Source organism: Mesorhizobium sp. M0239, from assembly GCF_040321815.1.
In the GTDB taxonomy this organism is placed as follows: Bacteria; Pseudomonadota; Alphaproteobacteria; order Rhizobiales; family Rhizobiaceae; genus Mesorhizobium.
On the sequence record NZ_JAMYSG010000005.1, the window covers coordinates 111,748 to 168,301 of the forward strand.

General features: G+C 63.5%; 56 protein-coding genes, 1 tRNA gene and 2 pseudogenes (2 of these 59 running past the window's edge). 41 read left to right on the top strand and 18 right to left on the bottom strand.

Annotated elements, in window-relative coordinates; all coding sequences use genetic code 11:
• From msrA to NKI99_RS06440, 3 genes are all read right to left on the bottom strand, one after another.
• Nucleotides 1-660, bottom strand: partial view of a peptide-methionine (S)-S-oxide reductase MsrA gene (msrA, locus tag NKI99_RS06430; protein ID WP_128303184.1) — the 5' portion only. The gene continues 6 nt to the left of window position 1, outside the view; only the first 660 of its 666 coding nucleotides appear in the window; it begins with the start codon at nt 658-660; the stop codon falls past the left edge of the window.
• Nucleotides 661-761: 101 nt separating this feature from the next.
• On the bottom strand, nt 762-1,085 hold the full coding sequence (locus NKI99_RS06435; RefSeq protein WP_128303183.1) for a hypothetical protein: 324 nt from the start codon (nt 1,083-1,085) through the stop codon (nt 762-764).
• A 307-nt stretch (nt 1,086-1,392) separates the two neighbouring features.
• On the bottom strand, nt 1,393-2,097 hold the full coding sequence (locus NKI99_RS06440; RefSeq protein WP_245486098.1) for a DUF2569 domain-containing protein: 705 nt from the start codon (nt 2,095-2,097) through the stop codon (nt 1,393-1,395).
• Between the two features lie 358 nt (nt 2,098-2,455).
• Between NKI99_RS06440 and NKI99_RS06445 the strand changes: the two genes are divergently transcribed.
• A tRNA-Ser gene (locus NKI99_RS06445) sits at nt 2,456-2,545 on the top strand.
• 128 nt (nt 2,546-2,673) lie between these two features.
• Nucleotides 2,674-2,943 carry an alcohol dehydrogenase catalytic domain-containing protein gene (locus tag NKI99_RS06450; protein ID WP_352610243.1) on the top strand — a complete coding sequence of 90 codons (270 nt, stop codon included), beginning with the start codon at nt 2,674-2,676 and terminating at the stop codon, nt 2,941-2,943.
• 213 nt (nt 2,944-3,156) lie between these two features.
• Here NKI99_RS06450 and NKI99_RS06455 read toward each other — a convergent pair whose 3' ends face one another.
• Nucleotides 3,157-4,047: a LysR family transcriptional regulator gene (locus NKI99_RS06455; RefSeq protein WP_128303181.1), complete on the bottom strand. Its 891-nt coding sequence runs from the start codon at nt 4,045-4,047 to the stop codon at nt 3,157-3,159.
• 148 nt (nt 4,048-4,195) lie between these two features.
• Here NKI99_RS06455 and NKI99_RS06460 point away from each other — a divergent pair, with 148 nt between their 5' ends.
• The 3 genes and pseudogenes from NKI99_RS06460 (at nt 4,196) to NKI99_RS06470 (ending at nt 6,488) form a co-directional block, all read left to right on the top strand.
• Nucleotides 4,196-4,579: a DUF1330 domain-containing protein gene (locus NKI99_RS06460; protein WP_127290690.1), complete on the top strand. Its 384-nt coding sequence runs from the start codon at nt 4,196-4,198 to the stop codon at nt 4,577-4,579.
• Between the two features lie 105 nt (nt 4,580-4,684).
• On the top strand, nt 4,685-5,527 hold the full coding sequence (locus tag NKI99_RS06465) for an SDR family oxidoreductase (protein WP_128303180.1): 843 nt from the start codon (nt 4,685-4,687) through the stop codon (nt 5,525-5,527).
• Nucleotides 5,528-5,721: 194 nt separating this feature from the next.
• Nucleotides 5,722-6,488 (top strand): annotated as a pseudogene (locus NKI99_RS06470) (IS5 family transposase).
• Here the strand turns inward: NKI99_RS06470 and NKI99_RS06475 are convergent.
• Together NKI99_RS06475 and NKI99_RS06480 are read right to left on the bottom strand one after the other, a co-directional pair.
• Nucleotides 6,485-7,702 (bottom strand): NAD(P)/FAD-dependent oxidoreductase, encoded by a 1,218-nt coding sequence (locus tag NKI99_RS06475; RefSeq protein WP_352440886.1) that lies wholly within the window; start codon nt 7,700-7,702, stop codon nt 6,485-6,487. The pseudogene NKI99_RS06470 and the gene NKI99_RS06475 overlap by 4 nt on opposite strands.
• A gap of 15 nt (nt 7,703-7,717) precedes the next feature.
• Nucleotides 7,718-8,482 carry an HpcH/HpaI aldolase family protein gene (locus NKI99_RS06480; RefSeq protein ID WP_128303178.1) on the bottom strand — a complete coding sequence of 255 codons (765 nt, stop codon included), beginning with the start codon at nt 8,480-8,482 and terminating at the stop codon, nt 7,718-7,720.
• A 110-nt stretch (nt 8,483-8,592) separates the two neighbouring features.
• Here NKI99_RS06480 and NKI99_RS06485 point away from each other — a divergent pair, with 110 nt between their 5' ends.
• The 27 genes from NKI99_RS06485 to NKI99_RS06615 all read left to right on the top strand — a co-directional run bounded on the left by NKI99_RS06485 (nt 8,593) and on the right by NKI99_RS06615 (nt 37,946).
• Complete coding sequence (locus tag NKI99_RS06485) at nt 8,593-9,483, top strand: 2-hydroxy-3-oxopropionate reductase (protein ID WP_023810161.1); 891 nt, start codon at nt 8,593-8,595, stop codon at nt 9,481-9,483.
• Nucleotides 9,484-9,486: 3 nt separating this feature from the next.
• Entirely contained in the window at nt 9,487-10,299 is an 813-nt protein-coding gene (locus tag NKI99_RS06490; protein WP_352610246.1) for a shikimate dehydrogenase family protein, read from the top strand.
• Complete coding sequence (locus tag NKI99_RS06495; RefSeq protein ID WP_023810159.1) at nt 10,292-11,098, top strand: SDR family NAD(P)-dependent oxidoreductase; 807 nt, start codon at nt 10,292-10,294, stop codon at nt 11,096-11,098. The genes NKI99_RS06490 and NKI99_RS06495 overlap by 8 nt, the downstream gene beginning before the upstream one ends.
• 31 nt (nt 11,099-11,129) lie before the next feature.
• On the top strand, nt 11,130-11,477 hold the full coding sequence (locus tag NKI99_RS06500) for a RidA family protein (RefSeq protein WP_023810158.1): 348 nt from the start codon (nt 11,130-11,132) through the stop codon (nt 11,475-11,477).
• Between the two features lie 50 nt (nt 11,478-11,527).
• Nucleotides 11,528-12,316: a FadR/GntR family transcriptional regulator gene (locus NKI99_RS06505; RefSeq protein WP_352610248.1), complete on the top strand. Its 789-nt coding sequence runs from the start codon at nt 11,528-11,530 to the stop codon at nt 12,314-12,316.
• 289 nt (nt 12,317-12,605) lie between these two features.
• Nucleotides 12,606-13,316 carry an SDR family oxidoreductase gene (locus NKI99_RS06510; protein ID WP_352610251.1) on the top strand — a complete coding sequence of 237 codons (711 nt, stop codon included), beginning with the start codon at nt 12,606-12,608 and terminating at the stop codon, nt 13,314-13,316.
• An 11-nt stretch (nt 13,317-13,327) separates the two neighbouring features.
• Complete coding sequence (locus tag NKI99_RS06515) at nt 13,328-14,077, top strand: SDR family NAD(P)-dependent oxidoreductase (protein ID WP_127271850.1); 750 nt, start codon at nt 13,328-13,330, stop codon at nt 14,075-14,077.
• Between the two features lie 95 nt (nt 14,078-14,172).
• Complete coding sequence (locus tag NKI99_RS06520; protein WP_023810154.1) at nt 14,173-15,123, top strand: LysR substrate-binding domain-containing protein; 951 nt, start codon at nt 14,173-14,175, stop codon at nt 15,121-15,123.
• Nucleotides 15,124-15,209: 86 nt separating this feature from the next.
• Nucleotides 15,210-16,244: an amino acid ABC transporter substrate-binding protein gene (locus tag NKI99_RS06525; protein ID WP_352610254.1), complete on the top strand. Its 1,035-nt coding sequence runs from the start codon at nt 15,210-15,212 to the stop codon at nt 16,242-16,244.
• An 82-nt stretch (nt 16,245-16,326) separates the two neighbouring features.
• Nucleotides 16,327-17,490: an ABC transporter permease subunit gene (locus NKI99_RS06530; RefSeq protein WP_352610257.1), complete on the top strand. Its 1,164-nt coding sequence runs from the start codon at nt 16,327-16,329 to the stop codon at nt 17,488-17,490.
• A gap of 3 nt (nt 17,491-17,493) precedes the next feature.
• The gene (locus NKI99_RS06535) at nt 17,494-18,573 is read left to right on the top strand and encodes an amino acid ABC transporter permease (protein WP_128303175.1); all 1,080 of its coding nucleotides are present in this window, start codon (nt 17,494-17,496) and stop codon (nt 18,571-18,573) included.
• Between the two features lie 11 nt (nt 18,574-18,584).
• Entirely contained in the window at nt 18,585-19,349 is a 765-nt protein-coding gene (locus NKI99_RS06540; RefSeq protein ID WP_352610260.1) for an amino acid ABC transporter ATP-binding protein, read from the top strand.
• Nucleotides 19,350-19,388: 39 nt separating this feature from the next.
• On the top strand, nt 19,389-20,813 hold the full coding sequence (locus NKI99_RS06545) for an FAD-binding oxidoreductase (protein ID WP_352610263.1): 1,425 nt from the start codon (nt 19,389-19,391) through the stop codon (nt 20,811-20,813).
• 95 nt (nt 20,814-20,908) lie between these two features.
• The gene (locus tag NKI99_RS06550; protein WP_352610266.1) at nt 20,909-22,579 is read left to right on the top strand and encodes a thiamine pyrophosphate-binding protein; all 1,671 of its coding nucleotides are present in this window, start codon (nt 20,909-20,911) and stop codon (nt 22,577-22,579) included.
• Nucleotides 22,576-24,669: a hydantoinase/oxoprolinase family protein gene (locus NKI99_RS06555; RefSeq protein ID WP_352610269.1), complete on the top strand. Its 2,094-nt coding sequence runs from the start codon at nt 22,576-22,578 to the stop codon at nt 24,667-24,669. The genes NKI99_RS06550 and NKI99_RS06555 overlap by 4 nt, the downstream gene beginning before the upstream one ends.
• A complete protein-coding gene (locus NKI99_RS06560) occupies nt 24,666-26,285 on the top strand; it encodes a hydantoinase B/oxoprolinase family protein (RefSeq protein ID WP_352440890.1) in 1,620 nt (539 codons plus the stop codon). Before NKI99_RS06555 ends, NKI99_RS06560 begins: the two co-directional genes overlap by 4 nt.
• A complete protein-coding gene (locus NKI99_RS06565; protein WP_352440891.1) occupies nt 26,282-27,484 on the top strand; it encodes a pyridoxal phosphate-dependent aminotransferase in 1,203 nt (400 codons plus the stop codon). Before NKI99_RS06560 ends, NKI99_RS06565 begins: the two co-directional genes overlap by 4 nt.
• A gap of 3 nt (nt 27,485-27,487) precedes the next feature.
• Nucleotides 27,488-28,300, top strand: a complete 813-nt coding sequence (locus NKI99_RS06570) for an NAD-dependent epimerase/dehydratase family protein (RefSeq protein ID WP_352440892.1) — start codon at nt 27,488-27,490, stop codon at nt 28,298-28,300.
• Between the two features lie 162 nt (nt 28,301-28,462).
• The gene (locus NKI99_RS06575; protein ID WP_013529641.1) at nt 28,463-28,687 is read left to right on the top strand and encodes an alkylphosphonate utilization protein; all 225 of its coding nucleotides are present in this window, start codon (nt 28,463-28,465) and stop codon (nt 28,685-28,687) included.
• Between the two features lie 257 nt (nt 28,688-28,944).
• Nucleotides 28,945-29,247: a DUF982 domain-containing protein gene (locus NKI99_RS06580; RefSeq protein WP_023810142.1), complete on the top strand. Its 303-nt coding sequence runs from the start codon at nt 28,945-28,947 to the stop codon at nt 29,245-29,247.
• Between the two features lie 451 nt (nt 29,248-29,698).
• The gene (locus NKI99_RS06585) at nt 29,699-29,788 is read left to right on the top strand and encodes a K(+)-transporting ATPase subunit F (RefSeq protein ID WP_023810140.1); all 90 of its coding nucleotides are present in this window, start codon (nt 29,699-29,701) and stop codon (nt 29,786-29,788) included.
• Nucleotides 29,789-29,809: 21 nt separating this feature from the next.
• On the top strand, nt 29,810-31,513 hold the full coding sequence (kdpA, locus tag NKI99_RS06590; protein WP_352610274.1) for a potassium-transporting ATPase subunit KdpA: 1,704 nt from the start codon (nt 29,810-29,812) through the stop codon (nt 31,511-31,513).
• Nucleotides 31,514-31,520: 7 nt separating this feature from the next.
• Entirely contained in the window at nt 31,521-31,736 is a 216-nt protein-coding gene (locus tag NKI99_RS06595; protein ID WP_023810138.1) for a hypothetical protein, read from the top strand.
• Nucleotides 31,733-33,826: a potassium-transporting ATPase subunit KdpB gene (gene kdpB, locus NKI99_RS06600; RefSeq protein ID WP_352610277.1), complete on the top strand. Its 2,094-nt coding sequence runs from the start codon at nt 31,733-31,735 to the stop codon at nt 33,824-33,826. Before NKI99_RS06595 ends, kdpB begins: the two co-directional genes overlap by 4 nt.
• Before the next feature lie 74 nt (nt 33,827-33,900).
• Nucleotides 33,901-34,467: a potassium-transporting ATPase subunit KdpC gene (gene kdpC, locus NKI99_RS06605; protein WP_023810136.1), complete on the top strand. Its 567-nt coding sequence runs from the start codon at nt 33,901-33,903 to the stop codon at nt 34,465-34,467.
• Nucleotides 34,468-34,521: 54 nt separating this feature from the next.
• Nucleotides 34,522-37,257, top strand: a complete 2,736-nt coding sequence (locus tag NKI99_RS06610; RefSeq protein WP_352610280.1) for a DUF4118 domain-containing protein — start codon at nt 34,522-34,524, stop codon at nt 37,255-37,257.
• Nucleotides 37,254-37,946: a response regulator transcription factor gene (locus NKI99_RS06615; protein WP_023810134.1), complete on the top strand. Its 693-nt coding sequence runs from the start codon at nt 37,254-37,256 to the stop codon at nt 37,944-37,946. Before NKI99_RS06610 ends, NKI99_RS06615 begins: the two co-directional genes overlap by 4 nt.
• A gap of 12 nt (nt 37,947-37,958) precedes the next feature.
• On the opposite strand, the gene NKI99_RS06620 is transcribed toward NKI99_RS06615, so the two are convergent.
• The 7 genes from NKI99_RS06620 to NKI99_RS06650 form a co-directional block, all read right to left on the bottom strand.
• Nucleotides 37,959-39,395, bottom strand: coding sequence for an MFS transporter (locus NKI99_RS06620; RefSeq protein ID WP_352554216.1), 1,437 nt, complete (start codon nt 39,393-39,395; stop codon nt 37,959-37,961).
• 210 nt (nt 39,396-39,605) lie between these two features.
• Entirely contained in the window at nt 39,606-40,085 is a 480-nt protein-coding gene (locus tag NKI99_RS06625) for a DUF992 domain-containing protein (RefSeq protein ID WP_023810132.1), read from the bottom strand.
• Nucleotides 40,086-40,177: 92 nt separating this feature from the next.
• Nucleotides 40,178-40,654, bottom strand: a complete 477-nt coding sequence (locus NKI99_RS06630) for a DUF992 domain-containing protein (protein WP_027037654.1) — start codon at nt 40,652-40,654, stop codon at nt 40,178-40,180.
• A gap of 202 nt (nt 40,655-40,856) precedes the next feature.
• Nucleotides 40,857-41,699 carry a tetratricopeptide repeat protein gene (locus NKI99_RS06635; protein ID WP_027037653.1) on the bottom strand — a complete coding sequence of 281 codons (843 nt, stop codon included), beginning with the start codon at nt 41,697-41,699 and terminating at the stop codon, nt 40,857-40,859.
• A 137-nt stretch (nt 41,700-41,836) separates the two neighbouring features.
• Complete coding sequence (gene rpsU / locus NKI99_RS06640) at nt 41,837-42,115, bottom strand: 30S ribosomal protein S21 (RefSeq protein WP_023810129.1); 279 nt, start codon at nt 42,113-42,115, stop codon at nt 41,837-41,839.
• Between the two features lie 177 nt (nt 42,116-42,292).
• A complete protein-coding gene (locus NKI99_RS06645) occupies nt 42,293-42,679 on the bottom strand; it encodes an SET domain-containing protein (RefSeq protein WP_352440901.1) in 387 nt (128 codons plus the stop codon).
• A 108-nt stretch (nt 42,680-42,787) separates the two neighbouring features.
• The gene (locus tag NKI99_RS06650; RefSeq protein WP_352440902.1) at nt 42,788-43,546 is read right to left on the bottom strand and encodes an SDR family oxidoreductase; all 759 of its coding nucleotides are present in this window, start codon (nt 43,544-43,546) and stop codon (nt 42,788-42,790) included.
• 269 nt (nt 43,547-43,815) lie between these two features.
• On the opposite strand from NKI99_RS06650, the gene NKI99_RS06655 reads away from it, so the two are divergent.
• The 8 genes and pseudogenes from NKI99_RS06655 (at nt 43,816) to NKI99_RS06690 (ending at nt 51,667) form a co-directional block, all read left to right on the top strand.
• On the top strand, nt 43,816-45,069 hold the full coding sequence (locus tag NKI99_RS06655) for a sarcosine oxidase subunit beta (protein WP_023810126.1): 1,254 nt from the start codon (nt 43,816-43,818) through the stop codon (nt 45,067-45,069).
• Nucleotides 45,069-45,509: a hypothetical protein gene (locus tag NKI99_RS06660; RefSeq protein WP_352610284.1), complete on the top strand. Its 441-nt coding sequence runs from the start codon at nt 45,069-45,071 to the stop codon at nt 45,507-45,509. The genes NKI99_RS06655 and NKI99_RS06660 overlap by 1 nt, the downstream gene beginning before the upstream one ends.
• A gap of 11 nt (nt 45,510-45,520) precedes the next feature.
• A complete protein-coding gene (locus NKI99_RS06665; RefSeq protein ID WP_023810124.1) occupies nt 45,521-45,832 on the top strand; it encodes a sarcosine oxidase subunit delta in 312 nt (103 codons plus the stop codon).
• Nucleotides 45,829-48,822: a sarcosine oxidase subunit alpha gene (locus NKI99_RS06670; protein WP_352610287.1), complete on the top strand. Its 2,994-nt coding sequence runs from the start codon at nt 45,829-45,831 to the stop codon at nt 48,820-48,822. Before NKI99_RS06665 ends, NKI99_RS06670 begins: the two co-directional genes overlap by 4 nt.
• Nucleotides 48,815-49,399 (top strand): sarcosine oxidase subunit gamma, encoded by a 585-nt coding sequence (locus tag NKI99_RS06675; RefSeq protein ID WP_352440905.1) that lies wholly within the window; start codon nt 48,815-48,817, stop codon nt 49,397-49,399. The genes NKI99_RS06670 and NKI99_RS06675 overlap by 8 nt, the downstream gene beginning before the upstream one ends.
• Before the next feature lie 59 nt (nt 49,400-49,458).
• Nucleotides 49,459-49,689: a hypothetical protein gene (locus tag NKI99_RS06680; protein WP_023810121.1), complete on the top strand. Its 231-nt coding sequence runs from the start codon at nt 49,459-49,461 to the stop codon at nt 49,687-49,689.
• A 76-nt stretch (nt 49,690-49,765) separates the two neighbouring features.
• On the top strand, nt 49,766-50,551 hold the full coding sequence (locus NKI99_RS06685; RefSeq protein WP_023810120.1) for a ThuA domain-containing protein: 786 nt from the start codon (nt 49,766-49,768) through the stop codon (nt 50,549-50,551).
• A 64-nt stretch (nt 50,552-50,615) separates the two neighbouring features.
• Nucleotides 50,616-51,667, top strand: a pseudogene (locus tag NKI99_RS06690) (Gfo/Idh/MocA family protein).
• A gap of 50 nt (nt 51,668-51,717) precedes the next feature.
• Here NKI99_RS06690 and NKI99_RS06695 read toward each other — a convergent pair.
• From NKI99_RS06695 to NKI99_RS06715, 5 genes are all read right to left on the bottom strand, one after another.
• Nucleotides 51,718-51,966 carry a DUF680 domain-containing protein gene (locus NKI99_RS06695; RefSeq protein ID WP_023810118.1) on the bottom strand — a complete coding sequence of 83 codons (249 nt, stop codon included), beginning with the start codon at nt 51,964-51,966 and terminating at the stop codon, nt 51,718-51,720.
• Between the two features lie 173 nt (nt 51,967-52,139).
• Nucleotides 52,140-52,778 carry a TetR/AcrR family transcriptional regulator gene (locus NKI99_RS06700; protein ID WP_023810117.1) on the bottom strand — a complete coding sequence of 213 codons (639 nt, stop codon included), beginning with the start codon at nt 52,776-52,778 and terminating at the stop codon, nt 52,140-52,142.
• A gap of 164 nt (nt 52,779-52,942) precedes the next feature.
• Nucleotides 52,943-53,974, bottom strand: a complete 1,032-nt coding sequence (locus tag NKI99_RS06705) for a phosphotransferase family protein (protein WP_352440908.1) — start codon at nt 53,972-53,974, stop codon at nt 52,943-52,945.
• Complete coding sequence (locus NKI99_RS06710; protein WP_023810115.1) at nt 53,971-54,456, bottom strand: MaoC family dehydratase; 486 nt, start codon at nt 54,454-54,456, stop codon at nt 53,971-53,973. Before NKI99_RS06710 ends, NKI99_RS06705 begins: the two co-directional genes overlap by 4 nt.
• Nucleotides 54,457-54,495: 39 nt before the next feature.
• Nucleotides 54,496-55,311 (bottom strand): SDR family oxidoreductase, encoded by an 816-nt coding sequence (locus NKI99_RS06715; protein ID WP_352440909.1) that lies wholly within the window; start codon nt 55,309-55,311, stop codon nt 54,496-54,498.
• A 115-nt stretch (nt 55,312-55,426) separates the two neighbouring features.
• Here NKI99_RS06715 and NKI99_RS06720 point away from each other — a divergent pair, with 115 nt between their 5' ends.
• Nucleotides 55,427-56,554: the 5' portion of an acyl-CoA dehydrogenase family protein gene (locus tag NKI99_RS06720; RefSeq protein WP_023810113.1), read on the top strand. It continues 114 nt past the right edge of the window; 1,128 of the gene's 1,242 nt are visible here — the first part of the coding sequence; it begins with the start codon at nt 55,427-55,429; its stop codon lies off the right edge, out of view.

Here is a 56,554-nt window from a genome sequence, read left to right on the forward strand (position 1 = left end):
GGAGGCGGCGGCAGGGATGGCGCAAGCGACGCCAGTGCCTTTGAGGTTGCACGTGCCGTAAGGATTCTTCGCCAGATATTGCTGGTGATCGGATTCTGCGAAGTAGAATTCGGCCGCCGGCGCGATCTCGGTGGTGATCCTGCCGTGGCCGGCACCGCGCAGCGAGGTCTCATACGCATCGCGCGAGGCGCTCGCCGCCGACAATTGCGCCTCGTCGCTCGTGTAGATCGCGGAGCGATAGGCGGTGCCGACATCATTGCCCTGGCGCATGCCCTGCGTGGGGTCGTGGCTTTCCCAGAACAGCTTCAGAAGCCCAGCATAGGAGACGATCTCGGGGTCATGGACCACCAGCACCACTTCGGCATGACCGGTAAGCCCGGTGCAGGTCTCCTGATAGGTCGGATTGGGGGTGAAGCCGCCGGCATAGCCAGCCGCGGTGACCCAGACGCCTTCGATCTGCCAGAACAGCCGCTCCGCACCCCAGAAGCAGCCCAGTCCGAACATCGCCGTCTCCAGCCTCTCGGGATAAGGACCCTTGAGCGATCTTTTCAAGACCTTGTGCCTGGATGCGGTCGGGATCGCCCTGGCGCGGCCCGGCAGGGCCTCGGAGGGCTTCGGCAGATTGAGCTTCTTATTCAGCATGTCGCTGAGAAAGAACATGCGCGGCTCCTCTCCGGGTGAAACATAAGATGCCGCATGACGGCGGCTTTGTTTGAGCATCGGATTTTCCAAAACCGGCAACCGCTTTTGGGTCCGATGCTCTAGGTGGCGGCGAACTGCCCAGCACGCGGTGGCCGCCTGTAGCCTATCACATAGAGCAGGAAAGCCAGCACCGCGAACACGGCGAAGCCCGGCTGGTTCAGCACCCAGGCGATGGCGCCGTCCCACAGCAGCGGGCTGGCCTTGGTTCGGATGAAGGTTTCGAAGGCGGCCCGCGTGTCGGGGGAGACCGCCAGCCAACTGGTGTTGAGCGGGGTCAGCACCAGAACGGAGGCCGCCACGGTGCGTGTCGCGTCGAGCACCGCCATGATGACGGAAATCGACAGCGCGATCATTGCGGCAAGACGAAAGACGAAGCGAAACATCAGAACCCTCCTCCGGGCTGGTCCCTATCGAGGGGCCTTTCAGAGATAGAATGCGCATGGCTGGATCGCAATCGCCATACGCGAATTTGCAGACTCCAAACTCAGGTCAACAGAAGGCCGGACGACAGTCGGCCGGGTGGCTTTTCATTGACATATGAGGGCAGCTATGCTAACAATTTCGGCATGGTGCTGACTTGCGCCGACGACCCGCCGCACAGGCGGGTTTTTGCGTTTGGTGCCTTGCAAACCGACGTGCCGGCGAAGTCTCTAAAGCCCGGGTGAACCCGGATTCGTTGCCCTGCGCGAACTATGCGGCCGGCTTCCTTTTGCGCCGATGGACACGCCAGACGGCAAAAACGCCGCCGCCTATGGCGCCGATCGCCAGGCCGGCCAGGCCGGTGAACACGGCGAAATAGCCGCAGGCGCCCTCGAAACAGCTCATCTCGGTGGCATCAGCGATCACCGAGCCGATGGCGAATCCGCCCACGGCGCCGATGACCGCGCCCAGGACGATGCCGAGCAGCGCGGCGACGACCGAGACGAAGACAGGCGGGCTTTCGGTTTCCGGATTGACATAAACGGCATCGGCTTCGGATCCACGGCGCAGCAGATAGATGCAGAGAACGCCGATGGCGATTTGAGCAGCCATGATGGCAAGCGCCTGGCCCGAAAAGACGAAATCCGAAATCGTCAGTGCACAGGCCTGCCAGGTCACCAGCCAGACGATTGTGGCGACCTGCCAGATGATGAACCGTCGCGGGAAGCGGGCCGAGCGGCCGAAGGCGAGGCCGAGCAGGTAAAGCCCCCACAGGATGGTGACGATATCGATGACGAGCCCGCCATAGATAAGGTAAAACACGCTGTCTGGCAGGCCGGTGGCGCCGACCGCGGGCCAGACGGAGATCAGGCCGTAGACCGACCACGCCATGACGAAGACAAGCCAGCCCACCGGCACGAAGGACAGCCCGCTGTCCGGCCGCCTGACTGGCGTCTGTCCATTGCTTGATGTCATGTCCGCACAATGCCCCCGCAAAGCCTCGGCACCCGACAGGCAACTCCGGGGGAAGTCAAGGGCGGCCGGCCCCGCGGTCCTGCCTGTGCACACCATTGCAGCGGCGGCGCCTGTAAAAACGGGCATGCCGGCCGCCTTGTGAAACACTGTGTGGCCGGCAAAGCGAATAGACTGCCGTTATGGCTTGGCATTCGGCGCCGGATCGACTAGATGAGCCCCGCGCCTGTTGCTTCGGCTCAGGTGCGGGGAAGGGCGTTCGCTGGTTGGCGGCGCCGGCGCGGATTTCCACGCCTCAGCCCAAGGGAGGTGCATCTCCCCAACCCGCACGGCGAAACCGGCCGACGCGACATGCATGGACGGAGAGGTGGCCGAGTGGTTGAAGGCGCACGCCTGGAAAGTGTGTTTACGGGAGACCGTAACGCGGGTTCGAATCCCGCTCTCTCCGCCAATTTGCACCCCAGCCGGAGTTGCCTGGAGCCGGCGCCCAGGGCACACGGACCAAGGCAATCCTCGTCGAGCGCCACGGAGGACCCGAGGTTCTGCAGCTTGCGGAGATCGGCTTGGCGCCGCCATCGCGTGGCGAGGTCCAGATCCGTCACGCATTCATTGGGGTCAACTTCATCGACGTCTATTGCAGGGACCGGCTATTTCGACCTCCTGCAGCCGCCGGGCGTTCCGGGCATTGAAGCCGCCGGTCTCATCGTAGCGGTCGGCCCGGAGGTTTCAGGCTTTTCAGTCGGCGACCGCATTGCCTATGCATGCCCGCCGGTCGGCGCCTACTGGCGCAGGCTGCCGACGCTCATCGCGATCTCGAGGCCAGGAGGACAACCAAGGCGCTTGTGCTGAAGGTGTGATAGTGTTGCCCCGGTGCTGTCATATTCTGAACAGGGCCGAATACCGGAGAATGGCAGCAAAACGGTCGATCATCTCGCCCTAGGCCGTGAACTCATAAATTGGGGAGACCGGGATCGGTGGGAAACGGACGCCGACTTCCTGTACCGAGCTGCTTGGATAGGCGCCATGGTCGCCAAGGTCTGACGATCCTTATTTCAACCGTACTCAGTCGCGGTAGCGCAGCGTTTCCAGCACGAGTGCGAAAGCCGGCGAGGGTTGGCGCCGGCTTGGATAGTACAGGTGATATCCCGGCCGGAGTGGGCACCAGTCCTCAAGAACACGCACCAGGCGACCCTCTTCAAGGGGGGAGGTCACTAGGTCCTCGGGCAGGTAGGCGAGCCCGAATCCCTCAAGGCTGGCCTGACGGATCATCGCGAGGGTGTTGAACGCTGCGTGTCCTTGAACGCGCACCTTTAACTCCCGCCCCTCCTGGCGAAACTCCCACGGTGCGAGCCCGCCTGTGGGCAGTCGCAGGGGTATGCACGCGTGATCGGCAAGGTCTTCAGGCGTGACCGGACGGGAGCGGCTTACGAAGTATGAAGGCGCTGCCACAACCGCCATGCGGAAGTCTGGTCCGATGCGCGCCGAGATCATGTCCTTGTCCACCTGTTCGCCAAGCCGCACACCCGCGTCGAAGCGATCGGCCGCAATGTCTGCCAAGCCGTAGTCATGGATGATCTCGACCCTGATGTCGGGATAGTCGCGCATGAGCCCGACCATGGCAGGCCAGATGATAGTCTCGCCGGCATGCTCCACGGTGGTGATCCGGACTGTGCCGGCCGGCTTGTCGCGCAGGGCGCTGAGGGCGGCAATTTCGCTTGCGATCTCATCGAACTTGGGAGCGATGCTTCGGAACAGACGATCCCCCGCTTCGGTGAGCGAGACGCTGCGGGTCGTGCGGGTCAGCAGCCTAACGCCGAGGCGCTCTTCCAGCGTCCGGATCGAATAGCTCAGAGCCGACTGCGACACCCCGAGCTTGGCGGCCGCCTTGGTGAAGCTGCGCTCGCGGGCGACGGCGATGAAGGTCAGGAAGTCATCCAGACTGTCGCGACGCATTCATCAACCCCACTTCTAAGCCCATGCAGATTATACCATCTAATTGCATGCCGCTAAAGGAGCTAACTTCCTGACCTCAAGGCCAGACGGTCCGGAGCAACTCTCCGCGCAATGCCTACCGTCCAACTGGCCACCGAAGGAGAACAAAATGAAGAAGGTAATCGTGGGCGCGCTCGCCGCCCTCACCATGATCGTGAGCCCTGCCGCCTTTGCTCAGGAAGCGACGGGCGCCGTCCCCCGCGCCTACATGATCGGCAGCTATGACATCAAGGATAAGGCGGTGTTTCAGCAGTACATCGAAGCCGCCTCGCCGCTCGTCACCAAGTATGGCGGCCGGGTGATCGTCTACAACCCCAATGTCACTGCCATCGAAGGAAGCTCGAGATCGGTGATAGCCATCGCCGAGTTCCCGAGCCTTGCTGACGCCCAGCGCTACTACAACTCGCCGGAATACACGGCGGCCCGGCAGTTTTTCACCAAATCGACCGAAGGATTTCGCATCATCACCGAAGGCGCCGGCCTTCCGCAGTGACGCAGTCCGCTGGCGGATGGATACCGGCATGGGCGGCGTCAGCCCCTGCTGGCCATCGCGTCCGAATTCGAGGCCGAGCTGCGGCCTAGAGAACAGGAGCGCAATATGAGTGTTTGGTTCATTACCGGCGCAGGCCGGGGCCTCGGTCTGGATATCGCCAAGGCCGCATTGGCGGCGGGCCACAAGGTGGTGGCAACCGGCCGCAACACGGAAAAGGTCGCAAGGGCCGTCGGAAAGTCCGAGAACGTCCTTATCGTCAAGCTGGACGTGACGAGCGCGGCCGACGCCGAAGCCGCTGCCCAGGCAACGCTTGACCGGTTTGGCCGCATCGACGTGCTGGTCAACAATGCGGCGAGTTTCTTTGCCGGGTATTTCGAAGAGCTGACCGCCGAACAGATGCAACTGCAGCTCAGCACCAGCCTCGTCGGTCCCATGAACGTGACGCGGGCCTTTCTGCCAGCGATGCGCAAGCAGCGGTCCGGCAGGGTCATTTCGATCTCTTCGACGGCCGGGCTAATGGGCTTCGAGTTCTGCACGGCCTATTCAGCCTCGAAGTTCGGCCTCGACGGCTGGATGGAGGCGCTGCAGACCGAAGTCGTGCCGTTCGGCATCGAGACGATGATCGTGAACCCGGGCTTTTTCCGCACCGAGCTTCTCACGGAAGAGTCGACCAACTATGCCGCGCCTTCCGTCGAGGACTACAACGAACGGCGGACGGCGCAGATCGCTTTCTGGCGTTCTCAAAACGGCAAGCAAGGGGGTGACCCCGCAAAGCTTGCGCACGCACTGATCACGCTCGCGGCTGGGGACGTGCTGCCCCATCGTTTCCTTGCCGGTGCCGATGCCATTGCGACGGCAGAGCAGAAGATTGCCATTCTGCAGCAGCAGATCGATGCCTATCGCGAGCTCTCGAGTTCCCTCGCCATCGACGAGAATGGCCATAACTAAGCGACCCCTGCGGAACATCCGTACTTGCGGTGCTGGTGGCTGAACACCACTGGCACTGCAATTCCGAGGTGAAGACTTCGTGGCTGCGGCAGCCCCAAAACGGCCACCTGTGGATTGATCAAATACGTCCGCTAAGAGGTCGATTGTCGACTGGCGGCTCTCCTATTGCAGCGGAATCTGATTCCAGACTCTGCATGAGCCGATATGACCTGACCGACTCCGAATGGCACGTGATCGAGCCACTTTTGCCCAAAAGGCCACGAGGGGTGCCGCGTGTCGATGATCGGTGCGTGCTAAACGGCATCTTCTGGGTGCTGCGATCCGGTGCGCCTTGGCGGGATCTACCAGAGCGGTATGGTCCACGCACCACCTGTTACAATCGCTTCGTCCGATAGCGGAAAGCAGGCGTGTGGGACCGCCTCATGGACGCTATCACCAAAGTCCATGACGGCAAGGTGCAGATGATCGACACCTCTATTGTTCGCGTCCACCAGCAGGGCGCGACGGCAAAAAAGGGGGATCGAGATCATTGTCTCGGTCGTTCCCGAGGCGGGCTGACAACCAAAATCCATGCTCTTGTCGACGCCAAAGGCATGCCGATCAAATTGATGCTCACGGCAGGTCAGATGAGTGATATTGCCTCGGCAGCGGACCTGATCACGGATCTGCCGGAGGGTGCCATGCTACTCGCCGACAAGGGCTATGATGCCAACGCCTTGCGTAATGCGGTCAGCAAGCGAAAAGCATGGGCCAACATCCCGCCCAAGGCCAACCGCAAGGACCCAATCTGCTTCAGCCCCTTCTTGTATAAGGCCGCAACTTGGTTGAGCGCTTCTTCAACAAAGCCAAGCAGTTCCGCCGCATCGCAACCCGCTACGACAAGTTGGCTGAGAACTATCTTACCGCGCTCAAACTCGTCGCAATCCGCATCTGGCTACGCGGTAATGAGTCTACGTCCTAGATCACCGCTTCCTCGAGGAACGGCTCGTTGCGCTCTATGCGCTCGTAACAGAACGGCGACAGATCGAGCGTCTGGAAAGCCCCGTGAACGATGAGTTCTGAAACTCCCCGGCCCACGGCTGGCGACTGTTGCAGCCCGTGCCCCGAGAAGCCGTTGGCAAACATGAAATTGGTCACCTGCGGGTGGAAGCCGACGATGCCGTTGTGGTCGAGCATGTTGTACTCGTAGTGGCCGGTCCAACTGGTCTGGACCTTGAGGGCATCGAAGGCCGGGACGCGATGCCAGAGCGCCGGCCAGATATATTCGTCGAACTCTTCATACTGCATTTCGAAGTCGTCGTAGCCGGCCGGCCCGTCGCCCTGCGGGGTGTTGCCGGTGAGAAAAAGCTCGCCTTCCGGGCGCACGAATGTACCGGAAAGGTCGATGACGTTAGGCATCCGGCCAGGGATCGGATTGGCGCTGGCGAAGACGAAGCTGTAGCGCTTGTACGGCGCGACCGGGATCGACAGGCCGGCCATGGCTGCCACCTGTTGCGCGCGCGGACCCGCGGCGTTGACCAATGTTCCGCAGGCGATCGTCTGGCCGGTCGCGAGGCGCACTGAGATGACCCGCCCGTTGGCGATGCCAAGCTCCGTCACGGCATTATCGATATACTCGACACCGCTGGCGCGGGCGGCTCGGCGGAAACCGTTCATCAGCCCCATGGAATCGAACCAGCCCTCTTCCCGGGCCCCCCAGGAACCGCCGCCGAGATCATCCACGTTGAGCCAGGGAAAGCGATCCTTCAGCGGGCCCGGCTTGAGGAAGACAGTGTGAGCCCCGAGACTTCGCTGCAGGTCGACGCGCTCGCGGGCCGCTTCGACGCCGTCCGGGGAGCAGCAGTAGAGATAGCCGTGCTCACGAAAGCCGAGATCGGGCGCCGGCTCGTCCTTGTAGAAGGGTGCCATGCGCTCCTGGAAGGTGCGGATGATCTCGATGCCGAACTGGCTGATCTTCACATTGATCGGATTGGAATATTGCTGCCGGATCGCGCTGGTGGACAGCGCTGTCGATGAAAACTCGTAACTGCTATCGCGCTCGACCACGAGGATCGATGCACCGCTGCCCAGCGCCTGGCTCAGCCAGTAGGCCGTGGACGAGCCGACAACCGCTCCGCCGACGATGACGATGTCGTAGGCGTTGCGCGATGGCGCTTTGTAAGGCGGGATCGCCATGGCTCCGACTCCAAGCTACTGGTTGAACAAAGCGATCAGGGCATCCGAGCCCCGCGCAAGAAGGCCAAGGTCCGAACCGACGGCAACCATGGTGAAGCCTTCGGCAAGGTAGCGGTCGGCATCGGCCCTCGCCGGCGCCAGGATGCCGCTTGCCTTGCCTGCCGCCGTTGCGGCCTGACGCACGGACGAGATTGCCTCCTGGACATGTGCCGCGCCGGGATTGCCCATCGCGCCCATATTGGTGGAAAGATCGCCGGGACCGACGAAGAGAACGTCGACGCCGTCGACCGCCGCGATCTCGGCGGCATTCGCCACGCCCAATTCATCCTCAATCTGCACGGCGAGAAGCTGCTGCTCACGCGCCTTGGCGTGGTAGCCGGCGATGCGGCCGAAGGCGTTGGCGCGGTGACCGACCGAGAAGCCGCGAAATCCGCCGGGCGCATAGGTCATTGCCGCGACGATGGCGCGGGCCTGATCGGCGGTCCGTACATTGGGGATCATCAGGCTGCGTGCGCCGATATCCAGCGCCTGCTTGATCAGATTGGGATCGTCGGAGGGCAGCCTGACGACAGCCTCGCTGTCGAAGCCGCCCATCACCTGAAGCTGCGCCATGATGCTGCGCAGATGGTTGGGGCTGTGCTCGCCGTCGATCAGCACCCAATCGGCTCCGGAGCCGGCGACGATCTCCGTGGTGAGCGCCGAAGCCAGCGAGCACCAGATGCCGATGTGAGCCTGGCCAGCCGCTGTGGCAGCTTTCAGCGTGTTGAGGCGTTCTTGCATCTTGCGATCATCTCCAATCATCTGGACTGAAATTTGTATGATGTCCTATATCATATGGCTACAAAACGGTGCAAGATGGGATGTGCGGACTTTCGAATGGGAGCTGGAGAATGAGGATCGGGTTCATCGGGCTTGGCGTCATGGGAGCACCGATGGCGCGCCACCTGGCCGATGCCGGGCATGAGATCGTCACCGTTCTCAATCGCTCCCCTCTACCGCAGGGCCTGACCGCATCGGTCGTCGCGTCCGCCGCCGAAGTGGCACGGCGGTCCGAGATCATCATCACCATGCTGCCCGACACGCCTGACGTCGAACGCGTCCTGTTGGGCGAGGACGGCGTCCTGGAAGGACTGTCAGCCGGCAAGCTGGTCGTCGACATGAGCTCGATCAGCCCCATCGCCACGGCGGCGTTCGCGGCGAAACTGCGAGAGAAGGGAGCCGGCTACCTCGACGCCCCGGTCTCGGGCGGCGAGGTCGGCGCCAAGGCGGCAAGCCTCACCATCATGGTCGGCGGCCCGGCCGCCGAGTTCGAGCGGGCGCTGCCGATCTTTGAGACACTCGGCAAGAACGTCACTTCGATCGGCGAGCAGAATGGCGCCGGGCAGACCTGCAAGATCGCCAACCAGATCATCGTCGCGCTCAACATCGAGGCCGTGGCCGAAGCGCTTGTCTTCGCCAGCAAGGCCGGGTGCGACCCGACGAAGGTGCGCGGCGCCCTGATGGGTGGCTTCGCCGCTTCACGCGTCCTGGAAGTGCATGGCCAGCGCATGATCGACCGGACCTTCGCCCCAGGCTTCCGCATCAAGCTCCACCAGAAGGATCTCAACCTGGCGCTTGACAGTGCCCGCGTCCTTGGCGTGGCGCTGCCGAACACCGCCATGGCGCAGCAACTGATGAATGCCTGTTCAGGCCATCCAGGTGGCGCCGAGGCCGATCACTCGTCTCTCGTCCGGGCGCTGGAGATCCTGAGCGGCCACGAACTGTCAAAAGAAAAGGAGTAACCGATGCGCGGAACCGGCAAGGCCGAGATCTTCGTGATGCTGGCCCATCCCGTGGCCCATGCCAAGAGCCCCGGCATATTCAACGAGATCTTCGAGCAGAAGGGCCTCGACAGCCTCATGGTGCCCTTGAGCTGCCGCCCGGAGGATTTCGAGACCTTCTGGGCCGGCATCACGGCAGCCGAGAATATCAGGGGCGTGATCATTTCGGTGCCGTACAAGGTTGCCGTCTACCACAAATGCTCCGCCGCGCATGACCGCGCCGCGCGGGTGGAAAGCGCCAACTCGGTGCGACGGCTGCCGGATGGCAGCTGGTATGCCGACAATTTCGACGGCGTCGGCTTCATCGATGCGCTAAAGGCAAACGGACATCAGATCGCCGGCCGCCGCATTCTTCAAGTCGGTGCCGGCGGCGCCGGTGCCTCGCTCGCCTATTGTCTCGCGGAAGCCGGCGCCGACGAAATCCGCCTTACCGACATCGATACGGCGCGTGCCGGGAAACTGGCGGCGCTGGTTGGCCGCGCGTTCCCGAAATGCCGCATCCAGGTCGGAGGGGCCGAGCCTTCCGGCATGCATATGGCGATCAACGCCACACCTGTCGGCATGCATGCCAGCGATCCGCTGCCGCTTGACGTCAGCCGGCTGACCCCGGATATGACGGTCGTGGACATCATCATGGAGCCTGCGGAAACCGCTCTGCTGCGGGCGGCCAAGGGGGTCGGCTGCCGCGTTCAACCGGGACGCCCGATGATGGATTTCCAGGTCCGGGCGATGTCCGAATTCTTCGACATCGAAGGCAAGGACCGTGGCCATGGCTGAGACACCGACTGCCGTCGTCATCGGCGGCACGTCCGGCATCGGACGCGCTATCACGCAGCGCTTCGCCGAAGACGGTTATCATGTGGTCGTCTCCGGCCGGGATGCGACGAGGGGCAATGAGGCGGCCGGCTCCTGCCAGGCGGCAGGCGCGCCGCGTGCGCTGTTTGTCCAGACAGATGTCGCAGATAGCGGCTCAGTCGAGGCTCTGGCACGGATTGTCAGCGACGGGTTCGGCACGCCTCACGTCGTCGTCAACTGCGCCGGCATCTTGCAGAGCGGCAAGTACGTCCTTGATCAGGATCTGGACGAGGACGAGAAGATGTGGCGGGTGAATTATCGCGGCACGCTGTTGGGGTGCCAGGTGTTTGGCCGGCTGATGTCGGCCGCCCGGCGAGGCGCGATCCTGAATGTCGGCTCGCTCGCCTCTTTCGCGCCGCTGTCGCTGCCGGCCTACACGCCGGGAAAGCATGCGGTCCTGGCCCTGACCCAGATCCTCGCCGCCGAACTCGGCCCGCATGGCGTTCGCGTCAATGCGGTCGCGCCCGGCTATACACTTTCCGATGGTTTGAAGACCAAGATCGCCAAGGGTGAACGCAACCCCGAAGCCATACAGGCCACCACGGCACTGCGACGCTTCGTCGAGCCGCGCGATGTCGCCGAGGCGGCATTGTTCCTCTGCTCGGAGCGCGCCGCTTCGATTACCGGCGTCACCTTGCCGGTCGACGCCGGCTGGCTGGTTCAGGCGCCTTACGCACAATATCTGCAGGGAAATCCCATCCGGCAAACGCCGGCTATCTGACAAGGATAATCCAGTGAGCAATATCCGGCCAGTGAGCGACATCCAGCGCTTCGACTTCGATACCCGCATCCACCACGGCGTCATCCATAACGGCACGCTCTACCTCACCGGCCAGGTCGCGAGGCCCGGCCAGTCCGCGGCCGACCAGATGCGCGAGGTGCTCGGCAAGATCGATGCGCTGCTTGGCAAGGCGGGCACGGACAAGACCCGCATCCTTCATGTGCAGATGTGGCTGGACGACATCAGGGATTTCGACGAAGTCAACGCGGTGTGGGACGCCTGGATGCCCGGGGAGCACGCACCGGCGCGCTCATCGGGCGAAGGACGGATGGCGAAGCCCGGAATGCTGGTCGAACTGATCGTCACCGCGGCGGTTTGAATGGTCCTGCCGGTTCGGGCATCATCCCGAATCTGGCGAGAGGGAGACTGATGACGAAGCGCAAGCCGCTTTCCACCGTCGTGGCGGAGAGCCTGTCCGAGAAGATCCGTTCCGGACAGCTGCTGCCCGGCGCGCAATTGCCGACAGAGGCGGAGCTTTGCGCCGAGTACGATGTCAGCCGCACCGTGGTGCGGGAAGCTGTGGCGCGACTACGTTCCGAAGGCCTGGTGGTGCCGCAGCAGGGGCGCGGTATGTTCGTCAGCGAGACGCCGGCGCCGCGCAACTTCTCGATACCGGACGAAGCGCTCAGGACCTTGCCGGAAACCATTGCGCTGCTCGAGCTGAGGTTGAGCGTCGAGGTGGAGTCGGCGGGATTGTGCGCGGAACGGCGCACCGATGCGGAAGCCAGCGCGATCCGCACCTTGATGGAACAGGTCGACGCCCAGCAGGCCGATCCCGCCGTCGTCCAGATCCACTACGACTATGATTTCCACCTGGCGATCGCCAAGGCGGCACGAAATGAATTCATCCACGGTTTCCTAAGCTATCTCGGGCCGATGATCGTGCCGCGCTTCCAGCTCGGCTATCTGGTCACGCCCGAACTCAAGGACAGCTACTACGCGCGCATACACAGCGAACATAAGACGATCGTCGACGCCATCGAAAGGCAGGATGGCCGCGCCGCCCGCCGGGCCATGCGCAAGCACCTGCACAACAGCCTCGGGCGGGTGCGCGCCCTGGCCCGAGCCTCTGGCGTGGAGGCAATCGAAGCCGAGCAGAAGGCGGCGGCGGCCTCACTTTTCACCGACATGAAAAGGCCTGTCTCGACAGGCGGGTGAGGCCTCGCGAATTCGATCGCATCGGCGCGCCTGGGCCGAAAATTAGACATCCGTTGCGAAAGCCGTGTTTTTTGTTCCGTCACCGGCTGCGCGGGTTTCCCAAGGGCTGAAGGCGCCAGCTTGCCAGCGTTTCCCTAGGTTTTCGGCTGCTGCGGTTATACGAGCACCCCAAGGAGGTTTGGAGGCGTTCGAAATTTTCGAAAGTTTATCTTTCCTTTTTGCTGGTTTTCTTGGTTTCGCGGCATCGGCCCGGGCCGCAAACTGAAAACAGACAATCAGGAAAGTCCACGTGACGACAGCCTTCATCACCGGTGCGACGAGCGGCATAGGGCGGGCCATAGCGATCGCGCTGAGCGACGCCGGCTACGACGTCTATGCGGTCGGACGCAGCCAGGCCGCGCTCAAGGAGCTGCAGGCACAGCGGTCCGGCATCGTGCCGATTGCCGTCGACGTCACCGACCGCGAGGCCCTGGAAGCGGCCCTGGCGGATCTCACCATCGACGTGCTGATCAACAATGCCGGGGTCATGCCGCCGCTCGGCAACTTCGCCGATATGAAGATCGCTGACATCGACACCACGCTCGAGGTGAACCTCAGCGCGGCAATCCTGCTCACGCGCCTCGTCGTCCCGCAAATGCGCGAGCGGCAGTCCGGGCATGTATTGTTCACCGGCTCCACAGCGGGCCACGCGGTATACTCCAACATTGCCGTCTATTCAGCGACCAAGGCGGCGATATCAGGCTTTGCAGCAGCGCTGCGCGCCGACCTCTCCCCATCAGGCGTACGCGTCACCGAGATCGTTGCCGGCCGTGTCGAGACGCAGCTCTACCAGGACATCCTCGACGCCAACGCGCGCGCAGCCATGTACGCCAGCAAAGTGGTGCAACCGGATGACGTGGCCAGGATGGTCGTCGCTGTGCTTGGGCTCCCCGCATGGGCCGACGTTACCCGTTTCGACATCATGCCGACTTGGCCAACCTCGCCAAGCGGTACCAAGTAAGGAAAACTGGGATGAAAGATCTTTCCGTTCTGATCGTTGGCGGTGGTGCCGGCCTCGGTGCCCTCTTAGCCGAGATGGCTGTCGAGGCCGGAGCGGCAAAGATCGGCATCATCGACATCAACCAGGAAGCCGCCGAGTCTGCGCTGGCGACCGCGAAGGCCAGCGGACTGCCTACCGCGACCGCCCTTTGCGACATCCAGGTAGGCCCACAGTGCCACGCCGCATTCGAGGCGATCGTTTCGAAACTCGGGCGCGTCGACACGCTGATCAATTGTGCCGCGATCTACCCTCGCCGCCCGCTCCTCGAAATCACCGACGCCGACTGGGATGCCTCCAACGGCATCAACATCAAGGGCACCTACCACATGATGGTGGCGGCGGTTCGCCACATGCAATCGCAGGAGCCGAAGAGCCACGTCCGCGGGCGGATCGTGAACCTGACCTCGGTCGACGCCTTCAAGGCGCATCCGCAGAACGCTCATTATGCGGCGACCAAGGCCGCCGTCGTCAGCCTTACCCGATCCTTTGCCCATCACGTGGCGAAGGACGGCATTCTGGTGAATTCGGTGGCGCCGGCCGGCATGGCGACGGAGAAGGCAAAAGCGCTCGGCTTCCTGGAGGAACTGGCCAAGGCGAGCCCGCTCGGCCGCGGTGCCGAGCCAAAGGAAATTGCCGAATGGGTGCTGATGACGGGCAGCCCCAAGAACACTTACATGACCGGTGAAAACGTAATTGTTTCAGGTGGTTACATATACGCCTGAGCCTCTTTCGCCGCAGGCGACTGAACTCTGGCAGTGCATGACCGAGGCAGTGCATGACCGACCGGCCACAAGCAGGGAAAGGAACGGAATTTTCGATGACCGGCAAGCTGCGCCTTCCCTCGCTGAATGCTCTGCGCGTGTTCCACGCGGTCGCGCAGCACAAGAGCTTTCGGCAGGCGGCGGATGAATTGCTGGTCACGCCGCAGGCCGTCGGACAGCAGATCAAGCTTCTGGAGGATACGCTCCAGGTAACGCTGTTCGAGCGTAAGGGCCGGTCGATCGAACTGACCGAGTCGGCCATTCTTCTGTCGCACTATGTCAAGGCCGGCTTCAACGAGTTTGCCGAAGGCGTTCGCCGCGTCACCAAGTCGAACTATCGGGACCGCATCAACCTGAATGCAAGCCCATACTTCGCCACGCACTATCTCCTGCCGCGGCTTTCGTTGTTCCGGGAAATCTTGCCGGGCGCGGATCTGCGCCTGACGACGATGGTCGACCTGCCCGATTTCGGGCGCGACGATATCGATATGACGGTCCAGTGGGGCTACGGCAACTGGTCCGACTATGAAACCACGTTGCTGGTGCCGGACCCGAAGATCATCTGCTGCACGCCGGCGATCGGCGAAAGGATCAAGTCGGCGCATGATCTGACACAGTTCACGTTGCTCGACACCGTCAAGTCGAAGCGTCTGTGGCCGGACATATTGCGCCACCTTGGCGTGGAACTGACGGATGGCGACCGCAGCATCAGCTTCGACGACGCCGCGACCATGCGCCGGGCGACCTTGCAAGGCATAGGTGTGGGCTTGGTTTCCGTCATCGACGCCGAGGAAGATTTCCGAGCGGGCACGCTGGTCGCGCCGATCGGCCGCGACGCCATTGCCGATATGAAGCCAGAGGAAGTCCCGGGCTTCTATCTTGTCGTCCCGCGCGGACATCTGCGTGTGAAGGCGGTCGCCGCACTTCACCGATGGCTGGCTCAGCAGGACTGGCGCGGCGACCTCACGATTTCCTCGTTACCGAAACCGGCCCCGCTTTCCGACTAGAAGCGGCTTCGAGACCGAGGCCTGAAAGACGCTTTTCGGGCCTCCAACAACAAGAAACCAAACAACCTCAACAGTGGAGACGGAACATGAAAATGATGAAATGGGGGGCTTCGGCCCTGGCCCTTGGCCTCGTGCATTTTGCGGCGCCGGCGGAAGCCGCCGGCGGCAAGACGCTCGAAACCGTCAAGGCACGCGGCATGCTGAACTGCACCGGCCATGACGGCTCCTATCTCGGCTTCGCCGAGGTGGACGACAAGGGCAACTGGAAGGGCATGGACATCGACCTCTGCAAGGCGGTAGCCGCGGCCGTGTTCGGCGACCCGGCGAAGCTGAAGGTCGTTCCGATCAGCTGGGCCCAGCGCTGGCCGGCCTTGCAGTCCGGCGATGTCGACATCATCATCAAGGCCTCGGGCGGCACGCTCAGCCGCGACACCGAACTTGGGCTGCAGTTCTCCATGTCCTACTATCTCGGGACCACCAAGGTGATGGCGCACAAGGAGCTGAACCTCAAGTCGCTCAAGGATGCCGCAGGCGGCACGATCTGCATTCCCGCCGGCACCTCGCAGGAACAGCAGGTCGCTGCCTATACGGCCAAGCTCGGCATCAAGCTCGAACCGGTGCTCATCGAGAAGACCGAGGAGCTCGAGCAGGCCTATTTCTCGGGACGCTGCGATCTTTATGCGCAGTGGGGTCCGACACTGGCCATTGCGCGCATCGCCAAGAGCAAGGTCGACGACCACGTCATTCTGCCCGACGTGCTCGCCGTCGAGCCTGAAGTCATGATCATGCGGCAAGGCGACGACAACTGGGTCGACATCGCCAACTGGACGCTGAGCACGCTGATCTTTGCCGAGCAGGAAGGTATTACCTCGAAGAACGTCGACGAGATAAAGGCCAAGCCGACCTCACCGCAGGTCGCCAAATTCCTCGGCGTCACGCCAGGCATGGGCAAAGGTCTCGGGCTCTCCGACGACTGGGCCTACAAGGTGATCAAGAACGTCGGCAACTACGGCGAAATCTTCGATCGCGATCTCGGCAAGGACTCGCCCTACAAGATGGATCGCGAACTGACCAATTTGTGGAACAATGGCGGTGTCCTGTTCCCGCTGGCTGTCGATTGATCCGTTCTGAACGCATCTCGCTCCAGGTCCCGCCCGGCTCCCACCGGGCGGGACCGCGCGGCAATTCGGGAAGGATTTCTGAATGGTCAGCCTGCTGAGAAATCAAAAAGTCCGCAACGCACTGTTGCAGGTCCTGTATGTCGGCTCGATCGCCGCGATGGTGCTTGCCGGCATTGCGATCGCCAGACAGAACCTGGCGGCGCAGGGGATCACCTCCGGATTCGACTTCCTGTTCAAGTCCACGGGCTGGGACCTGAACTTCTCGCTGCTGCCCGCCACGGCGAACGATCCTTATTGGTGGTACTTCCTCATCGGGATCATCAATACGCTGTTTCTGGGAACCGTCGGCCTGACGCTGGCGACGATCGTGGGAACGATCGTCGGCCTGGCGCGAACATCCTCGAACGAATTGGCCCGGCTGCTCGGCCGCACCTATGTGGACATCTTCCGAAACATCCCGCTGATCCTCCAGGTTTTTTTCTGGTATGCCGTCATCACCCATCTGCCGACGCCGCGCGCCGCGCATGAGGGATGGGGCTTTCTCCTCACCAGCCGGGGGCTTTACATTCCGTTCCCCAATGTCAGCAGCGCCGCGCTCGCTGCGGCGACATTGGCTGTGATTGCCGCCATCGCGCTGCCGATCTGGCTGGGCAGGACATCGCGCCTCAGCCTGCCGGTCGGCCAGCGTGGCGGCATCCAGCTTGCCTGCTCGGCGGCGGCACTTGCCTGCGCGGCCGTCGTTCTGGTGGCCGGCCGCCTGGCCGACTTGCCGCTGCTCGATTTCCCGGCGCTGCAAGGTCTCAATCTGAGAGGCGGCCTGCGCATTCCGCCGGAATTTGCGACACTGGCCATCGCGATCGCCATCTATGGCGGCTCCTACATCGCCGAGATCGTGCGCGGCGGGTTCAAGGCTGTCGGCAAGGGCCAGGTCGAGGCGGCTCTTTCCCTGGGCCTCGGCCCGTGGCGGGTCTTCATGCTGGTGCGGCTGCCGCTGGCACTACGCGCCATGCTGCCAATCCTCGCCAACCAGTATGTCTGGCTGATGAAGGCGACCACAATGGGCATCGCGGTGGGCTTCACGGATTTCTTCATGATCGTGGCGCTGACGATCAACCATTCCGGCCAGACAATCGAAGCGATCGGCATCCTGATGGCTGGCTTCCTCGCCATCAACCTCAGCCTCGCCGCCATCTTCAACCGCATCAACAAAGCAATCGCCCTCAAGGGCAACCAGTTGAGGGGGTGAGGGATGGAAATGGTCGTTGTCGCCCCTCCTGCCCTTGGAAAGATCGAGGATCTGAGGCGGCGCTTCTTTGCGACACCCCTGCAGGCATTGCTGTCGCTGGCTTCCCTGGCGATCATGGTCTTCCTGGTCTGGAAGCTCCTGAATTGGGCGGTTTTCTCGGCCGTCTTCACGACGAGCGGCGGACCCGAAGCCTGTCAGGCGGCGGCGGGAGCCTGCTGGTCGGTCATTGCCGCGCGATGGCGCATCATCCTGTTCGGCCTCTATCCCTATGACGAGCAGTGGCGGTCGGCCCTGGCTTGCCTGACCGTCGTGGTCATGACGGTGCTAAGTTGCATTCCGGCCTTCTGGACGGGTCGCCGCATTGCACTCGTATGGGGAGCCGGAACGGCGCTTTTCTACGTGCTGATGAAGGGCGGCGTGCTTGGTCTGCCCTATGTCGGCGAGGAGGCCTGGGGCGGACTGGCGCTGACCCTGTTCATCTTCGTGACCACCTGCCTGATCGGCTTCCCGCTGGCGATCTGCCTGGCGCTGCTGCGCCGCTCCGGCCTGCCATGGATTTCCCGCACCACCGGCCTCATCATCGACGGGGTGCGTTCATTGCCTCTGATCTCGATCCTGTTCACCTTCGCCATCGTGCTGCCGTTCGCACTGCCGCAATGGCTGGTGGGCGACAAGCTGTACCGGGTGATCCTGGGCTCGGCCCTGTTTTTTTCCGCCTACCAGGCGGAGATCGTCAGAGGTGGGATGCAGGGCGTTCCCAGTGGGCAAGAAGAGGCAGCCATGGCGCTTGGCATGCGCTACTGGCAGCGCGTCGGCCGCATTCTTCTACCGCAGGCCATGCGCAATGCGCTGCCGGCGACGATCAACCAGTTCGTGATCTCGTTCAAGGAAACCTCGCTGGTGATCATCGTCGGCTTCTTCGAGATCCTGGCCTCCGGCAATGCCGCCTACGGCACCGGCGAGTGGCGCTTCGCCTATGTCGAGGTCTATGCCTTCATCGCCTTCATCTACTTCATCTTCGTGTTCAGCCTGTCCCGCTATGGCGCTTTTCTCGAGCGCCGTATGTCGGTCGGCGAACGATAGGGGGCGTTTACGTGATTTCAGGAAACTCGCCCCGATCCAGCGGCCCCGCGGTGCTGATCGAAAATCTCGACAAATATTACGGGACATTCCAGGCGCTGCGAAAGGTGAGCTTGTCCGTGGATCGCGGCGAGAGGATCGTCGTCTGCGGCCCGTCCGGCTCCGGCAAGTCCACCATGATCCGCTGCATCAACCGTCTGGAGCAGCACAATGGCGGCCGGATCACCGTGCTCGGCACCGAGCTCAACGACGATGTCGGCAACATCGACGGGATCAGGCGGGAAGTCGGCATGGTGTTCCAGCACTTCAACCTGTTTCCACACATGACGGTGCTGGAGAACTGCATGCTCGCGCCCATGATCGTGCGCAAGGTGCCGCGCGCGGATGCCGAGGCGACCGCCCGGCGCTATCTGGAGAAGGTACGCATTCCTGAACAGGCGATGAAGTATCCCGGTCAGTTGTCCGGCGGCCAGCAACAGCGGGTCGCGATAGCGCGTGCCCTTTGCATGCAGCCCGAGATCATGCTGTTCGATGAGCCGACCTCTGCGCTCGACCCGGAAATGATCGCGGAAGTGCTCGACGTCATAGTCACGCTCGCCTCCGAAGGCATGACAATGATCTGCGTCACGCATGAGATGGGTTTTGCGCGCCGGGTTGCCGACCGGGTAATTTTCATGGATGGAGGCGAGATCGTCGAACAGGCGCCTCCCGATGAATTCTTCACCTTTTCCCGCAACGAGCGCACGCGGCAGTTCCTGTCGCAAGTGCTTGGTCACTGATCGATGCAACGATCCCGCGTCAGGCCGCAGCCATGTTCCGTGACTGATCCCGTCACCCTCTTGCGCGAGATGCTCGGACCGAAAGGCTGGCTTTCGGGCAGCGATGCCAGGCCCTATCAGCGCGATTGGCTCGATCGCTACGGCGTCGCGGCTCTGGGCGTGGCCAGGCCTGCGGACACCTCCGAAGTGGCCAGTGTCGTAAAGGCATGCCACGCGGCCGGACTGGCGGTCGTGCCGCAAGGCGGCAACACCGGGCTTTGCGGCGGCGCCGTCGCCGACCGGCCGGATGCGGTGATCGTTTCGCTTTCGCGCATGACGGCGATCGGCAAACCGGACTTGGACAGCGGCTCGATCCTCATCGAGGCGGGGGCCGTGCTTGCCGCGCTGCACGAGGCGCTGGAACCGCACGGCCTGATGTTTCCGATGCATCTCGGCGCGGAAGGCAGCGCCAGGATCGGCGGCCTGGTCGGCACCAATGCCGGCGGCAGCCAGGCATTCCGGTATGGCATGATGCAAGACCTCGTGCTTGGCCTGGAGGTCGTGACCCCTGACGGGGCGATATGGAACGGGCTGCGCGCGGTGCAGAAGGACAATGCCGGCTACCAGTTGCGCAAGCTCTATTGCGGCGCGGAAGGAACGCTTGGCATCGTGACGCGCGCGATCCTGCGGCTCTACCCGATGCCGCGGCGGCAGGCGAGCGCGCTTGTCGTCATGCCCGATTTCGCTGCCGCGGTTTCGTTCGGCACCTTTCTGCGGGGCGAGGCGGGGGAATTCCTGACCGGCCTCGAGTTCTTCTCCGACATCGGGCTGGGACTGGCCCTCAAACACCTGCCCGACCTAGGCTACCAGTTGGAGGCGCGCGGCGAGGTCTATGTGCTGGTCGAACTGGCATCGGCCGCCCCCCGCGTTCCACTCGACGAGATACTGGCTTCGGCGCTGGAGTGGGGGATGGAGCAAGGCCTGGTGCTGGACGGAGCATTGGCGGCGACGGGCGCGCATCGCGCACAATTCTGGCGGCTGCGAGAGGAGCAGCCGGAAGGACAGAGGCTGGAAGGCGAGCAGCTGAAGCACGACATCTCGGTGCCTCCGGGCGCTATCGCCCGTTTCGTCGAGGCCGGCGCAGAGATCTGCGACGACATTCTTGCCGGCGTGCGGATAAACCCGTTCGGGCATCTCGGCGACGGCAACATCCACTACAATCTGTCGCCGCCGGAAGGCCGCGCCGGCTTTGACGGCAAGGCCGAGCGGTTCGCCGAGGCGCTATCGTCGCTCGCCACGGAAATGGGCGGCAGTTTCGCGGCCGAGCATGGACTTGGCCGCGCCAAGGTCGCCACGGCCGACCGAAACCGCAGTCCGTTGGAGCGCGAACTCATGGCGCGGCTCAAGGATGCATTCGATCCACGGGGAACGATGAATCCGGGCGTGCTGGTGCACGCTGTTCGGCAAAGAAAAACTTTCGAATAGACGGCATTTCTTGATTTCGCCCCGAACCGCCTGCGTGCACCTATGAACCGAAGGCAGGCTCGATCGACCTGCCGCCAAAGTGAGGATGTCGAAGCATGATCCGCAATGGCGGCCGCCTTCTCGTCGAGTGCCTGATCGGGCTTGGCGCGACCAGGAGCTTCGGCGTGCCCGGAGAAAGTTATCTGGCCGTCCTGGACGCGCTGCACGACACGCAGGGAAAGCTGGACTACACGCTTTGCCGCAATGAAGGCGGCGCGGCGTTCATGGCCTCGGCCTACGGCAAGCTTACCGGCTCGCCAGGCATCTGTTTCGTGACGCGCGGCCCAGGCGCCACCAACGCCAGCATCGGCGTTCACACGGCCATGCAGGACAGTTCGCCGATGATCCTGTTCGTCGGCCAGGTCGGCACCGACATGAAGGGCCGCGAAGCGTTTCAGGAAATCGACTGCCGGGCGGTGTTCGGCACGGTCGCCAAATGGGCGGTCGAGATCGATGATGTCGCGCGCCTGCCCGAGATTGTGGCGCGGGCATGGACGACCGCATTGACCGGACGACCTGGTCCCGTCGTGGTCGCGCTGCCCGAGGACATGCTGACCACCATGACCGAAGCGGCTCCGCTCAGCGCACCGGTGGCCATTTTCGAGCCGGCGCCGGCGCCGGAAGCGATCGCTTCGGCCTTCAGGCTGCTGGCCAAGGCCGAGAGGCCGGTCCTGCTCATGGGCGGCGCCAACTGGACCGTGGACGGACGCGCGGCGCTACAGGCTTTCGCAGAGGTTTCCGACATCCCTGTCGTGGCGGCCTTTCGCTATCAGGACCAGTTCGACAACCATTCGCCGGTCTTTGTCGGCGAGGCCGGCGTCGGCATGGTGGCGCATGTCAAAGCCCTGCTCCGCGACGCCGACGTGATCCTGGCCGTCAATGTGCGTTTCGGCGAGATGACCACGGACGGCTATACGCTGCTGTCCGTGCCGTTGCCGCGCCAGAAACTGATCCATGTCCATGGCTCCGATCGGGAGATCGGCAAGATCTATGTGCCGGCCATCGGTATCCATGCCGGGCCGAACGCTTTTGCCCGGGCGTTGACGCCCGTCAAAGGCGGCTGGGCGGACTGGCGCGCGACGGCCCGCAAAGCCTATGAAGGGACATTCGGCGCGCCCGTCCAGCCCGGCCCGGTGGACATGGTGGAGGTCAGCGCCTGGCTGCGCGAAAACCTGCCTGCCGACGTCATTCTCACCAACGGCGCCGGCAATTTCACCGTCTGGCCGAACAAGTTCTTCAAGTTCGGGCCGGACGCACGGCTGCTCGCCCCGCAGTCTGGCGCCATGGGCTACGGCCTGCCGGCGGCAATTGCCGCCAAGGTTGCGTTTCCAGAACGCACGGTCGTCTGCTTTGCCGGCGACGGCGACTTCCAGATGAATTGCCAGGAACTCGGAACCGCCATGCAGGCTGGCGCGCAGCCGATCGTGCTGATCCTCAACAACGGCATCTACGGCACGATCCGCGCCCATCAGGAGCGCCACTATCCGGCGCGCGTTTCGGCCACGTCGCTCGAAAACCCTGATTTCGTGACACTGGCAAAGGCCTATGGCTTCCATGCCGAGCGGGTCGAGGCGACGCGCGATTTCGCGGCGGCGTTCGATCGGGCGCTCGGATCCGTGACGGGAGCGGTCCTCGACATCGCCATATCTCCCGAAGCGCTGACGCCCCGACAGACCCTTTCCCAGATGCGTGACGCCGCGCTCGCTTCCCAGAAGGCCAAGGCATGACCTCCAAAGACGACATCCGTCTCGGCGCGGACATCGGCGGCACGTTCACCGACGTCGCGCTCGACCTCAGGGGAACGATCTTCTCCACCAAGGTGTTGACCAATTATGCGGCGCCCGAGCAGGCGATCCTGGACGGCATTGCCGTCGTCACGCGCGATGCCGGTATCGCGCTTGCCGAGATCGGCATCATCATCCACGGCACGACACTGGCGACGAATGCGCTCATCGAACGCCGTGGCGCCAAGACCGTGCTGGTCACCACCGAGGGGTTCCGCGATGTCATCGAGATGCGCACGGAAAACCGCTTCGAGCAGTATGACCTCGACCTGCAGCTGCCGGCGCCGCTAATCCCGCGCGAGCACCGTTTCACGGTAAAGGGCCGGATCGGCGCGGAAGGCCAGGAGCTTCAGCCGCTCGACGAAGCCGCCCTGGAAGGCATTGCCGACCGGATCGCGGCCGGCGGCTTCGGCTCCGTGGCGATCGGCTTTATCCACGCCTACACCAACCCTGATCATGAGCGCCGGGCACGCGCTATCCTGTCCCGCAAGCTTGCCATCCCGATTTCGATCAGCGCCGAAGTCTCGCCGCAGATGCGCGAGTTCGAACGCTTCAACACGGTCTGCGCCAACGCCTATGTGCGGCCGCAGATGGCGGACTATCTCGCGCGTTTCCAGACCCGCTTGAAGGAGATGGGCGCCGAGTGCCCGGTCTTCATGATCCATTCGGGCGGCGGTCTGATCTCGGTGGAGACGGCCTCGGAATTTCCCGTGCGCCTCGTCGAGTCCGGCCCGGCCGGCGGCGCCATCTTCGCCGCCGACATCGCCAGGCGATTCGGCCTGGAAAAGGTCGTCTCCTATGACATGGGCGGCACCACTGCAAAGATCTGCCTGATCGAGGATTATGCGCCACGCACCGCCAGAACCTTCGAAGTGGCGCGTACCTATCGCTTCTGCAAAGGTTCCGGCATGCCGATCTCCATTCCCGTGATCGAGATGATCGAGATCGGCGCCGGCGGCGGCTCGATCGCCTGGGTCGACGCCATGGGCCGCATCCAGACCGGTCCCGAAAGTGCCGGATCGGAACCTGGCCCGGCCTGCTACGGCCGCGGCGGCAGGCGCCCGGCCATCACAGATGCCGACCTGGTGCTCGGCAAGCTCGATCCCGACAATTTCGCCGGCGGCGCCATCAGGCTGGACACGTCCGCATCCGAACAGGCGATCCTGCGCGATGTCGGCGAACGCCTGTCGCTCGATGCCATGGCGACGGCCTTCGGCATCTGCGAGGTGGTGGACGAGAACATGGCCAATGCCGCCCGCGTCCATGCCGTCGAAAACGGCAAAAACATTTCCGACAACGTGATGATCGCCTTCGGTGGCGCGGCCCCGCTTCACGCCGCGAGGCTTTGCGAGAAACTCGGTATCGACCAGTGCATCGTCCCCAAGGGCGCGGGCGTCGGATCGGCGATCGGCTTCCTCAAGGCTCCGTTCGGCTACGAAGCCCTGGCATCCCGGCTGACGCGGCTGTCGCAGTTCAAGCCGGCCGAGGCCAATGCTTTGCTCGACGACCTCAAAGTGTCAGCCGAAAGCTTCGTGCGGGCAGGGGCCAACGGTACGATCACATGCGAAATCACCGCCTTCATGCGCTACGCCGGCCAGGGCTGGGAAATCCCCGTGCCGCTGCCGGACAAGCCGTTCGGCAACGATGCCGCAACCACGCTCGAGGATTTGTTCCAGGCGAATTACCAACGCTTCTTCGGCCGCGCCATCGAAGGACTTGGCGGCCTGGAAATCGAGATCGTCACCTGGTCCGTGAAGGCGACGGATGTCCGGCCTGCTGTCGCCAGGCACGAGCTGATCACCGGCAAGCGGACCACTCAGCCGGCAACAAGCCGCGCGGTGTTCGATCCGGCCAGCGGTGCGCCACGGACCTATGGCATCGTCGAACGGGAGGGGCTGTGCACCGGCGATCGGGTGGCGGGCCCGGTCATCATCGTCGAACGCGAGACGTCCACCGTCGTCACCACGAGCTTCGACGCCGTCATCCAGAGCGACGGCGCAATCCTTCTGATCCGCAAAGGCAGCCAGGCATGAGCGACATCAGTGAAATCCGCATGCAGGTTATGTGGAACCGGTTGATCTCGGTGGTCGAGGAGCAGGCCCTCACCTTGCTGCGCACGGCTTTCTCGACATCGGTGCGCGAATCCGGCGACCTGTCGGCGGGCGTGTTCGATCCCCGCGGCCAGATGCTGGCACAGGCGGTGACGGGAACGCCCGGCCATGTCAACACCATGGCCGAGGCGGTGCTGCATTTCATGAATGAAATCCCGCGCGAAACCATGTTCGAGGGCGACACCTACGTCACCAATGACCCCTGGTTGGGCACGGGCCACCTGCACGACATCACCATGGTGTCGCCGTCGTTCCTGAACGGCGAATTGGTTGCGTTCTTCGCCTGCACTGCGCATGTGGTCGATGTCGGTGGGCGCGGCTTCGGCGCTGACGGCAAGTCGGTCTACGAGGAAGGTATCCAGATCCCGATCATGAAGTTCGCGGAGAAGGGCAAGGTCAATTTCGATCTCGTCAGGATCCTGCGCGCCAACGTCCGCGAGCCGAACCAGGTCGTCGGCGATTTCTATTCGCTCGCCGCCTGCAACGAAGTCGGCCACCGACGCCTCGTCGACATGATGAAGGAGATCGGCCTGGCATCGCTGGACGGGCTTGGCGAGTTCATCTTCTCGCGCACCCGCGACGCCATGGTCGAACGCATCAAGGCGATGCCCAAAGGCAGCTGGTCGAACGCGCTGGTGACCGACGGCTACGACAAGCCGGTGAAGCTCGCGGCGACCGTCACGGTTCGGGACGCCGGCGTCGAGGTCGATTTCACCGGTACCGACCCGATGAGCCGATGGGGCATCAACTGCCCGATCATCTACAGCAAGGCCTATGCCTGCTACGCGTTGAAATGCGTGGTGGCGCCCGATATTCCTAACAATGCCGCGTCGCTCGCCTTCTTCACCGTGTCGTCTCCGGTCAACATCCTGAACGCCGTGCGGCCGGCGCCGGTGGCGCTCAGGCACATCTTCGGCCACATGGTTCCCGATCTGGTGCTCGGCGCGATCGCCAAGGCGATGCCCGGCAAGATTCTTGCCGAGGGCGCCGGCGCACTGTGGAACATCCATATCTCGGTTCGGCCGGTCTCCGGCGGTTCGGGCCGCCGCGCCGAGGTGCTGATGTTCAATTCCGGCGGCATGGGCGCGCGCCCCGGCCTCGACGGATTGTCGGCGACGGCCTTCCCCTCCGGCGTCCATACGATGCCGATCGAGGCAACGGAGCACACCGGCCCGATCGTCATCTGGCGCAAGGAGCTGCGGCCCGATTCCGGCGGCGACGGCGAGTTCCGCGGCGGGCTCGGGCAGGTTATCGAAATCGAGGCGATCGAGGGCCATGAATTCGACTTTTCGGCCATGTTCGACCGCGTCAATCATCCCGCCCACGGGCGCAACGGCGGCGGGCCTGGAGTGGCCGGCGTGGTCAGGCTGGACGATGGCACGCAGATGCGACCCAAAGGTTGGCAGCATGTTCCGGCCGGCCGTCGGCTGATCCTCCAATTGCCGGGCGGCGGCGGCTATGGCGATCCGTCCAAGCGCAGCACCGAGGCGCGGGCGAACGACCGCTCCAAGGAATACATTTCGGAGAACGGCAAATGAGCTACATTGCCTCGCGCCTGTCTGCGGTGAAGCCTTCGGCGTCCATGGCTGCTTCGCAAGCAGCCAAGGCCCTGCGCGCCAAGGGCGTCGACGTGATCGATCTTGGCTTGGGCGAGCCGGATTTCCCGACACCGAGCCACATCATCGAAGCGGCGCATTTCGCCGCGAAGGCCGGCCAGACGCTATACACGGGTGCCGCCGGCACGGCCGAGGTGCGCGAAGCCGTGGCCGGCAAGTTCCGCCGCGAAAACGGACTGGACTACACGGCGGACGACGTCGTCGTGGCCAATGGCGCCAAGCAGATCATCTTCAACGCGCTGATGGCGACGCTGGAGTCTGGTGACGAAGCGATCCTGCCGGCGCCCTACTTCGTCTCCTATCCCGAGATGGTGAAGCTGCTCGGCGGCACGCCTGTCGTTATCGAGTGCCCGGAAACTTCGGGCTTCCGGCTGACGCCGGAGCTGCTCGAAAAAGCCATCACGCCAAGGACGAAATGGCTGTTCCTCAACATGCCCGGCAACCCCTCCGGCGCCATATATTCGCAATCGGACCTGCGGGCACTCGGAGCGGTTTTGGCAAGGCATCCGCAGGTGCTGGTGCTTTCCGACGAGATTTACGAGCACATCCTGTTCGACGGACGCGACTTCGTCTCCTTCGGCAAGGCTTGCCCGGAACTCAGGGACCGCACCCTGATCGTCAACGGCGTCTCCAAATCCTATGCGATGACCGGGTGGCGTGTCGGCTATGCCGCCGGGCCGGCGCCGCTCACCAGGGCGATGGCGACCATCCAGAGCCAGTCCTGCACGTCCGTCTGCTCGATCGCGCAAGCGGCGACGGTGGCCGCGCTCAACGGCCCCCAGGACGAGGTGGCACGCTTTCGGCAGGCGTTCGAGGCGCGCCGCGATCTCGTCGTCGACGGCATCAGGCGAATCAACGGTCTTACGCTTTCGCCACCGGAAGGCGCCTTCTATGCCTATATCGGCTGCGCCAGCCTGATCGGCCGCAGGACCCCAAAAGGCGTCGTGCTCGATGACGACACGGCAGTGGCGAATTATCTCCTGAACGAAGGGCGCGTGGCCTCGGTGCCGGGCGCCGCCTATGGACTTTCACCCTATTTCCGCATCTCGACCGCGACCGGCGAAGAGGTGCTGACCGAAGCGATCGCGCGCATCAACGCCGCCGTCGCGCAAGTGGAGTAGATCATGCCGCATTACGAACGCATCCTGATCACCGGCGCAGCCGGCCGCCTCGGTTCGGAACTGCGAAAGGGGCTGGTGCCGCTGGCAAAAACGATCCGCCTGGCAGGCCGCGAACCGTTCGGCGATCTTGCTCTACACGAGGAAGAAGCGGTCTTCGACCTCGCTGATATGGAGGCGACGATTGCCGCCACCAAGGATTGCGACGCGATCGTGCATTTCGGCGGCGCACCACTCGAATGCGAATGGCAAACCATCCTGGACTCCAGCATCCGCGGCTCCTATCACATCTACGAGGGCGCCCGGAAACACGGCGTGAAACGAGTCATCTATGCCTCCTCCGTACATGCCGTCGGCTATCACGAGGTCGAGGCGCATATCGGCGTCGACGTGCCGGTCCGTCCCGACAGCCTCTATGGCGTGTCGAAGAACTTCGTCGAGAGCCTGAGCCGGCTTTACTGGGACAAGTTCGGCATCGAGACGGCGTGCCTGCGCATCTTTTCATCCTTCCCCGAACCGGCGGACCGTCGCATGCTGTGGTCATACCTCTCCTTCGCCGACTGTGTGCGTCTGGTCGAGGCAGCTCTCACCGCGCCGCGCGTCGGCCATACGATCTCCTTCGGCCTTTCCGACAACAAGGTGAAAACGGTCGACAACAGCGGCGCCAACCATCTGGGGTTTTCTCCGCAGGATAGTGCCGAGCCGTTCCGCGCAGCGGTCGAGGCGAAGACGCAGATTCCGGATCCCAAGGCGCCATCGGTGAAGTATCTGGGCGGGTGGTTCTGCGAGCTTGGCCATCCGGACGACAAGCGGGCGTAGCTATCGAAATACCATCCGCTAGATGGCGCAGACCGGAAGCCGAGATGCGGCAGGCGATGGATTCACGCATGGTGGCGGAGATCGAGCAGGTTGTCGGCGGTCGTCATCGGTTTTGGGATTCTCACCTGATCTGGTAGTGGGATCCAAATCACAGGAGATGGCATGCCGAACGATGTAATCGTGCGCGACAGCAATGGCGCTCAATTGAATGACGGCGATTCCGTCACGCTGATCAAAGACCTCAAAGTCAAAGGCACTTCGGAGACGATCAAGCGCGGCACGTTGGTGAAGGCCATCCGGCTGAACGGCAATCCCGGCGAGATCGAATGCAACACCAAGCAAGTGAAAGGCCTGGTGCTCAAGACCGAGTTCGTGAAGAAGGCGTAAGCCTCAAGGCGGCAAGCGATCTCGATGGTTCCTTCGGGATTTTGGAAAGCCTGCCGTCGCCAAGCGGGCTGCGGAGCCGTTGAGCGTCCGGCACCCGACAGTTGCGCTGTAAAATTGATGATTTCGCCGACCAGGCACAAAAAACCGCCAAGACCTAAGTCTGGAACCTCCTGCCGCTCCGCGCGTTTCACGGCGTCCCGTTCGCGGACCCGCCCGGATATCTCTCCAAGCGCGCGAAAAAACCAGGAGCCCGCTTCATGCACGACAAGCTGTTTCATTCACCGGTCGCACTGTCGGTCGGCCTCGGCTTCAAGCGCGAGATTGCCTCGCTGGCCGAAATGCACGATTTCCTCACCAATTGGACCACCTCCCGCCGCGGCCCGCTCTACCGAAATGCGGTGAAGGCATGTGATCTGGCCGTTCCAGGTTATGTGAGCGTCGAGCAGGCGCGCCGGGCGTTGCTCGAATTCGCGCAAGCCGCGGGCATCCTGTGGCCGGACCTCGAGCCGGTGGCGGGCGTGCACGCCGTTGCGCGTGGTTATGGCGGCTACGCCGCCTGAAGATTGATGTTCCCCGTGGCGGCTGAAGCCACACCACCATAGAAAGCCCGGCTGGCCCCCAGCCGGGCTTTCCCGTTTCCGGCAGCTCGCAAGGAAATCGCAATCCTGTGGTTGGCCGTGTGCCTTGGGCGAAAATCCCTGGGTGGAGTGTTGGGAAGAGCCCGCGCAAAAATCTTTATGACATTCCTATTTCTTTCCACTGCGCCCTGTCTCGAACCTTTATGGCGATCGGGTCCATATTCCTTTCAGAAACACAACCGGTTCCGTCGCCAAAGATGCGACGGGCCACTTCCGATATATTGCGAACTCTCCTGTCAAATTCGCAAAGTGCAAAAGAACAAAAGGAATAAACACAATGGATATAGCTGTTATCGGGATCGGAATTTTGTTCTTCGCCTTTTGTTTCGCCTACATCAAAGCTTGTGACGCGCTCTAGAGCGAGGCTGAAAAAATGATCATCGACTATATTCTCGGTGGCGGCGTTACGCTGTTCCTGCTCGCCTATCTGACATACGCCCTCGTTCGTCCAGAACGCTTCTGAAGGCACGGAAAGCCCACAGCCATGACACTGAACGGTTGGATACAGATCCTGGTCTATTGCGGGATCGTCATATTGCTGGTGAAGCCGCTCGGCGGCTACATGTACCGCGTCTTCAACGGCGACCGCACGCTGCTTTCGCCGGTCCTTCGCCCGCTTGAGCGCGGGCTTTATCGTATCTGCGGAACCAGCGAACGCGAGGAACAGCACTGGACCACCTACGCGGTCGCCCTGCTGCTCTTCAACCTCGCCGGCTTCCTGGTGCTTTATGCCCTGCAGCGTCTGCAGGGCAGCCTGCCTTACAATCCTGCCGGCATGACAGCGGTTGAACCAGGGCTGGCCTTCGACACCGCCGCCAGCTTCATGACCAACACCAACTGGCAGAACTATGGTGGCGAGAGCACGATGTCCTATCTCGTGCAGATGGCCGGGCTGACGGTGCAGAACTTCGTTTCGGCGGCCACCGGCATTGCCATCGCCATCGCGCTGATCCGCGGCTTTGCACGGGCCTCCGGCAAGTCGATCGGCAATTTCTGGGTCGATATGACCCGCTCCACACTCTATCTGCTTCTGCCGTTCTGCATCGTGCTGACGCTGGTCTATGTCTGGCTCGGCATGCCGCAGACGCTCGGCGCCTACGTCAACGCCACGACGCTGGAAGGCGCGCAACAGACCATCGCCGTCGGCCCGGTCGCTTCGCAGGTGGCCATCAAGATGCTCGGCACCAATGGCGGTGGTTTCTTCAACGCCAATGCCGCGCACCCGTTCGAGAACCCCGACGCGATCTCCAACCTGATCCAGATGGTGTCGATCTTCGCCATCGGCGCCGCCTTGACCAATGTCTTCGGCCGCATGATCGGCAACCAGCGCCAGGGCTGGGCGATCCTCTCGGCCATGGGCGTCATGTTCATCGCCGGTGTCGCCATCTGCTATTGGGCGGAAGCCGCCGGCAACCCGCTGGTGCATGCGCTGGGCATCGACGGCGGCAACATGGAGGGCAAGGAGACGCGTTTCGGCACCGCCCTGTCGGCGCTGTTTGCCGTCATCACCACGGCCGCTTCCTGCGGCGCGGTGAACGCCATGCACGGCTCGTTCACCGCGCTCGGCGGCATGATCCCGATCATCAACATGCAGCTTGGCGAAGTCATCGTCGGCGGTGTCGGCGCGGGTCTCTACGGCATCCTGATGTACATCGTCGTTGCCGTCTTCATTGCCGGCCTGATGGTCGGCCGCACGCCCGAATATCTCGGCAAGAAGATCGAGGCCAAGGAGGTCAAGATGGCTATGCTGGCCATACTATGCCTGCCGCTGGCGATGCTGATCTTCACGGCCATCGCCGTCGTGCTGCCGACCGGCGTGGCGTCGATGGGCAATGCCGGCCCGCACGGCTTCTCCGAGGTTCTGTATGCCTACACTTCGGCGGCGGCCAACAACGGTTCGGCCTTTGGCGGCCTCAGCGGCAACACGCCCTGGTACAACATCACGATCGGCATCGGCATGCTGATGGGCCGCTTCCTGGTCATCATCCCGGCGCTGGCCATTGCCGGCTCGCTGGTGGCGAAGAAAACGGTTCCGGCTTCCGCCGGCACCTTCCCGACCGATGGCCCGCTGTTCGTCGGGCTGCTGGTCGGCGTCATCCTGATCGTCGGTGGCCTCACCTTCTTCCCGGCGCTCGCCGTCGGGCCGATCATCGAGCACCTGGCGATGGCTCACGGGCAGACCTTCTGAGACCGTCATGTCCTGGTTCAATGCCATGCGCCGCAAGGTCGGCCACAGGGACGATCACGGAAAGGAGGAGAGACCTCCTCCTTTCCCGACCCTGTCGACGTTTCTCGGCCTTGCGGCAGTCATGCTCGTCCTCTGGCTGCTGGCCTACAGGCCGCCGCATTTCCTTTCGGCATCCAATCATCGGGTGCCGTCCAACAACACCGAAGCCGGAGCTTCAAAATGAGCAACTCGAAATCAGCCAGCATCATGGATGCCCGCATCTTGGTTCCCGCCATTGGCGGCGCCTTCCGCAAGCTCGATCCGCGCACGCTGGCCAGGAACCCGGTGATGTTCGTCGTTGCCGTCGTCTCGGCGCTCACCACGGTGCTGTTCGTCAAGGACCTGGTCACCGGAGGCGGCAATCTCGGCTTCACGCTGCAGATCATCATCTGGCTTTGGTTTACCGTGCTGTTCGCCAACTTCGCCGAAGCGGTCGCAGAAGGCCGCGGCAAGGCGCAGGCGGATTCGCTGCGCAAGGCACGCACCGAGACCCAGGCCAAGCTTTTGACCGGTGAAGACCGCACCAAATACAAACTCGTGCCCGGCACCAGCCTCAAGATCGGCGATGCCGTGCTGGTCGAGGCCGGCGACATCATCCCGTCCGACGGCGAAGTGATCGAAGGCGTTGCTTCGGTCAACGAGGCTGCGATCACGGGCGAATCCGCGCCGGTCATTCGCGAATCCGGTGGCGACCGTTCGGCGGTCACCGGTGGCACCCAGGTGCTGTCCGACTGGGTCCGCGTCCGCATCACCGCCGCCTCCGGCCATACCTTCCTCGACCGCATGATCTCACTGGTCGAAGGTGCCGAGCGCCAGAAGACGCCGAACGAGATCGCGCTCAACATCCTGCTCGTCGGCATGACGCTGATCTTCGTGCTGGCCACCGCGACGATCCCGAGTTTTGCCTCCTACTCGGGCGGCTATATCTCGGTGACCGTTCTGGTGGCGCTGTTCGTCACCTTGATCCCGACCACGATCGGCGCGCTGCTTTCGGCCATCGGCATCGCCGGTATGGACCGTCTGGTGCGATTCAACGTGCTGGCCATGTCGGGCCGCGCCGTGGAAGCCGCAGGCGACGTCGACACGCTGCTGCTCGACAAGACCGGCACGATCACACTAGGCAACCGCCAGGCGACGCAGTTTCGCCCGGTCAAGGGCGTCACCGAACAGGAACTGGCCGACGCGGCCCAGCTTGCCTCGCTCGCTGACGAGACGCCGGAAGGCCGCTCCATCGTCGTGCTGGCCAAGGAGAAATACGCCATCCGCGCCCGCGACATGGCAACGCTGCACGCCACTTTCGTGCCCTTCACAGCGCAGACCCGTATGAGCGGCGTCGACATCGATGGTTCATCGGTGCGCAAGGGCGCCGTCGATTCCGTGCTTGCCCATGTCAACCAGTCGGCAGCCGCCGCCCATGGCACGCGCCCAAGCAGCGAATCCATCCGCGATCTCCAGTCCATCGCCGACGAGATCGCCAAGTCCGGCGGCACGCCGCTGGCGGTCGAACGCGACGGGCGCCTGCTCGGCGTCGTCCACCTCAAGGACATCGTCAAGGGCGGCATCAGCGAGCGTTTCACCGAACTGCGCCGCATGGGCATCCGCACGGTGATGATCACCGGCGACAATCCGATGACGGCGGCGGCGATCGCCGCGGAAGCCGGCGTCGACGACTTCCTCGCGCAGGCCACACCGGAGGACAAGCTGAAGCTGATCCGCGACGAACAGGCCAAGGGCAAGCTGGTGGCCATGTGCGGCGACGGCACCAACGATGCACCCGCCCTTGCACAAGCCGATGTCGGCGTCGCCATGAACACCGGCACGGTTGCCGCCCGCGAGGCCGGCAACATGATCGATCTCGACAGCGATCCGACCAAGCTCATCGAGATCGTCGAGATCGGCAAGGCGCTCTTGATGACGCGAGGTTCGCTGACGACCTTCTCGATCGCCAACGACGTGGCCAAGTATTTCGCCATCATTCCGGCGATGTTCGCCGTCTTCTACGTCGCACCGGGACAGACGACCGGCCCGCTGCAGGCACTCAACGTCATGCATCTGGCGACGCCGCAAAGCGCCATCCTGTCGGCCATCATCTTCAACGCACTGATCATCATCGCGCTGATCCCGCTGTCGCTGAAGGGCGTCAAATACCGCGCCATTGGCGCCGGCGCGCTGCTCAGCCGCAATCTTCTCGTCTACGGCCTCGGCGGCCTCATCGTGCCGTTCGTCGGCATCAAGGCGATCGACATGATCGTCACCGCGCTTGGCCTCGCTTAACTCTTTGTTTTAACGCAATTCCGGACGGAAAACCGCTTCACACTTTTCCTGGAATTGCTTTGAGGAACATCTCCATGCTCACCCAGCTAAGACCCGCGATCATCATGATCGTCTTCTTCACGGTCCTGACCGGCCTGATCTATCCGATCGGCATGACCGGCATCGCCCAGGCGATCTTCCCGCGCCAGGCCAATGGCAGCCTGATCGAGAAGGATGGCAAGGTTATCGGCTCCGAACTGATCGGCCAGGGCTTTGCCAGCGACAAGTATTTCCATGGCCGCCCCTCGGCCGCCGGCGACGGCTACAACGCCGCCGCCTCGAGCGGCAGCAATCTCGGCCCGACCAATCCCAAGCTGATCGACCGCATCAAGGGCGATGCGGAAAGACTGAAGGCGGAGAATCCGAACCAGCCCGTCCCGATGGACCTGGTGACGACGTCCGGCAGTGGCCTCGATCCCGATATCAGTCCCAAAGCAGCCTACTTCCAGGTCGCCAGGGTGGCCAAGGCCAGGGGGATCGATGAAGCCAAGGTCAAGGCGCTTGTCGACAGTCAGGTCGAGGGCAGGGAACTCGGCTTCATGGGCGAACCGGTGGTCAATGTGCTCGGTCTCAACCTTGCGCTGGACGCCGCGAAACAGTGAATGGTGCGGGCTGGGGATCGACAGTATCTCCGGCGCCATCCATGATCGGTCCCGATGCCGGACGACAGAAACAACGACGCCAGACCTTCTCCCGACGCACTGCTTGACCATGCCGAGCGGGAAGGTCGCGGCCGGCTGCGGATATTCCTGGGTGCCGCTCCCGGCGTAGGCAAGACCTATGAGATGCTGATGTCGGGCCGCGCCAGGATGACCGACGGCGTGGATGTGGTGATCGGTGTCGTCGAGACGCATGGGCGCAAGGAGACACTGGCCCTGGTCGAGGGTTATGAGGTCATTGCCCGCCGCAAGGTCGACTACAAGGGGCGCATCCTCGACGAGATGGACATCGACGCCATCCTCGCCCGGCGCCCGGCGCTGGTTCTTGTCGACGAACTCGCCCACACCAATGCGCCCGGCAGCCGCCATCCCAAGCGCTATCTCGACGTCCAGGAAATCCTGACGCACGGCATCGACGTCTACACGACGCTCAACATCCAGCATGTCGAAAGCCTGAACGACGTTGTCGCCCAGATCACCAAGGTCAGGGTTCGCGAGACGGTTCCCGATTCCATCATCGACCAGGCCGACGATGTCGAGATCATCGATCTCACTCCCGACGACCTGATCAAGCGGCTCGAGGAAGGCAAGGTCTATTTCCCCAACACCGCGCAGCGCGCGATCGAGAACTATTTCTCGCCGGGCAATCTGACGGCGCTCAGGGAGCTGGCGCTGCGCCGCACCGCGCAGCGCGTCGACGACCAGTTGCTGATCCATATGCAGGCCCACGCCATTCCTGGACCGTGGGCCGCGGGGGAAAGGGTACTCGTCTGCGTCGACGCGCGTCCGGGCGGGGCGGCGCGTATTCGCTACGCGCGCAGGTTGGCCGACCGGCTCCGTGCCCCGTGGACGGCGCTGCATGTCGACAGCCCTCGCTCGGCCAGCATGCCCGAAGCGGACAAGGATCGGCTCGCTACGAACCTGCGGCTTGCCGAACAGCTCGGCGCCGAGGTGACCACCATTCCCGGTCAGAACATCGCGCAGGACATTGTTCGCCATGCGACGGCGAACAATTTCACCCATATCGTGGTCGGCAGGCCGACCCGGTCGCGCTGGCGGGAATTGATCGAAGGCTCGCTCACCTACGATCTCATCCGCAACGCCGGTGACATCAGCGTCCATGTCATTTCAGGAACCGAACGCAACGCCGAGGTGACGTCGAGGAGTGTCAAGGCGGCGGACGAGCAGTGGCAGTTCGAGATCTGGCCCTATCTCAAGGCCACGGCCTTTGTCATCGGTTCGCTCGCCTTCGCCGTCGTTCTCGACCAGTTTCTCGACGTTCGCAACCTGGCGATCATTCTTCTCATCGGCGTACTGGCATCGGCGGTAACCGGCGGTCTGTGGCCGGCTCTGTACGCTTGTTTCGCCAGCGCCCTTGCTTTCAATTATTTCTTCCTGGAGCCTCGTTATACGCTGACGATCCGGGATCCGGAGAGCATCGTCGCGCTTGGCGTCTTTCTCGTCGTTGCGGTCATCGCCAGCAATCTGACGGCGCGCGTGCAGCGCCAGGCGGTCGCCGCCCGCTCGCGGGCGCGGGCCACGGAAGACATCTACCTCTTTTCAAAGAAGCTCGCCGGCGCCGGCACGCTCGACGACGTCCTTTGGGCCACGGCCTTCCAGATCGCCTCGATGCTGAAGCTGCGGGTGGTGCTGCTTTTGCCGGAAGACGGGACCATCACCGTCAAGGCCGGCTATCCGCCCGACGACACGCTGGCCGAGGCCGACATCGCCGCCGCCCGCTGGGCCTGGGAGCACAATCGTGCCGCGGGTCGCGGCGCCGACACGCTTCCGGGCGCCAAGCGCCTCTATTTGCCCTTACGGACGGGGCGCACGGCCATAGGGGTCGTCGGCCTCGACAACGACAAGCAGGGTCCGCTGCTGACGCCCGAGCAGCAGCGGCTGCTTGACGCACTGGCCGACCAGGCGGCGGTCGCCATCGAGCGTATTCAATTGGTTGCCGACGTCGACCGTGCCAAGCTCGCCGCTGAGGCGGACAGGCTGCGCTCGGCGCTGCTCACCTCCATTTCCCATGATCTGAAAACGCCGCTCGCTGCCATCATGGGCGCGGCTGGCACGCTGCGGGATTTTTCAGTCGCGCTTCCCGAACCGGACCGGGCCGAACTGCTGTCGACGGTGCTGGACGAATCCGAGCGGTTGAACCGCTTCATCGCCAATCTGCTCGACATGACCAAGATCGAGTCCGGCGCGATGGAGCCGAACTACGCCTTTCACTATGTCGGCGACATCGTCGGCTCCGCCTTGCAAAGGGCCAGGAAAATCATTGGCGAGCACAAGATCGAGACCGACATCCCCAAGGATTTGCCGATGTTGAAGGTCGACCCGGTGCTGTTCGAGCAAGCGTTGTTCAATCTTCTAGACAATGCGGCGAAATATGCCCCGGCAGGCTCGACGATTCGCATGCAGGGTTGGACCGACAATGGCTCCGTCCTGCTGCAAATCATGGATGAAGGGCCAGGCATTCCTCCCGGCGATCTGGAACGGATTTTCGACACGTTCTATCGAGTGCGCAAGGGCGACCAGATCCGCGCCGGTACGGGGCTCGGCCTGTCGATCTGCCGCGGCTTCGTCGAAGCGATGGGTGGCACGATCATGGCGGCAAACCGGACCGACGGTTCGGGCGCGGTGTTCACCATCAAAATGCCCAGGCCGGCAAATCCGCCCAATTTCGACGCTTCGAATACCGACGACCACGATGTGGGTGACCTGGCATGACAAACTCGAACGTCAGAATATTGGTCGTCGATGACGAGCCGCCGATCCGCAAGCTGCTGCGCGTCGGGCTCGGCAGCCAAGGTTATGCGGTCAGCGAGGCGCCGAACGCGAAGGTGGCGATCGAGCTGATGGAGGCGGAGAAGCCGGACCTCGTCCTGCTCGACCTTGGGCTGCCCGGCATGAGCGGCCATGAACTGCTGCGCAAATGGCGCGACGATGGTCTCGACATTCCAGTGGTCATCCTGTCCAGCCGGACCGACGAGGCCGGCATCGTCCAGGCCCTGGAACTCGGCGCCGACGACTATGTCACCAAGCCTTTCGGCATGAATGAGCTGGTGGCGCGCATTCGCGTGGCGCTCCGCCACAAGTTCCAGCAGCAGGGCGAGAAGCCGATTTTCCAGACCGGCGATCTCAGCGTCGATCTGGTCAAGCGCATCGTCAAGGTCGAGGGCAAGGAGGTAAAGCTCTCGCCGAAGGAATACGACATCCTGCGCATGCTGGTGCAGCACGCCGGCAAGGTGCTGACCCATCATTTCCTGTTGAAGCAGGTCTGGGGCGACTCGACCGACGTGCAGTATCTCAGGGTCTATGTGCGGCAGCTCAGGCAGAAGATCGAGAAGAGCCCCGACCAGCCGCGCTACATCACCACCGAGACCGGCGTTGGCTACCGCCTGCGCGAGGTCGAGTGAGCAGGCCAGGTTTTAGCCGATAGCTTCCCGTGGCTGGCCAAGCGGTCTGGAAACTCGCAAGGCCGCGAGGCAGCCGACAATGCCGAGCGGCACGAAGGCAAGAAACAACCACGACGCGACATTCGCCGCCGCGTCGTGGTTCAGACCTTGCGAAAAGCCGCTGGCGTTGGCGACGATGCCGGCGAGTGCGGCGCCCACGGCATAGCCGATGCGTTGCATGGTCGGCACCGCCGCCGAGGCGATGGTCTGCTCGCCCTCCGGCGCGGAGGCCACGATGACGCGCGTGAGGAAGGGCCAGGCCACGCCGAAGCCGCCGCCTTGCAGCAGGGCGCAGATCAGGATCAGCGGAATGGAGCCCAGCGGTATCGCATACGCAAAGCCTGCGATGCCGGCCGCGATCATCACCGCGCCGCCGACGATGATCAGCCGCTCGCGCTGCGGCGGCGCGTTGGCGACCAGGATCGACAGGATCGACCAGGCGATCGATTCGGCGGCGATGATGTAGCCGGTGGTCAGCAGCGGAATGTCGTGAAGACTGGTCAGCAACAGCGGCCCGTAGACGCCGAAGGAACAGGTCGCCACCGAAAAGGCGGCAACCATGGTCATGCCGGCGCCGACCGGCGTGCGCCACGAGAACAGCCGCGCCGGAAACAGCCGCGAACGCGGCTTCAGCGCGTCGATGGTGAAGAACAGCACCAGGCCTATCAGGCCGAGGGCCATCAGCAGCGAAGAGCGCAGCAAGGCGATGTCGACGCCGGCCAAGGCAATCAGGACCACGGCGACGGCTAGGCAGCCAAGAGCCGCGAACGGGAAGGGCGGCGCCTTGCCCGTGCTCGTCCTGGGCTTCGTCGCCTCCGGCGTGTCGAGCACGATGAAGCTTGCCAGCGCCATGGCAGTGCCGCCGAGAGTAAAGATGCCGAAGGCCCAGCGCCATGACAACAGCTCGGTCATGATCGCGCCGAGCAATGGTCCGCTGAAGGCGGCGACGCCCCAGATCGCCGACATGATGCCGAAAAGCTGCGGCCAGATGGCGCGCGAGAACAGTCGTTCGACCGAGACGAAGGCCAGCGACACCAGCGCACCGCCGCCAAGTCCTTCGATCAGGCGGCCGGCGAGGAACAGTGGCATGGAAGGCGAGGTGGCGCATATCAGCGCGCCTGCTGCGTAGAGCAGCGCGGCGACCACCATGTTGGTGCGCAAGGGGACATAACTCACCAGTCGTCCGGCGGCTGCGCCGGCAACGATGGCGCCGAGTTCGTAGATCGCCAGCGACCAGCCGACGAGCTGTACGCCCGCCAGTTCGCCGACCATGGCCGGCATCACCGTTGCCACCATCGTCTCGTTGGTGGCGTGCAGCAGGATGCCGAGGCTGATGAAGCAGAAGCGCGCCAGGTCGCCGCTTGCCCACAATAAGCGCCAGTCGACCCTGTTCGTGCTGATCTCGGTCATTTCCACCCCTGTCTTGCATATCTCGACGCCAGCGCAGCACGCCAGAAGCCAGTACGGGTTTCCGGCAGGACCATGCGAATCGACAGCGCCGGATCGAGGCGTTGTGGCGTTCGGGGCAGGCTTGTAAAACCTCAACCGGGGTTGAGCTCAAGCGGTTTTTTTGAAGATCGTTCGCGCGGCAGCCTTTCCGGTTGCGGGTTCGTTGCGCGATCAGTTCTCGGTGCTGCGCAGCTGGAATTGGCTGACGCCGATCGCGAGGTTCATGCCGGTCTGCGTCTGCAAGCTGAGCGGCTGCAAGGTGAAGGCCTGAGAGGAGCCGCCGACCAGCAGATTGGCGCCGGCGCCGACGGCGGCCGTCACCTCCGCGCTGGCGCCGATGTAGTCGCCGGCCAGCGCACCCGGTGCATAGATGTTCTTCAGCGGCGTCAGCACGATCCACTGCATGACCGTCTGCTTCGTCGTGCCGATGTCGAGGCCGTATTTGTTGACAGCGCCGAAATAGGCTTCCGGCGCGAAGCTTTTGTCGGCGGGGTTAAAGGTGCAGCTCAGATCCTTGCTCGAGCCGAAGATGAAGCCGGTGCCGCCGCCTATGGCGCAGTCAAGCGTACCGACTTCCATGCCTCGGTCCTGCGCCTGCACCGCTCCGGATAGCGTGGTGAACATGGCGGCAGCTATGGCTGTCTTCAGCATGATGGTTCCCCTCCAAAATCAAACGGCGCGGAACCATCCTATCTGGTTCCGCGCCGCGGAGTGAGGGGCATGGAGCGCACGGCTCCATGCAATCACTTGAATGAATGGATCAACTGGAGCGAGGTCACGGCCACGGCAAGGTTGACGCCGGTCTGCGCCTGGACGCTGAGCGGCTCCAGCATGAAGGCGCTGTCCAGGCCGCCAACCAGCAGATTGGCGCCGCCGCCGGTCACCACGCTCGCTTCGGCGTTGACACCGTAGTAGCTGCCGGCGAGATCGCCTCCGTCACTGTCCCGGGTCGCAGCCAGCACGGCCCAGACGAGCTGGCCCTGATGCGTCTGGCCGACATCGAGGCCGATCTTGGAAATGACGCCTGTGTAAACCTCGGACGGCCCGTGATGATGAGGCCGGAAGACACAGGACACGCCCTTGTTGGAAGCGACGATATAAGCGGTGCCGCCGTCGATGGTGCAATCGAGCGTGCCGAGTTGCAGCTTGCCGGCGCTGGCCGGAGCCACCGCGAACATCGTCGTGGCGAGGGCAGCGGCGCAGGCGAGTTTCTTGATCATGGGAGGGTCCTTTCGCAAAATACTTTCAACAACGGCTTGGGTGGGTAGACCGTTCCGCCGAAAACTTGGCGCGATCAAGGCAGGGGCCGAAAGCCTCCTGCCGGGGTTAATGCGCGGTTGCGAAGTGCGTCCTTTCGGACACGCAAAGAATCCCGCGGCACTTGGATGTCATGCGGATTTGTATGGGAAGCCGAAACCGAGATCAGCTGACGCGGGCGAGGCCATCCTTGGCCGGCTGGTAGGTAGGGTCGAGGCGAACGGCTTCCTTATAGGATTTCGCGGCCTTCGCCTTGTCGCCGCGCCGCTCATAGATCAGCGCCTGGTTGGACCAGGCCTCGGCATTCCTGCCGTCGAGCTTGATCGCCATGTTGAAATCGGAGAAGGCATTGTCTTCGTCGTTGGTCGCCAGATAGGAGAGGCCGCGGCCATTGTAGGGTTCGGCGGCGTCCGGCGCCAGCGAGATGGCGGTCGAGAAGTCCTCGATGGCGAATTTGTGCTGGCCCTGGCTCTGATAGATCAGGCCTCGATTGTGGTAGGCGCGCGCGTCGGTCGTATCGAGCTGGATCGCCTTCTGAAAGTCGTTGAAGGCGTCCTGGGTGCGACCCGCCTTGCGGTAGAGATTGCCGCGGCCGATATAGGCGGCGTCATAGTTCGAGTTGATCTGGATCGAACGGTTGTAGTCCGCCAGCGCGGCTTCCTGGTTGCCGAGGAAGCGCTGGATGAGCGCGCGATTCGAATAGGCCTGGAAGAAATTCGGATTGAGCTGGATGGCTTGATTGAAATCCTTGAGCGCCGCCTGGTACTGACCGCCACGGCCATAGGCCGAGCCGCGCACATTGTAGCCTTCGGGATCCTGGGGATTGCGCTGGATGACCCCCGACAGCGAGGAAATGTTCTCGCTCGACCCTTGCGCCTTGTCGATGTTGTTGAATTCACCGGTCGGGCCTGCCGTTTGGCAGCCGGCAAGCGCCAGTCCGGAGAGCAGGGCTGCTGTCAGGGCGAAACCACGCAATGCGGTCCCGCGCTCCACGCTTGTTGCGTTCATGTCTGCCCTGTCCTCACTTCAAGCCGCGTCGTTCAGGTCCGGCTCCCCCTCCGGACCGGTCACATCAAACAAAAAGGTGGCGGCGATTCCACATCGCGCCACCTCTGATATCCTTCGAAAAGGACGAAAAATTGGCGTTAGAACCGCGGCGGACGCGGAGCGCCACCTGCACCGCCGGCGGCGCCAGCAGCGACCGGGCGCGGCGTCATCGGCAGCAGGCCTTCGCGCTGGGCGCGCTTGCGGGCCAGCTTGCGGGCGCGGCGAACGGCTTCAGCCTTTTCGCGGGCGCGCTTCTCGGACGGCTTCTCGTAGTGACCGCGCATCTTCATTTCACGGAAAATGCCTTCGCGCTGCATCTTCTTCTTGAGAGCGCGAAGCGCCTGATCAACGTTATTGTCGCGGACGAGTACCTGCACGGGCAATCCTGTCTTTCGGGTTTGATATCAACAGGCAAGCGGCCATAGCCACTAGCCTCCGCGGCGGTTTACACCACGAATTGTGGCGGCTGATAGCAGAATCATGCCGCGCTGTCCACAGCGGAAATGAATTTGCGGGGCCAGCCGCCGTCTGTTTGCCTTGATATAAGGAGCCGACTAGGCCGTCGCGAGGTGCAGCAGCTCGAAATCCTCGAAGAACTCGCCGTAGTCGCAGGTGATCTCCTCGCCCACGGCGATGTCGCGGGTCGCGGTGGCCCCGCCATATTGCGAAAAATCCGTATTCGGATTGCTGGAATGGTTCATGAAGCGGCCATTGTCGACTTCATAGACCAGGAAACCTGGCCGGTCCGGGCTCGGATAGGCATAGCGGTCGAGCAGCTCCCTGAGATGCGGGGGTGCCGTCTCGTATTTGTCCATGGGGATCAGCCGGTCGAAATCCGGATCGAGCCGCCAGATCGAAGCGCCTTTCCTGATCGGCTCCGCGGCGAACACGCCGACACCTTCGATCGCACTCGCAGTCACATAGGTTCTGATCAGCATCATGGTTCCAGACCCGCTTTTGGACATAAACGGAATCGCCAAATCGCGGCGAAAAATCAAGAGCGGCCGTTTGCCTGGCGGTTATGAGCATGCATCCCGCCGCTGGAATCTTCACGTCCGGTTGATCGACACGCCGCCATCGGCAAACAGAGCCGCTCCGGTGGTGAAGCTCGAGGCGTCGGAGGCGAGATAGAGTGCCGAGCGGGCGATCTCCTCCGGCATCGCGATACGCTTCAAAGCATGCAGGCCTTCGACGAAAACCCGTGATTCCGGGGTCTTGAAGGTTGCCGCCGGTGTGTCGGTGCCGCCGGGCAGCAGCGCGTTGACCCGCACGCCTTTCGGGCCGTATTCGGCGGCCAGCACCTGTGTCAGTCCGATCAGGCCGGCCTTGCTCGCGGCATAACTAGTCATGCCGGGCATGCCGACTGTGTGACCAACGAAGGTGGAGGTGAAGATCAGCGAACCGCCGCCGCGCTCGATCATTGCCGGCACCTGGTATTTGGCGCCGAGAAACGCGCTGGTGAGGTTGGTGTCGAGCGTCTCGCGCCATCCCTCCAGCGGCAGGTCCGAAATCGGCCCCATCCGGCCAACGGCGCCGGCATTGTTGAAGGCGATGTCGAGCCCGCCGAACTTTTCGACCGCCAGATCGACAAGGGCCTTTGCATAGGCTTCGTCCCTGACATCGCCGGCAAGCGCGATGGCCGCGCCATCATTGTCTTCTATCTCGGCGACGAGCGTATCGAGCTCGGCCTGACGGCGGGCGGCGACGATGACCTTGGCGCCTTCCTCGGCAAAGAGTTTTGCCGAGGCCCGGCCGATGCCGGAACTGGCGCCGGTGACGATGGCGATCTTGTTTGCGAGTGCGAACATTTTTGCATCCTTTTCTTCGCGCCGGCCTGACCGGCAGTTGGGGTGCTTGGTCGCAGATCGAGGCAAGGCGAGCCACCCGATACGTGCCAAGATGCTGGAAAGCGCCGACGCACCAGATGCGTCTTTTTCACCACGGCGCAAAACGGCAAGCGCCGTCGCAAACAGCGCAAGGGTGGAAGCGCTGTTTCGCTAGTGATACACCTCGCGCGCCGGGACCGAACGAACGCCGGCCGCCATTCGCGAAGCCTTTTTGGGGCGAGGTTGGGACGTTGAAGAAATATTCGGTATTCGCCATCGCCCGGGAAGCCATGCGCGGCCACAAGGGCTGGGAGGAACAGTGGTCCTCGCCTGAGCCCAGGAAAGAATACGACGTCATCATCGTCGGCGCCGGCGGCCATGGCCTGGCCACCGCCTATTACCTCGCCACGGTGCACGGCATCACCAATGTCGCGGTGCTGGAAAAGGGCTGGCTCGGCGGCGGCAACACCGGCCGCAACACCACCATCATCCGCTCCAACTATCTCTATGACGAGAGCGCCGGCATCTACGACCACGCGCTGAAGCTGTGGGACGGGCTCAGCCAGGAGCTCAATTACAACGTCATGTATTCGGCGCGGGGCGTCATGATGCTCGCGCACAATGTGCACGACGTGCAGGTGCTGAAGCGTCACGTTCACGCCAACCGGCTGAACGGCATCGACAATGAGTGGCTGACGCCGGAGCAGGCGAAGGAATTCTGCCCACCGCTCAACACCTCCAAGGAGGCGCGCTATCCGGTGGTCGGTGCGTCGCTGCAGCGGCGCGGCGGCACGGCCCGTCATGACGCCGTTGCCTGGGGCTATGCGCGCGGCGCCTCGGCGCGCGGCGTCCACATTATCCAGAATTGCGAGGTTACCGGGGTCAAGCGGGCGGCCAATGGCGCGGTGATGGGCGTCGACACGACGCGCGGCTTCATCGGCGCCAAGAAGGTGGGCGTCGTTGCCGCCGGCCATTCCTCCGTCATCATGAACATGGCCGGCGTGCGCATGCCGCTGGAAAGCTATCCGCTGCAAGCGCTGGTGTCGGAACCGGTCAAGCCGGTGGTTCCCTGCGTGGTGATGTCGAACACGGTGCACGCCTATATCTCGCAGTCCGACAAGGGCGAGCTGGTGATCGGCGCCGGCACCGACCAGTATGTCTCCTACTCGCAGACCGGCGGCTTGCACATATTGCAGCATACGCTCGACGCCATCTGCGAGATGTTCCCGATCTTCACGCGCATGAAGATGCTGCGCTCGTGGGGCGGCATCGTCGACGTCACGCCCGACCGCTCGCCGATCCTGGCCAAGACGCCGGTGCCCGGCCTCTATGTCAATTGCGGCTGGGGCACGGGCGGCTTCAAGGCGACGCCGGGATCGGGCCATGTCTTTGCCCATACGATCGCCAGGGACGATCCGCATCCGATCAACGCGCCCTTCACCATCGAGCGCTTCCGCACCGGACGGCTCATCGACGAGGCGGCGGCGGCGGCGGTGGCGCACTGATGATGGCGCAGATGGCTGTCGCGATGCCGCTGATGCTGGCGGGGGAACAAGTGCTGACGGGGGAACGGGGCATGTTCCATTTTCCCTCGCCGGACGAAGTGCGCACGCAGCCGATCAGCCGCACCGGCAACGAAACCGTCTGGCCGTTTTCGGTCGATGACGGCACGCTGGCCTGCGTCTGGAGTGGCGGCCAGAGAGTGGTGATGTTCTTCGAGGGACGACCCGAAGGACTCGACGAGGCCGAGACATTCCAGCCGCGTCAAGTCATGGTCACCACCGATCCGGTGCAGCTCACCCTCGGCAACATGGCGTCCCGCGATCTGTTTCGTCCCGCTGCAAGCGTGGAAGAGCGCATCCGGCTCGTCGCACCGTTCGCGACCTTGGGACAGAAGCTTTGCGATCAACCGGCGGGCGCCCACGTCGGCCACGGCGAATTGTAGGAACCAGGACAATGCTTCTCATCCGCTGCCCCTATTGCGAGGAAGAGCGTCCGGAACTCGAGTTCCGCAACGCTGGCGAGGCGCACATCGCGCGCTCGGCCAATATGGCCGGCGAGAGCGACGACGATTTTGAAAAGTTCTTCTTCATCCGCTCCAACCCCAAGGGCATCATTTATGAGCGCTGGCGGCACATGCATGGCTGTGCGCGCTTCTTCAATGCCGTACGCGACACCGTCACCGACAAATTCGTCATGACCTACAAGGCCGGCGAGCCCAAACCCACCAAGCTGCCGAAAAACTCCAACGAAGTGGTTGCCAAATGAGCGGCGCGTTCCGCATTCCCGGCGCTGGCCGCTTCGGCCAAGCCAAGACCGCGCGGTTCAGCTTCGATGGCCAGTCCTATGCCGGCATCGAGGGCGACACGCTGGCCTCGGCGCTGCTCGCCAATGGCGTCCATCTCGTCGGCCGTTCGTTCAAGTACCACCGTCCGCGCGGCATCCTGTCGGCGGGCGCCGAGGAGCCGAACGCCCTGGTCGAAATCAGGCGCGACGCGGCACGCAAGACGCCGAACGTGCGGGCGACCGTGCAGGAGCTCTATGATGGGCTTGATGCGCAGTCGCAGAACCGCTGGCCGTCACTGTCCTTCGACCTCGGTGCGGTCAGCGATATCGCCTCGCCGCTGCTTTCGGCCGGCTTCTACTACAAGACCTTCATGTGGCCGAAAGCGGCGTGGAAGACGCTCTATGAGCCAAAGATCCGCGCCGCGGCCGGTCTTGGCGTTTCCCCGGACCAGCCGGATCCCGACCATTATTCATCGCGCTATGCGCATTGCGACGTGCTGGTGCTGGGCGGCGGTGCGGCAGGCATCGCGGCAGCACTTGCGGCGGCCGAGACCGGCGTGCGCGTCATCCTCGCCGACGAGCAGGCCGAGTTCGGCGGCAGCCTGCGTTTCGAGAGCGGCGCGAAGATCGACGGCCAGGACGGTTTTGCCTGGGCGCAAGCTGCCGTGGCGAAGCTCGCCGCGATGGACAATGTCCGCGTGCTGTCGCGCACGACGGCGTTCGGCTACTATGCGCAGAATTTTATCGGGCTGGTCGAGCGTGTCAGCGAACATCTGAGGACCCCCGGCCACGATCTGGCGCGCGAGCGGCTTTGGCAGGTCCGGGCCAAGCGCGTGGTGCTGGCCTCCGGTGCGATCGAGCGCCACATGGTGTTTGCCGACAATGACCGGCCCGGCATCATGCTGGCGGGTGCCGCGCGCACCTATCTCAACCACTATGGCGTCGCCGTCGGCAGGAATGTCGGCGTCTACACCGCCAATGATTCCGCCTATGCAGCGGCGATCGACCTGAAGAAAGCCGGCGTCAACGTGGCGGCGATCGTCGATCTGCGCGACAATCCGACCGGACCGGTGATCGACGAGGCGAGGGCGCTCGGCATCGAGGTCAATTTCGGCCGCGCGGTGATCCGCGCCGGCGGCAAGCTCAGGGTCTCGTCGATGACCGTGCAGCCGAAGAATGGCGGCGGCGAACGCACCATCGCGGTCGATGCGATACTGATGTCGGCCGGCTGGACGCCGTCGGTGCATCTGTTCTCGCAGTCGCGCGGAAAGGTCGCCTTCAACGACGAGACCAAGCGCTTCGTGCCGGGCATCTATGCGCAGGACTGCGTCTCGGTCGGCGCCTGCAACGGCACCGACGGGCTGTCTGCGACGGTCGATGAGGCCTATGCGGCAGGCGCCAAGGCGGCCAGGGATGCGGGTGCCAAAACCGCCAAGGGCAGCAAGCCGAAGGTAGACGCCTCGGAGAGCTGGTCGCGCGGCATGCTGGGTGCAGCGCCCGGCGCCGGGTCGGATACGACGGTGAAGGCCTTCGTCGATTTCCAGAACGACGTCACCGCCAAGGACATCCGCCAGGCGGTGCACGAAGGCATGCGCTCGATCGAGCACGTCAAGCGCTTCACCACCAACGGCATGGCGACCGACCAGGGCAAAACCTCCAACATGCACGGCTTGGCGATTGCCGCCGAGACGCTGGGCAAGCCGATCCCGGAAGTCGGCCTGACCACGTTCCGGGCGCCCTATACGCCGGTCACCTTCGGCGCGATCGTCAGCCATGCGCGAGGTCCGCTGTTCGACCCGACACGCAGAACCGCGATCCATCCCTGGGCCGAGGCGCAAGGTGCCATGTTCGAGGATGTCGGCCAGTGGAAGCGCGCCTGGTATTTCCCCAAGGCGGGCGAGGACATGCACGCGGCGGTCGACCGCGAATGCGTCGCCGTGCGCAAGACGGCTGGCCTGTTCGATGCCTCGACGCTGGGCAAGATCGAAGTGGTCGGGCCGGACGCGGCCAAATTCATGGAACTGCTCTACACCAACCCATGGGAGAAGCTGCAGCCCGGCCGCTGCCGCTACGGCATCATGCTGCGCGAGGACGGGTTCATCTATGATGACGGCGTCGTCGGCAGGCTGGCCCCCGACCGTTTCCACGTGACGACGACGACCGGCGGCGCGCCGCGCGTCATGAACCATATGGAGGACTATCTCCAGACCGAGTTCCCGCATCTCAATGTCTGGCTGACCTCGATCACCGAGCAATGGGCTGTTATCGCGGTGCAGGGACCCAAGTCGCGCGACATCATCGCGCCGCTGCTCGAAGGCATCGACATGTCGGACGAGGCGCTGCCGCACATGTCGGTGCGCGAAGGCAAGATCTGCGGCGTGCCGACGCGGCTGTTCCGCATGTCGTTCACCGGCGAGCGCGGCTTCGAGGTGAACGTGCCGGCCGACTATGGCCAGGCGGTCTGGGAAGCGCTGTGGGCCGAAGGCCAGAAGCATGGTGCGGCTGCTTATGGCACCGAGGCGATGCACGTGCTGCGCGCCGAAAAGGGCTACATCATCGTCGGCCAGGACACCGACGGCACGGTAACGCCGAACGACGCCGGCCTCGATTGGGCGGTCGGCAAGAAGAAGCCGGACTTCGTCGGCATCCGCGGCCTGACGCGGCCAGATCTGGTCGCCAAGGGCCGCAAGCAATTGGTCGGCCTGAAGACCAGGGATCCCAAGGTGGTGCTGGAAGAGGGCGCGCAGATCGTCGAGGACCCGAAGCAGGCGATCCCGATGAAGATGATCGGCCATGTCACCTCGAGCTACTGGTCGGAAAATTGCGGCCGCTCGATCGCTCTGGCGCTGGTCGCCGGCGGCCGCGACCGGATGGGCGAGACCCTCTATGTGCCGATGCCGAACGGGGTGATCGAAGTGGAGGTTACCGGCATGGTGTTCTTCGACGAGACGGGAGGGCGCCTCAATGGCTAAGGCCGCTGCAAGAAAGACGGCTCCGGCCGCATCGCCTTCGGTCGAACGCCGTCCGGCGCTGGCTGGGCGCAGCACCACTGCCGCCAGCGTCAAGGTCGAGGTGCTGCCGCCGGCCGAGCGCGTTTCATTACGGGCGCCGGAGGCTTCGGTCGCAGCGCTTTCAAAGGCGCTCGGCGTGACCTTGCCGAACAAGCCGAAAACCGCTGCCGCGAACGGCGGGCGCACCGCTCTGTGGCTCGGCCCCGACGAATGGCTGGTCATCGATGAGGCCGACAACGATCCGCTCGCCGATTGCGCCAAAGTATCCGCGCTGCATTCGGCGGTCGGCGTCTCGCATCGCAACATCGCGATATCAGTGATGGGTGCCGGAGCGGCGGCGGCGATCAATGCGGGCTGCCCGCAGGACCTGTCGCTCGACGCCTTCCCGGTGGGAGCAGCGTCGCGCACCATCCTGGGCAAGACCGAGATCGTGCTGCTGCGCACGGGTAACGACGCCTTCCGGGTCGAATGCTGGCGTTCCTTCTCGGACTATGTCTTTACTTTGCTGTCCGAGGGATCGCGCGACGCGGCGGTCTGAACTCGGAACGTTTTGCAGGGCACGCTCGTTCTGCATCCGCACGCCGAGGGAGAATGCCGATGCCGTCGAATTCCGCGCCGAAGTCGCCGGTCATAAAGACATCGGCTGTCCGCTCGCTCGAACACGAGCGGCACGAAGCGCCGAGCGCCGAAGACGAACTCGAGGAAGGCCTCGAAGACACGTTCCCGGCCAGCGATCCGATATCCATCACTGGAACGGCCATTCCTGGAGCTCCGGCAAAACCAGGCAAGGCCAAGACCGTGCCCGGGCGCAAGAGGCGCAAGCCGTAGTTTCCATCGGGCAAGATCTCATCGGGCCTTCTCAATCCCCTTGGACATGCTATTTAAAGCGCTTTGGGAGATGAAAATGCCGACAAAAGCGATCGTATGGGGCGAGAACGTCCACGAGCAGACCAATGAAGCCGTGCGCGACCTCTATCCCTTGGGGATGCACGGCACCATTGCCGCCGCCCTCAACCAGGACAAGGGCATCGAGGCGACCACCGCCACCTTGCAGGAACCCGAACATGGCCTGAGCGAGAAGCGCCTGGCGGCCACCGACGTGCTTTTGTGGTGGGGCCACGCGGCGCATGGCGAGGTCAAGGACGATATCGTCGAGCGGGTGCAGAAGCGGGTCTGGGAAGGGATGGGCCTGATCGTGCTCCATTCCGGCCACTACTCGAAGATATTCAAGCGGCTGATGGGCACGCCCTGTTCGCTGAAATGGCGCGAGGCGGGCGAGCGCGAGCGCGTCTGGGCGATCAACCGCGGCCACCCGATCGCGCAAGGCATCGGCGAGTGCCTGGAGATCGGCGAGACGGAAATGTATGGCGAGCCGTTCGCCGTGCCGGAGCCGCTCGAGACGGTGTTCGTCTCCTGGTACGAGGGTGGTGAGGTGTTCCGATCCGGGCTGACCTACCAGCGCGGTGCAGGACGGATCTTCTACTTCTCGCCCGGCCACGAGACCTATCCGATCTATCACAATGAGGGCGTGCAGCAGGTGCTGCGCAACGCCGTCCATTGGGCGCACAACCCGGCGCCGGCCTGGTCCGGCATCACCAACGCGCCGAACGTGCCGACGGATGCGGCCAAGGAGAAGATCGTGCAGAAGGGGCTGCGCCTGCATGCCGACGGCGACAAGGGCCTGAGTTGATTCGGGCCTGAGCTGATCGGGGCCTGAATTGCTTAAGGCGTGAGTTGATTGGGGCTTGGGGCTAATGCACCGAATTCTTCTGCTCGGCACCGGCGGTATCGCCGGGCATCATGTCGAGGAGTTTGCCGAGATCCCGGGCTGCAGCATCGTCGCCTGTGTCGACCAGGTGCCCGGCCGCGCCGCAGCGTTTGCCGCCGTCAGCAAGATCGGCGAATCTTTCGAGAGCCTGGAGGCGGCGATCGCCTGGGGTCAGTTCGATGCCGCCATCAACGCGACGCCGGATGGTGCGCATATGGCGACGACGCTGGCGCTGCTTGCCCAGGGAAAGCATGTGTTTTGCGAAAAGCCGCTGGCGCCGAACCACGCCGACGCGCTTGATATGACCGAAGCGGCCGAGGCTGCAGGGGTGGTCAACATGGTCAACCTGACCTATCGCAACTCACCGGCGATTCATGAAGCGCGGCGCATGGTGCTGGCCGGCGAGATCGGCGAGCTGCGCCATGTCGAGGCGAGCTACCGGCAAAGCTGGCTGGTCAGCCAGTCATGGGGCGACTGGCGGGTCGAGGACAAATGGCTGTGGCGCTTGTCCAGCCGGCACGGTTCAACCGGCGTGCTGGGCGACGTCGGCATCCACATCCTGGACTTCGCCACCTATGGCGCCGATCAGGACATCGTCAGCCTCCACGCCGATCTGGTGACGTTTCCGAAGGCCGAGGGCGAGCGCATCGGCGACTATCTGCTGGATGCCAATGACAGCGTGGCGATGACGGCCCGGCTCAGTTCCGGCGCGCTCGCCACGATCGCGGCGAGCCGCTACATGACCGGCCACGCCAACGATTTGTCGCTGGCCCTGCACGGCACCACAAGGGCGCCATCAGGGTCGAGACCGACGGCAAGGCATCTAACCTGTCGGCCTGTCTCGGCGGCGATGTCGATCTTCAGCAATGGCGAACGCTGGCGCTGCCCAGTGTCAAGCGCAATGCGCGACGCTTTGCCGATGCGCTGGATACAGGCCGGAATGGCGATCCGTCGTTCCGGCGTGCCGCCGACATGCAGAAGCTGATTGACGCGGCCTTCGAGAGTTCAGCGGCGAAGCTGCCGGTTTCGGTCAGCTGAAGTTTCCACCTGACCGGCTTGTGCCGGCCAGAAGTGATGTCCTGCAAATATCAGAACGAGCTCGGCACGATCCAAGGATTGATGTCGATGCCGAGGCGCGGACCTTTGCCTTCAGCGGTATTTTCCGTGGCGCCCTTCTTCTCGACCGAACCGGTCGAAGCGCAATCGAGCTTCACGTTGGTCTTGGTGTCAACGCAGGCCGCCACCGGCGCATGCTTGACGGGGTGGGTGGTGTTGGCGGCGAAGGCCGAGCCCGAAAGTGCCAGCACGGCGGCGAGGGTGAGGAGTATCTTTTTCATTGTCAGTCTCCGTTTTCGACGGGTGAATTTCTCTCGTACATGTACGATGCACTGTACATATACGCCCGTCGATCGCGAAGTTCAAGGAAAACCGTACGCGTACAATAAATTTTTTGTTAACCAAGAAACCCCCCAGGTCTGGAGGGGAATACACAAACCAAAGGAAACGGCGTTCAGCAGTTGACCGGTGTCTCGGTCAGTGGCGGCACGTTTTGCGTGCTGAGCGTGGCAAGCGTGAAATCGCACATCCGCTTCACGAAGGCCTGCGGGTCGCCGAAGGGGTAGAACGGAAAGGTGATGAGCAGCGAGATCGTGCCGTGGCCGACCGCCCACAGCATGGTGGCGATGGCGCGCGGATCGCCCTGCAATTTGCCGGCGGCGACGCAGGCCTCGACCCTGCTGATCAGCACCTTCATAGCAGGGTTGCTCTCTTCCATTTCGTTGTAGCCTTCTGGCAGCTTGGTCTTTTCGGTCATGAACACGGTGCGGTATTCGTTGGGATTGCCGAGTCCGAAAGCGGCATATTCGGTCATCACCGCCTGCAAGGCCTCGATCGGATCGTCGGACGGATGCTCCTCGATGCGGCGGGCAAGCGTCTCGAATGCATCCTCGGCCAGAGCGAACAGGATGTCCTGCTTGTCGGCGAAGTAGGAATAGACCGACATCGGGGCGTAGCCGACCCGCTTGGCCAGCTTGCGGATGGTCAGGCCTTCATAGCCTTCCTCCTGGACGAGCTTGTGCGCGGCCTCGACCAGTTCGGAGCGCAGTTCGGCCTTTTGTTTCTCGCGGCGTGTCGGGACGCTCGGCGGCAAGATCTGGTGCCTTTGGTTGGTTGGTGTCTGGCTAAATTATATACGCTGTACGGAAACGGACAAGAGCGCGGGAGGTTCCCAAGCGGTATGCTTCGGATCGTGCCGACGCTTGTCGAAGTTGGCGGCACCCGTGATCAGCACCTTTGCTCCGTCAAAGCGGCCCATCACGCCTCCTTGTCGATCAGCTTCGCGGCAAGACGCGAAAGCAGCTTCACCGCCTCGCCATAGGTCCGGGCTTTTTCCGGATTGGAGGCGTTGCCGTCCAGCGCCCGCTTGTAGACGCCTTGGCAGATCGCGGCCAGCCGGAAGAAGGAAAAGGCCAGGAAGAACGTCCAGTTGCCGATACCGGTGAGCCCGCGCCGCCGGCAGTAGGCGGCGACGTAGTCCGTTTCGGAGGGCAGCCCGAGCGCCGCGCGGTTGATGCCGCCCAGGCCGCGAAAACCCGACGCGTGCGGCAGCCGCCATTGCATGCACTGATAGGCGATATCGGCGAAGGGGTGGCCTGATGTCGACAATTCCCAATCGAGCACCGCCAGCACCTTTGGCCGGTCCGGCGCGAAGATCAGATTGTCCAGCCGGTAGTCGCCATGCACCAGCGAGATCCGGCCGTCATCGGCGGGCATATGCGTTTCCAACCAGGCAATCAGCCGGTCCATGTCGGCGACGGTGCCGGTTTCCGAGGCATGGTACTGGCTCGTCCAGCGCGCCAGCTGGCGCTCGAAATAATTGCCCGGCCGCCCGAAATCGCCGAGCCCCACTGTCCCGACATCGATTTCGTGCAGCGCCGCGAGGGTTTCGTTCATGGCATCGTAGATGGCGGCGCGTTCTTCGTTGTCGCCTGCCTCCGGCAGGGCCGGATCCCAGAAAATGCGGCCGTCCAGGAAATCCATCACGTAGAACATACGGCCGATGGGCGAGTCTTCCGCCGACAGATGCAGCATGGCAGGCACAGGCACGGCGGTGCCGGCAAGCGCGCTCATCACCCTGAATTCGCGGTCGACCTGATGCGCCGATTTCAGCAATTGCCCCGGCGGCTTGGCGCGCAGCACATAACGGCCGCTTGCCGCCGTCAAAAGGTAGGTCGGGTTCGATTGGCCGGATTTGAACTTCTCGACTGCAGCAAGCCCGGAAAAGCCCGGTATGTTCGCCTCGAGGTAAGGCGCAAGCGCTGCCTGGTCGAGAACGGGATCACTCATGCCGTCTCGGGCTGGCGTTCGATCAAGGTCAGCGTCAGCCAGCGCGCGGTCAGTGCCGGCTTCTTCGAACCCTCGATCTCGATCGTCACGTCATGCGCGGTCTGCACCCAGCCCGACGGCCTGACCTTGACGTCGGCCAGCACGAACCGCGTGCGGATGCGCGCGCCGGTTTTCACCGGCGCCAGGAAGCGCAGCGAATCGAAGCCGTGGTTGACGCCCATCTTGCCGTTTTCCAGCGGCGGCATGGTCTCGAAAGTCATCGCCGACAACAGCGACAGCGACAGGAAGCCGTGCGCGATGGTGCCGCCGAACGGCGTTTCGCGCATGGCCCGCTCCGGATCGCAGTGGATGAACTGGTGGTCGTCGGTGGCGTCGGCGAACTGATCGATCATGCGTTGCGTGACCGCCCGCCACGGCGACACGCCAACCTCCTTGCCGACACTGGCCAGAAGCACATCGAGACTGATCGGTTCCACGCTCATGTCCTCCAGTTCACCCCCGGCTTCTGTGGCCGGAAAATGTCATTCCTTGAACAAGGTCAGCCCATGCTGCACCGACTGTCCGCCGTCGATCGGCAGGATGGCGCCGGTGACATAGCTGCCTGCACGGCTGCACAAATAGAGCGTTGCACCGGCAATGTCATCCGGTGCGCCGATACGGCCGATCGGAACATGGCCGCCGACATGTTTGGCCTGTTCCTCGCTGCCGGTGAAGAAAGCGGTCATCCGGCTCTGGAAAGGGCCGGGAGCAAAGGCGTTGACGGTGATGCGGCGGGCGGCGAACTCCAGCGCCAGTGTACGCGTCAGATGGTGAACCGCAGCCTTCGAGGCCGTGTAGGAATAGGCGTCGTCGGCCAGCGGCTGCGTGCCCATCACCGAACCGAGATTGATCACCCTGGCCGGATCGGCGTCGCTGGCGGCAGCGTCGAGCAGCGGCAGCAATTCGCGGGTCAGATGGAAGACCGCGGTGACGTTGACGCCGAACACCTTGGCCCAGGCATGGTAGGGGAAGCTTTCCAACGGTGCACCCCAGGAGACGCCGGCATTGTTGACCAGAATATGCAGTTTCCCGGTCCGCGCCTTGACCGCGGCGACGAGTGCAGCGATGCCGGCTTCGCTAGAAACGTCCCCGGCGAAGCCCTCGGCCCGGCCCGGTGCACCAAGCTCGTTCAACTCTTCGGCGACCTGGATGCAATCCTCGCCCTTGCGCGACGCGATCATCACGCTGGCGCCGGCCTGCACCAGCGCGGTCGCCGCCATGCGACCGATGCCGGTCGCGGCACCCGTCACCAGCGCGGTCTTGCCGGCCACCGAAAACAGCTCGTCCAGATAGCTCATCACAATCCTCCGCGCTCGGCATGCGGGCAAACAGTTCGCGTTGACAAGGCTATCCGAAGTACGGTCATCCTTGCCACTGACAAAATGCCTGGCATGCATGAAGGGTTAGCGACCGATGACGGAGATGAATCTCGGCATGACCGAGCGGCTGAAGCCGATCCACGCGCGCGTCGCGGCCATGGTTCGCGACGAGATCATGCCGCTCGACAGGGAATTCCTGAGCGAGGTGGGCAAGGCAGGCAACCGCTGGGTCTACAGTGCGCGCCAGAGCGAGATCCTCGAAGGGCTGAAGAAAACCGCAAGGGAGCGCGGCCTGTGGAATTTCTGGCTGACCGGCTCGGAACGCGGCTACGGCCTTTCCACCGTCGAATATGCCTATCTGGCCGAGGAGATGGGCAAGGCGCATCTTGGCGCCGAGACCTTCAACTGTTCGGCGCCCGACACCGGCAATATGGAGGTGCTGGAACGGTACGGCTCGGCCGACCACAAGAAAGAATGGCTGGAACCGCTGATCGAGGGCAAGATCCGCTCGGCCTATCTGATGACCGAGCCGGATGTCGCGTCGTCCGATGCCACCAACATTGCCATGCGCTGCGAACGCCAGGGCGACGACTACGTGCTCAACGGCGAGAAATGGTGGGCTTCGGGCGCCGGCGATCCGCGCTGCGCCATCTACATCGTCATGGTCAGGACCGGCGGCGATGACGAGCCGCAGCACCGCCGTCATTCGATGATCCTGGTGCCATCAGGCACAAGGGGTGTGACCAAGGTCCGGGCCATGCAGGTTTATGGCGATGACGACGCGCCGCACGGCCACATGCATCTTCGCTTCGACAATGTGCGGGTACCGACATCGAACCTGATCCTCGGCGAGGGCAGGGGGTTCGAGATCGCGCAAGGGCGGCTCGGTCCCGGCCGCATCCACCATTGCATGCGCGCCATCGGCCAGGCCGAGATGGCGCTCGAGATGCTGTGCCAGCGTTCCTTGCGCCGCGAGGCCTTCGGCCAGAAGCTGGCAAAGCTCGGCGCCAATTTCGACATCATCGCCGAATGCCGCATGGAGATCGAGATGGCCCGGCTGCTCTGCCTCAAGGCGGCGTGGATGATCGACCAGGGCGACGCCCGCGCCGCAGCCCCCTGGATCAGCCAGATCAAGGTGGTGGCACCCCGCGTCGCGCTCAAGGTCACCGACGAGGCGGTGCAGATGTTCGGCGCGCAAGGCATCAGCCAGGACACGCCGCTG

Bases quoted from the DNA above. Each gene is read 5' to 3' on its own strand.
- NKI99_RS06630 (WP_027037654.1), bottom strand. From the start codon at position 40,654: ATGATCAAGAAACTCGCCTGCGCCGCTGCCCTCGCCACGACGATGTTC.
- NKI99_RS06485 (WP_023810161.1), top strand. From the start codon at position 8,593: ATGAGGATCGGGTTCATCGGGCTTGGCGTCATGGGAGCACCGATGGCG.
- NKI99_RS06645 (WP_352440901.1), bottom strand. From the start codon at position 42,679: ATGATGCTGATCAGAACCTATGTGACTGCGAGTGCGATCGAAGGTGTC.
- NKI99_RS06615 (WP_023810134.1), top strand. From the start codon at position 37,254: ATGACAAACTCGAACGTCAGAATATTGGTCGTCGATGACGAGCCGCCG.
- NKI99_RS06585 (WP_023810140.1), top strand. From the start codon at position 29,699: ATGATCATCGACTATATTCTCGGTGGCGGCGTTACGCTGTTCCTGCTC.
- kdpA (WP_352610274.1), top strand. From the start codon at position 29,810: ATGACACTGAACGGTTGGATACAGATCCTGGTCTATTGCGGGATCGTC.
- NKI99_RS06555 (WP_352610269.1), top strand. From the start codon at position 22,576: ATGACCTCCAAAGACGACATCCGTCTCGGCGCGGACATCGGCGGCACG.
- NKI99_RS06520 (WP_023810154.1), top strand. From the start codon at position 14,173: ATGACCGGCAAGCTGCGCCTTCCCTCGCTGAATGCTCTGCGCGTGTTC.
- NKI99_RS06530 (WP_352610257.1), top strand. From the start codon at position 16,327: ATGGTCAGCCTGCTGAGAAATCAAAAAGTCCGCAACGCACTGTTGCAG.
- NKI99_RS06680 (WP_023810121.1), top strand. From the start codon at position 49,459: ATGCCGTCGAATTCCGCGCCGAAGTCGCCGGTCATAAAGACATCGGCT.
- NKI99_RS06490 (WP_352610246.1), top strand. From the start codon at position 9,487: ATGCGCGGAACCGGCAAGGCCGAGATCTTCGTGATGCTGGCCCATCCC.
- NKI99_RS06660 (WP_352610284.1), top strand. From the start codon at position 45,069: ATGATGGCGCAGATGGCTGTCGCGATGCCGCTGATGCTGGCGGGGGAA.
- NKI99_RS06610 (WP_352610280.1), top strand. From the start codon at position 34,522: ATGCCGGACGACAGAAACAACGACGCCAGACCTTCTCCCGACGCACTG.
- NKI99_RS06440 (WP_245486098.1), bottom strand. From the start codon at position 2,097: ATGACATCAAGCAATGGACAGACGCCAGTCAGGCGGCCGGACAGCGGG.
- NKI99_RS06550 (WP_352610266.1), top strand. From the start codon at position 20,909: ATGATCCGCAATGGCGGCCGCCTTCTCGTCGAGTGCCTGATCGGGCTT.
- NKI99_RS06695 (WP_023810118.1), bottom strand. From the start codon at position 51,966: ATGAAAAAGATACTCCTCACCCTCGCCGCCGTGCTGGCACTTTCGGGC.
- NKI99_RS06475 (WP_352440886.1), bottom strand. From the start codon at position 7,702: ATGGCGATCCCGCCTTACAAAGCGCCATCGCGCAACGCCTACGACATC.
- NKI99_RS06505 (WP_352610248.1), top strand. From the start codon at position 11,528: ATGACGAAGCGCAAGCCGCTTTCCACCGTCGTGGCGGAGAGCCTGTCC.
- NKI99_RS06535 (WP_128303175.1), top strand. From the start codon at position 17,494: ATGGAAATGGTCGTTGTCGCCCCTCCTGCCCTTGGAAAGATCGAGGAT.
- NKI99_RS06620 (WP_352554216.1), bottom strand. From the start codon at position 39,395: ATGACCGAGATCAGCACGAACAGGGTCGACTGGCGCTTATTGTGGGCA.
- NKI99_RS06685 (WP_023810120.1), top strand. From the start codon at position 49,766: ATGCCGACAAAAGCGATCGTATGGGGCGAGAACGTCCACGAGCAGACC.
- NKI99_RS06480 (WP_128303178.1), bottom strand. From the start codon at position 8,482: ATGCAAGAACGCCTCAACACGCTGAAAGCTGCCACAGCGGCTGGCCAG.
- NKI99_RS06565 (WP_352440891.1), top strand. From the start codon at position 26,282: ATGAGCTACATTGCCTCGCGCCTGTCTGCGGTGAAGCCTTCGGCGTCC.
- NKI99_RS06495 (WP_023810159.1), top strand. From the start codon at position 10,292: ATGGCTGAGACACCGACTGCCGTCGTCATCGGCGGCACGTCCGGCATC.
- NKI99_RS06715 (WP_352440909.1), bottom strand. From the start codon at position 55,311: ATGAGCTATCTGGACGAGCTGTTTTCGGTGGCCGGCAAGACCGCGCTG.
- NKI99_RS06625 (WP_023810132.1), bottom strand. From the start codon at position 40,085: ATGCTGAAGACAGCCATAGCTGCCGCCATGTTCACCACGCTATCCGGA.
- NKI99_RS06710 (WP_023810115.1), bottom strand. From the start codon at position 54,456: ATGAGCGTGGAACCGATCAGTCTCGATGTGCTTCTGGCCAGTGTCGGC.
- kdpC (WP_023810136.1), top strand. From the start codon at position 33,901: ATGCTCACCCAGCTAAGACCCGCGATCATCATGATCGTCTTCTTCACG.
- NKI99_RS06575 (WP_013529641.1), top strand. From the start codon at position 28,463: ATGCCGAACGATGTAATCGTGCGCGACAGCAATGGCGCTCAATTGAAT.
- NKI99_RS06570 (WP_352440892.1), top strand. From the start codon at position 27,488: ATGCCGCATTACGAACGCATCCTGATCACCGGCGCAGCCGGCCGCCTC.
- NKI99_RS06665 (WP_023810124.1), top strand. From the start codon at position 45,521: ATGCTTCTCATCCGCTGCCCCTATTGCGAGGAAGAGCGTCCGGAACTC.
- NKI99_RS06460 (WP_127290690.1), top strand. From the start codon at position 4,196: ATGAAGAAGGTAATCGTGGGCGCGCTCGCCGCCCTCACCATGATCGTG.
- NKI99_RS06560 (WP_352440890.1), top strand. From the start codon at position 24,666: ATGAGCGACATCAGTGAAATCCGCATGCAGGTTATGTGGAACCGGTTG.
- NKI99_RS06675 (WP_352440905.1), top strand. From the start codon at position 48,815: ATGGCTAAGGCCGCTGCAAGAAAGACGGCTCCGGCCGCATCGCCTTCG.
- NKI99_RS06435 (WP_128303183.1), bottom strand. From the start codon at position 1,085: ATGTTTCGCTTCGTCTTTCGTCTTGCCGCAATGATCGCGCTGTCGATT.
- NKI99_RS06670 (WP_352610287.1), top strand. From the start codon at position 45,829: ATGAGCGGCGCGTTCCGCATTCCCGGCGCTGGCCGCTTCGGCCAAGCC.
- NKI99_RS06515 (WP_127271850.1), top strand. From the start codon at position 13,328: ATGAAAGATCTTTCCGTTCTGATCGTTGGCGGTGGTGCCGGCCTCGGT.
- NKI99_RS06595 (WP_023810138.1), top strand. From the start codon at position 31,521: ATGTCCTGGTTCAATGCCATGCGCCGCAAGGTCGGCCACAGGGACGAT.
- NKI99_RS06635 (WP_027037653.1), bottom strand. From the start codon at position 41,699: ATGAACGCAACAAGCGTGGAGCGCGGGACCGCATTGCGTGGTTTCGCC.
- NKI99_RS06580 (WP_023810142.1), top strand. From the start codon at position 28,945: ATGCACGACAAGCTGTTTCATTCACCGGTCGCACTGTCGGTCGGCCTC.
- NKI99_RS06525 (WP_352610254.1), top strand. From the start codon at position 15,210: ATGAAAATGATGAAATGGGGGGCTTCGGCCCTGGCCCTTGGCCTCGTG.
- NKI99_RS06650 (WP_352440902.1), bottom strand. From the start codon at position 43,546: ATGTTCGCACTCGCAAACAAGATCGCCATCGTCACCGGCGCCAGTTCC.
- NKI99_RS06465 (WP_128303180.1), top strand. From the start codon at position 4,685: ATGAGTGTTTGGTTCATTACCGGCGCAGGCCGGGGCCTCGGTCTGGAT.
- kdpB (WP_352610277.1), top strand. From the start codon at position 31,733: ATGAGCAACTCGAAATCAGCCAGCATCATGGATGCCCGCATCTTGGTT.
- NKI99_RS06705 (WP_352440908.1), bottom strand. From the start codon at position 53,974: ATGAGTGATCCCGTTCTCGACCAGGCAGCGCTTGCGCCTTACCTCGAG.
- NKI99_RS06455 (WP_128303181.1), bottom strand. From the start codon at position 4,047: ATGCGTCGCGACAGTCTGGATGACTTCCTGACCTTCATCGCCGTCGCC.